The organism is Bacillus sp. BB51/4 (assembly GCF_008368845.1).
GTDB classification, from domain to species: Bacteria; Bacillota; Bacilli; order Bacillales; family Bacillaceae_G; genus Bacillus_A; species Bacillus_A wiedmannii.
This window is the reverse complement of sequence record NZ_QOSC01000003.1, coordinates 1-57,355: the sequence shown is the minus strand read 5'-3', so window position 1 is coordinate 57,355 and position 57,355 is coordinate 1. Positions and strand designations below refer to the sequence as shown.

The window sequence follows — 57,355 nt, the reverse complement described above, 5'->3', positions numbered from 1 at the left end:
GTAAAAATGGTCGTGCTTCGTTTTGAAAATGAACTAGAAAAAGATTATGTACTATTTGCTAAGGCGAAAGGGCTGGGGCGCTTTCATATTTTAAATCGTCATATTTTACGAAATGTGTTGCTTAGTACATTATTCTTTGCGAAAACGAATATCTTTTTTATGTTATCTAATTTATATATTATAGAATGGATTTTTAATACGGGTGGTATTTTTATGTTTTTGAAATCGTATTTCGGTATTAGAGTTGAGGTTTTCATCGTTAGTGTGCTTCTTATATATATTCCGATTTTTATTTTATTTAAATTGTTTCATTATCTCATTCCGGCTGCGATGAAGGAGAGACTATAATATGTGGACGTATATAAAACGCGATAAAAGATTTTGGATAAGCATTGGGTTTCTTCTCCTATTAGTTCTTTTGAGCATCGGAAATACGTTATGGAATGATGGACATATTAGACAAGTTACATTGCAATATGATGCGGATGAAAATCCACAAGTGCCACCGTTTCCACCTTCATTACAATTTTTACTCGGGACAGACCGGAAAGGGTATGACCTGTTACATTTAGTCATTGAGGGCGCGAAGTGGACGATTGGTATATCTATTTTAATTGCGGCACTTAGAATGGTAATAGGTGTGTTTTTCGGTGTCGTACTCGGAACGTATATAAAAAGAGGATTTTCAAAAATTGAGGCTTTCTTTGATAGTTTTACAGTTATTCCGACAGTTATGATTGCGTATTTTTTTCTTCAATCTGCAAATGCATTTGGAAGCGGAGAGGAGACAACAACCTTTTTTGAAAGGGCTTCGTTTCAAGTGGTATTACTTGTACTGCTTGTAATGCCAGTTATTGCACTGTATGTTGCGAAGGAAGTTCGTAAATTGCGAACGGAAGAATTTGTTGATGCCGCGCGCATATTAGGTGGATCGAGAAGACATATTGTTATAAAACATATTTTTCCGCATCTCTATATGCCATTTATACTCGTATTTCTTCAGCAGTTTACGCAGACTCTTACTATTTTACTGCACTTAGGATTACTTGAAGTGTTCTTTGGTGGGACTGTAATGTTTGGTGGACAAATAAAAGAGGTGGAATCTTATACGCATGAATGGTCAGGTTTAATTGGAGTATACTTTAGGTCATTAACAGTGAATCCGTGGATCCCTCTCGTTCCGATTACATTTTTTGGACTTACTATTTTTTCAGGAAATATGATTGTAAAAAGTATCGAAGAGGCGATGATGAAAGTAAGGTTAGGAGGAGAGCTAAAGAAGGATGTTGTAGAAGAGGAACAATCTGCTGTGCAGTCAAAAGAAGAGTTATTTACTTTTAAACATACGATGTGAAAATAAAAAAGAAGCAAGCACAATTACTGCTTGCTTCTTTTCTTTATTTTGTAGAAACTTCACCTTTAGCTTCTGTTTGTGGAATAAAGTATCCCATTATACCACCGATGATTGCCGGGATAATCCAGCCAATTCCTAAGTTGTAAAAAGGAATTGTGTGTACAATATTAGCAATAAAACCTGGTATCATTTCCACATTATCCAGTGCATGAATACAGCTAATAATAAATGCTGCGATCATTGCTCCGATGTAGACAGAAGGTTTACGTTTCGTATATTTATCTATAAATGATACGAAAATTAAAATAATCGTAATTGGATATAAAATAATTAATACAGGTAATGTAATTTTTATTAATAAACTTAAACCTAAGTTTGAAATAACGAAGCTAAAGATACAAACGTATAGTACGAGTTTTTTGTAGGAAACATTTGTTAGTACTGTTGCGAAATAGTTTGCGAATGCACTTACAACGCCGATTGCTGTCGTTAAACAAGCGAAGATAATGGCGATACTTAATAAAACATTCCCACTTGTCCCAAAGAATTGGTACATAACAGTAGCTAATAGTTGACCACCGTTTTCGAATTGTCCTAGATTACCGTTTGAAGCGCCGATATAACCGAGTAAGAAATAAACAATTGTTAAGAATAGGGCTGCAATGCTACCGCAAATAATGGTATATTTCGCAATAGATTTCTTCTCTTGTATACCGTTTTGGCGAATTGCATTTACAACAATCGTTGATAATACGAGAGCACCGATTGCATCTAACGTTAAAAACCCTTCAAGAAATCCTTTGAAAAATGGAATTTCTTTATAGTCACCAACAGGTTCTGCAAACGTTCCTGGTGAAAGAATCGCTTTTGTTGCCATAATTGCAATAATTACAAGTAAAATTGGTGTTAATATTTTTCCAATATGATCTACTAATTTTGATGGATTTAATGATAAGAAGTAGACGACTGTAAAGAAAATAGCACTAAAAATTAACATAGAGTACCATTGGTCCGGGAAAAGTGGTGCAATCCCAATTTCGTAAGATACAGATCCAGTTCGTGGAATAACAAATAGTGGGCCGATTGAAAGATAAATAATGATAGCGAATACTGCTGCGAATTTTGGATGAACACGGCTTGCTAAAGTATTAAAACTACCACCGGCAAGGGCAACAGCGACGATAGCTAGTAAAGATAAACCGACGTCTGTAATAATGAATCCTGTAATGGAAATCCACATATTTTCTCCAGAAGAAAGACCGAGAAGGGGCGGAAAAATCATATTACCAGCACCGAAGAAAACTGCGAATAGTAATAAACTAATCGAAAGTATTTGCGCTGGTTTTAAAGTTGTACGCATATAAAGAAAATCCTCCTAATGAGTGTTTTTGTCGAAAATTCAAATAATTTGTCGAGTAACTGTTACTATTTTAAAGGTCTGATGACTAGAAAGCAATAGGGAATTTTGAAAATATTAAAAAATAATGCATTAAATCGAATAAATATACTATTTGTATGTTTAATAAGAAGGATTTAATCTTTAACGTAAAAAAACACATACCGCTAGGATACGTGTTTTAAAAAAATATTTTTTTATCACGTTCTTCTTTTAAAATTTCAACTGCTTCTCGGAAACGTTGTGAATGGACAATTTCTCGTTCACGTAAGAAGCGTAGACTATCATTTATATCTGGATCATCGGATAAATTAATGAGCCATTGATATGTTGCGCGTGCTTTTTCTTCAGCCGCAATATCCTCGTATAAATCGGCAATTGGATCACCTTTAGCCTGTATATAGGTTGCAGTAAATGGAACACCAGCAGCGTTATGGTAATGAAGTGCGCTATCATGATCAACATAATGGGGATCAAGTCCAGCAGCTTTCATTTGTTCAGGAGTTGCATCTTTCGTTAGTTTATAAACCATCGTAGCAATCATTTCAAGGTGAGCAAATTCTTCTGTACCAATATCGGTAAGGAGGCCAATGACTTTATCGGGAATTGTATAACGCTGATTTAAGTAACGGAGTGCAGCAGCTAGCTCGCCATCTGCACCGCCGTATTGCTCAATTAATAATTTTGCAAGTGCTGGATTGCAAGTTCCCACTTTAACTGGGTATTGTAATTTCTTTTCATAAATCCACATAGTTTCTCTCCTTTATATTTGCCATGGCCAAGGACCTTTGCTCCATTCCCAAGGAGAATTAGAATAGCTATTTCCAAACTGTTGGAGTGGCCCGTATTTTTCTTCCATCTTTTGTTTTAATACTCGCCGTTTATAGGAAAAATCATTAAATTGATTAATAGCAGCGGTGTCATCTGGATGTGTATCTAAATAAAGAGTGAGTTCAACTAGTACAAAGTCCAGTTCTTGAAGCTCCAGTAAAAGCTGATAGTATTCTTCTGGTAGCGATTGAGTCACGTCAGTAGTCACCGCCCTTTTTTATAAGGATTTTCATAATAGTCATAAAAAATAGGCCATAAAGTCCCTGTTTGTAGCGCTTCTTTTGGCGTGAATTGTGGTAAGTTTGGCGGTTGAAAGCCTAAAAATAAGTTAGGAGGAGTAGAATAATATTTTTTTCCGATAGGAGGACAAGGGTCGAGAGGACTATGATAGGGCACGAATGATCTCATATATTTATTCACGAATAAACCTCCTTAAATGTTCATTACTACGTATTGTATTCAGACATAATGAGCATTTATGACACATATAAAAAAGTAATAAGTACAGGGGGAATGAATGTGGAGAATGTAAAGAATTTAATTGTGTTAGAAGTAAAGAACTTAAAGGAAACTCTGTATTTTTACGAAGGGATTTTAGGAATAACACCTAGTTCAGAGAGGCCGCAATTAGATATTACAGGGGTTTGGTATGATACCGATTCAACGAGAATTAGTTTTGTTATGAATCGCAGTTTGGGAGGGCGTGAGAAGAGTGTTACGGACTCAGTTGATGTTCTAACGTTTTCAATTTCTAACATAGAGAATGTAAAGAAGAGGTTAGTATTTTATAAAATTGCATATACAGAAAACAAAAGTGAGAAAATTATTGTAGTACAAGACCCAGATGGATATAAACTTCAAGTGGTAGAGAAGGATGAATAAACGGAGGGGATTTAGTGGAGAGAAATTATGAAGAAAGTGCGTTGTTTGAGCATCAATTTTGGCTAAAGGTACTTACTGATCATGCACAATTTTTACTTGATGCATTAGCTCCGAAGGAAAAAGAGGATATAAAAAAAGCTACTTACTTTGTTGAAACATTTACGAACCTGTTAAATAAAGTTCGGAATGTGAATCTGATGGCATTCTCAAAAGAGGTAGAACAAGCTGCTAAGGAAATTCGGACGTTTAAATTAAGTATTATACAGAAGCAATTGGAAGGGAAAATTACTATTCATTTTACACCAACTTTTATTAATCATATGGTAAACGAAGTGGAAGAGTATATAACGGTTTTAGAGTTTTTGAAGAAAGGGGAAGTTCCGCCTGTTTTTCATGAATTGCATTATCATCTCGTTTGGTTAACGGATGCGGCTGGTCATGCGGGCTCTATTTCTGGTGGGCTAGATCTTGTTGAAAAAAGATTAAAAGAGAAAAGCGAAGAATTTACGAAGCATTTTGAACAATTTTACTTAAAGGCAGTTGAGATGACTGGGTATTTACGAACGGAGCTTCATCATTTTCCAGCATTAAAGAAGTTTACAAAAGATGTTTCACTTGAATTGAAATTATTTTCGCATTTTTTACATGAAGTGGAAGAGCTCGAGTTATCGCATGAAGTATTAAGTGCACTATCAGCTAGAATGGCAGATCATATGGCAAGAGAGGAATGTTATTATTTATTAAAATTAGCTCAATCATCTGGACTCGAAATGCCGAAATGTAATCCGCTTTAAAGAACAAGAGGTCAATTTCATTGTGCCTCTTGTTCTTTTTTGTTTTCTCTTTTTATTTTTGCTTGTTCAATGCTTGCCTGTAATGTCTCCATAATATTAATGATGTTCGGAGCTGGAGAGATTGTTTCAGTTTTTTCCTGTTGTTCAATTTTATTCTCGATTAATTCGGTAAGGGCTTCTGCATATTCATCTGTATACATTTCTTGTTCAAAAGGATTTGTAAGGTGGTGGATTAAATTAATTGCTGCGGTGAGTTCTTGTTTTTGGATAGGGTAATTTTCATTACTTGGTAAGTTAGGTGTTAAGCATTCTTTATGGAGACTTAAAAATTTTATATCGGTTTCTTCTACGACGCTATATAGTTTAATTCCTATATTTAATAGTCCAAGTGAAAGTGCACCTTTCCATACGGTATGCAAATGAAACCTCTCCTTTCATTCAAAAATGATTATGTATATTATGAGATAGTAAGAAATTTCCTATACGTTTTTTGTTTTTTACGGAAGGGTAAGCAGGAGGGATTGGGATATAAAATATATTGACAAGCCCTCTGAAATATTTTAATGTGAGTGTATAAAATTGTGTATAAAGGGGAGTAACTTATTACAGTAAAGTCGTCATTACAGGGAGAAACCCTCGGCTTTATTGGCAACGTTTCGTTGTTAGTGAGACCTTTACCAGCAATGGTAAAGGCCCCTTATTGTCTTTTTTAGGACCCTTACCATATTTGGTAGGGTCCTTTTTGTATACAAAGAGAGGAGAAATAAAAATGAAAAAACTTATTAGTAGATTAAGAGTTGTATTTCATGTCCGTCGTTTCGTTCCATTCCTATTTGACTTTTTTACTTCAAAAGAGGTTTCAATAAAGAAGAAAATTTTATCTGTTGCTTTTTTAGTTGGGTATGTTGCGATGCCGCTTGATTTAATTCCAGACTTCCTGCCGTTTATCGGTATTTTAGATGATATTGGAATTGTGTTATTCATTTTGAACCGAATTGTAAAAATGGCACCAGTTCAATTACAAGAAAAGCATAACGTAAACGTAGGATAGGAGTTAAAAATATGGAGCAAATTATTTTAGATATAATTGAGTTTTTAAAGCAGTTTTCTTATTTTGGAGTTGTGTTAGCATTGACGTTTGAATTTATTCCAGCAGAAGTAGTGTTGCCCATGGTTGGATATTGGGTGTACGAGGGGGATATGAATTTTTGGCTAGCTGTATTAGCTGGAACACTGGGGGGAACGACAGGACCATTAACGTTATACGCACTCGGTTATTACGGTGGTCGCCCCCTATTAATAAAGTATGGGAAATACTTCTTTATAAAAGAAGAACAAATTCAAAAAGCAGATGATTTCTTTGAGAAATATGGGCCAGTTGTAGCGTTTGTTGGACGTTTTGTACCGGGAGTTCGAACACTTATTTCTGTTCCGTGTGGTATGGCGAAAATGAACATATGGAAATTTAGCATATATACATTTGTAGCAATGTTCCCATTAACGACTTTGTATATTTATTTTGGAATGAAATTAGGTCCGCATTGGGCAAAAGCAGCAGATGTTGTTGGTCAATATATGTTACCGATATTAGCAGTCGTTGTTATTATTGTCGGTGGTATCTTAATCTATAAATTTATGAAAAAACGAAATAGATCGGAATCTATCTAGTCATTGGTATTGGAATTTGCACATTTTGTGAAAATAGATGAATAGTACAGGCAAAAGACTCTGAGGGACATACACATATAGGGAATATAAACGAGAGAGGGGAAACAACTATGTCTTGTGAGTGCTCAGGGTCAGCATTAACTTGCTGTCCAGATAAAAATTATGTGCAAGATAAAGTGTGTAGTCCGTGGTCTGCTACTGTAGTTGCGGCAGCAATTGATAATGTTCTCTATACAAATAATATTAACCAAAACGTAGTGGGTACTGGTTTTGTTAAATATGATGTTGGACCAGGTCCGATTACTGTAGAAGCACTGGATTCTGCTGGGGCTACAATTGATACACAAACATTAAACCCAGGAACGAGTATTGCTTTTACGTATCGCCGCTTTGATAGTATACAAGTTGTGTTACCTGCAACACCTGCTGGAACGTATCAAGGAGAATTTTGTATTACAACACGTTATCCACTTTCATAGCAGAATAGGAGAGGATCGAAATGGGAATGAGAAGTTCCAGTTTGTCTTGTTGTTCGAATAAAACGCTTGTACAAGATCAAGTATGTACAGACTGGTCTATTACAGGTGCTGGTACTCAAATTGTATATACAAATAACATCACGCAAGAAGTATATGGTTCAGGTTACGTGAAATATGATGTAGGTGCGAACCCGATTACAGTGGATTTTTTAGTAGGTGCTACAGTAGTTGATACAATTACTGTACAGCCACAAAGTAGTGGTACTTTCACTGTACGATATTTTACGACTGTTCGAATTACTACGACAGGAACAACTGTTAATCAAGGAGAGTTTTGTATTACTGTACGTTATCCGATTTCATAAAAAAAGCATACCGTAAATGGTATGCTTTTTTAAATTGAGAAAGTAATGAAATTGGTATTCTATAAGCAACATGTAAATTGGCAACAGTACTTGCCTTCTAAATATAGTGAAGGATCACTTTGTATATTAATAATACTGACAGATTGTAAGTCTTTTCCTGTGTAAGATATAGTATTGCCAGGAAAGACAGTGAAAATATTAGTTACTGCTCCAACGATTTCAATTGTAATTGCCTCTGTGCTGCTAGTACTATTGTAAACCGAGACAGTACCTGATATAAGTAGTATCCCATCACTTTGCCACAGTATCATTGATTGTAGTGCATCTTTGATAGAGGGAATGGTGTTGTTAGTTATGAGGAAATTCCCTGCAAATTCATTTGTTACTCGCTCACAACTTGGATTTGGAGGAGGGGGCGGTGGACAAGGGTTTGGGCAAATGATAGATAAAGGAGCGAAACAGCCAATATTTTTTTTGTTCTTCAATACAACCCCCTCCTTTTTAAGTTGTCTTTTACTACTATTAAATGTAGAAGCATGGCCGATGTGTTAAGAAAAGAAGAAAATTTTTAAAATTAAGATTGTCTAATAGGCTTAAACCTTAACTTATCATTAGTGTTATAGAAAAGATTATATGTGAATAGTCATAGGAAAAGAATGATCAGACTCTTTTAGACAAAAGGTGGTTGTATACAATAGTACGAGGAATGTTGGACTTAACTTTTAATTAACTGTATATTTACAAAAATCTAATAAAATTTATTTGTTATTTAAACGACATTAATATGTTTTAGATAAAATAGCCCTTGTAATGAATCAATTATTATGAGGAGGATTCAAGTGGAAAGAACAGCTTTACGAAAAGTAAAAGGTCTTATTGGGTTATTAATGGTTTTTGTATTAGCATTCGTATCATTTCCGTGGAGTACATCAGTCAAAGCGGAAGAGAAAAAGCAAGAAAAGGCACCAAGTGAAAAGAAAATAGTTTTTCCAGTCGTAAGTGATGTACATATTAAAAATAGTGGAACGGATGATACGTTTCGCTGGAAACGAGCAATCGAGCAACTTAATACACTTGCACCTAAACAAGATGCGTTCGTAATTGTGGGAGATTTTACTGATTCAGGATCACTGCAGCAATATGATCGTTTCATGCAAGTGTATAATGAAAATGCAAATAAAGATGCAGTACGAATGAATTCTCTTGGTAACCATGATTATTGGAACGGTTTATCTGTAGAGGGAGCGCAGAAGCGTTTCTTAGAAAAAACAGGAATGGAATCGATTTACTATCATAAAGTGGTGAAAGGGTATCACTTCCTTGTTATGTCTCCAGAGGATGGGACAACTCATGGATATTATTCGGACAAGCAAATTAATTGGTTAAAAGAAGAAATGGCAAAGGCACAAAAAGATGATCCAGAAAAACCAATTTTCGTATTTTTACACCAACATATTAAAGATACAGTATACGGTAGTCAAGAGTGGGGAACGAAAGATAGTGCGAAAATTAATGAGGTGTTAAAAGGATACCCGCAGGTTATCACGTTTTCAGGTCATTCGCATTACCCGTTAGACGATCCAAGATCAATTCATCAAAAAGACTTTACATCAGTTGGTACATCTTCAGTAAGTTATATGGAGGTTGAAGGTGGTAAAGTACAAGGGAATATCCCGCCAGGAGCTAGTACGTTAAGCCAGGGTTTATTAGTAGAAGTAGATGATAAAGAGGTAACAATTAATCGTCGTGATTTCCATACGAATTCTTGGACAGGCAAGCCTTGGAAAATTAAATTACCAGCAAAGAAAGATACATTTACACATGTAGAAGATCGTGATAAAGAAAAGCCTTACTTTGCTAAAGATGCAAAGCTTGCGGTATCAAATGTAACAGAAAATGCGGCAACGGTGACATTCCCGCAAGCACTGGATAACCTACTTGTCCATTCTTATCGTGTACAAGCTAGAGATAAGCAAACAGGAGAAATTAAAAACAAGTTGTTAGCATTCTCAGAGTTTTATCGTGACCCAGTGCCAAAAGATCTTACGTTTACACTGGCAGGGTTAGATGACGGGAAAACATATACACTTGAAGTCGTTGCGATTGATTCATTTGGTAATGAAAGCGCACAACCGTTAACAGCAGAAATCACTACGAAAAAAGATAATATTGACCCGAATGTAAAAGTACCAAAGGCAGATGTCTTTGATGTGAATTTCTTAGATGGCACGTTTAAAGATAACTCATTGTTTGGGACGAAAGGCGATGTGAAAGGGAATGTATCTATTGCATACGATAAAGCTTTAAAAACAAATGTAATGAAATTGAATGGAAAAGCAAATACATTTGGATACCTTCCATTTTCAGCAGCACAAAAAGAAAAAGTAGCAAATACATTTACGTTAGAAACTGTGTTTTCAATGAATGAAATTCGCGGACAAGGTATTTTACAAAATACAGAGAGCGGCGGAATTGGTTTTGAAGCTACAGGAAGTGGTTATGTAGAATTATGGGCTCATATTGGTGGAAGTTATAAACGTGTTGGCGTTCAATTAGAGGCAAATAAAACGTATCATTTAACAGGAACGTATAACGGAAGTGAAGTAGCAATTTACGTAGATGGTAAAAAAGTAAATAGCCAACCAGCTACAGGGAAAGTATATCACCCGAACGTACCATTTGCACTTGGTGCAGATCCAGATAGTAATGGGAATGGTGGTATTCCGCTAAATGGACAAATTGCGCTTGCAAAATTATATAGTAAAGCATTAAGTTCTTCAGAAGTATTAGCAGCGTATAATGAGTTTTCTAATCGTACAAAATTAGAGCAAGTAAACGCGTTATATGAAGAGCTTGGGAAAGTGAAAGAAGTGTTAGCTGGTACGTATGAGTTTGGTGACAAACCAGGTCAATATTCAAAGGAAGCATTTCAAGCACTAGAGAAAAGCTATAACACTGCAAAGCAAGCATTTGAAAATGTAGGAAGTACTGGAGAGCAAATCGTTCAAGCGTATAATGAATTAAAAACAGCTAATGTAACATTTGTACAATCTAAAGTAGCAGAAGAACAACCGAAAACACCGAAAGAAAAATTACAAATCAATATTGAAACTGCAAAAGCAGTGGTGAAAAAAGCGCAAGCTGCAAATGTAACGGATGGTTCAGTGAAATCATTGAGTCAAAAAATTACAGTGGCAGAAGCTGTATTAAAAGATGCGAAAGTAAAAGATGCACAAGTAGAAACGATGAATCGTACGGTGGAATATGCGATTTCACTCGTTGAAAAAAGCATAAACAAATAAGAGAGAAGAAAAAGAAGCTTATCATGATTGGCTTCTTTTTTGTTATACTAAAAGTAGCATAGAATGAAGGAGCGAATAATTTGGAAGAGAAAAAGCTAAAAAGAATTCTTGAATATGTATGGATCGCGGTTGTGCTCCTTGTAGGATATTATTTCTTAAAAGAGAAAAGTATATGGGTTCTATTTTTAATGACGTTTTTATTAGCGGGTTTAGGCACGTTATTTATTAATTTCTTCTTTGATAGTTTAAATGCATGGAAGAAGAAAAAGAAGGGAACGAAGTAAAGGAGGGAATATATGCAAAAGTGGAAGCTTATATATCAGGTGATTATTTTCCTATTGCTTGTAGGTATTGGCGTTTTTAAATACGCTACACCGATAGGAAATTGGGCATCGTTTACAGCTTGCATCGGCATATTTTTCATTTTACAATCGTTAACGAAAAAATATAATAATACAGAAAGATAGCTCACCGTTTTATTGGCGAGCTATTTTGTTATGCTTTTTTCTCTTCATCATTTGTTTTTTCAGTAGCTAAATGACTATGTTTTCTAGAGTAGAAGAAATAGAAACATAAGCCAACTATAAGCCAAGCTATAAAGCTAATCCATGTCGTTTTAGACAAATTAATCATCAAATATAAACAGCAAAGAATGGCGACAACTGGTAATACAGGTACGAAAGGTGCGCGGAATCCACGTTTTAAATCAGGATGTGTTTTTCGTAAAATAAGTACAGCGCAGCAAACGAATGTGAATGCTGTTAACGTACCGATGTTTACTAAATTCGCTAGTAAATGTAAGTCTAAAAGTCCTGCTAATAAAGCTGACACAACGCCAGTAATCCACGTGTTTAATAAAGGGATTTTTACTCTTTTATTCACACGTGCTAACGCTTTTGGAAGTAAACCGTCGCGGCTCATTGCATACGAAACGCGAACTTGTCCATACATAACGACTAAGAGAACGGTTGTCATTCCAGTCATCGCTCCAACAGCGAGTAGTCCTGCAATTGTATCTTCGCCAACGAAATGTAAGGCAAACGCAACCGGATCAGAAACATCTAATTGTGTATACGGAACCATACCTGTTAAAACGAAAGATACAATCATGTATAAAACAGTACAAATAAGAAGGGAACCGATAATGCCAATTGGTAAATCGCGCTGTGGTTTTTTCGTTTCTTCTGCAGCGGTTGCGATTGCATCAAAGCCTAAGAAGGCGAAGAATACAGTGGCAGCCCCAGTAATGATACCGTCGTATCCGAATGGAATGAACGGAGTCCAATTTTCAGGTTTTACATATTTTGCCCCTGCTACGATAAAGGCGATAATAACAGCTAACTTGATAAGAACCATAATATTATTAATGCGTGCGCTTTCGCGTATACCGAAACTTAAAAGTCCCGTAATGAGTAGTAAAATACAAACAGCCGGTAAATCGATAATACCGCCTTTTCCTACGCCAGGGGCCGAGGCTATTATGGTGGGCAGATGGATGTTAAATCCTTGTAGTAAAGATTGTAAATAACCAGACCAACCGACAGCTACTGCCGCGACTGCAAGTAAATATTCGAGCATTAAACACCAGCCGACGATGAATGCGACGACTTCTCCGACTGTCATATATGCGTAAGTGTACACACTTCCTGAGACAGGAATAGAAGAAGCAAATTCAGCATAACAAAAGGCTACACAAGCACAAGTAAATGCAGCAATAAGGAATGATAACATAATACCAGGACCAGAATGTTTCGCTGCGACAATACCTGTTAATACAAAGATCCCTGTCCCAATTACGGCGCCAATTCCTAAAAACGTTAAATCAAGTGCAGTTAATGTTCTATCTAACTGCCGTGGTGATTCAGTACTAAGCGCTTTTTTTCGTAATAATGACTTCACTTTGGACTCTCCCCCCGTTTTTTCATTTCCATAACTACGAATATAGTATGAGCCCACTAGAAAAGAGTACGTAAGTAAATGGAGGTACAGTTATGGTGTCTAGTTTTTTAAAATTGCTGGATTAATCTTAATATAATTCAGAATATTTTGTCAAATAAAAATATGACAAATAAAATGCTTATGAATAGGGGAAACTACTGGCAGGAATGGACGAGGGTTAACAGAGTGACAAAACCGCTCATTACAGTTTCACTTTATCCCGATTGGTTCAACGAATAATCAGTGGATATGGGGAAATTAACCACTGATTACAGTTTCACTTTATAAAGTAGGAGAAGATGTTATGTTATTTTATTTTGAACTTGTCGTCATTTTACTTTGTACGAAATTAGCTGGTGATATTAGTGTAAGACTCGGCCAGCCCTCTGTACTTGGTAAGTTAATTGTTGGTATTATTATCGGTCCGGCTGTGCTTGGTATTATTAATAGTTCTGAATTGATTGATGAACTGAGTGAAATTGGTGTTTTACTACTTATGTTTATGGCGGGGCTTGAAACGGATTTAGAAGAGTTAAATCGGAATTTGAAATCTGCATTCGCAGTAGCGATGGGAGGGATTATTTTCCCATTCCTTGGTGGGTATTTAGCAGGACTTGCGTTTGGAATGTTACAGTCGCATGCGATCTTTTTAGGGTTATTACTTTGTGCCACTTCGGTTAGTATTTCTGTTCAAACATTAAGAGATTTAGGGAAAATGAATACGAGAGAAAGTACGACGATTTTAGGGGCAGCTGTATTTGATGATGTAATTGTTGTTATTTTATTAGCATTTGTGATGAGTTTTTTAGGTACACAAGATGTAAATGTAACGCTTGTCATTGCAAAGAAAATTATCTTTTTTGTAAGTATCGTTTTCATCTCCTGGAAAGTGGTTCCATGGATTATGAAGATGCTCGTACCACTTCGCGTAACAGAAGCATTAATTAGTGCAGCACTTATTATTTGTTTCTCTTTTTCGTATTACAGTGAAATGATGGGAATCGCCGGTATTATTGGAGCATTTGCAGCAGGGATTGCGATTTCTCAAACAGAATACAAGCATGAGGTAGAACATAAGATTGAGCCAATTGCTTATGCGATATTTGTACCAGTGTTCTTCGTAAGTATCGGAATGGAAATTACATTTCAAGGTATCGGAAGCCAGCTTTGGTTCATTATCATTATGACGCTTATTGCGATTTTTACAAAGTTAATCGGATCAGGTTTAGGAGCAAGACTAACAGGATTCAACCTTCAATCTTCTATTAGTATCGGTGCGGGAATGGTATCGCGCGGAGAAGTGGCGCTTATCATCGCAGCGAATGGACTTGCGGCGAATTTATTAGCGAAAGAAAATTTCACAGCGATTGTAATTGTTGTTATATTAACGACGATTATTACGCCGCCACTTTTGAAGAAGTATTTTGTATAGAGAAGAAGAGCTTATCTGATGTAGGTAAGCTCTTTTTTATTGGAAAAAAGCAATAGTCATATAGCGTGAATAGGTTGTAATTATGGTAAAATCTACGTATATGATAAGTCGAGGAGAGAAAATGTGTGAGGATTACGAAGGGGAAGGTTATCGGTGTAATCATACTTATTGCATTATGTATACCATTTACTGCATGGAAAGAATCAAAAGTGAAAGGTTTTCCGGTTTCTATTTTTTCTTCCTATGTAGAAGACGAAAACCCGAAGGACTATAAGTACACTGCTTTTGTACCTGACTTTGCAATTTGGATAGGTGGATGGGAAAAGCAGCGATCTGAAGGTGAAATAACATCATATAAAAAAGGGGAGCGAACTGTAATTGTTCATCATCCACCTGGTAATGATGCTTTTTATCTATATGATACAAATGATAGTAGAGAAGATACGCAACCGTAAGAAGTGGAGGTTAAATAGTGAAAGCTTCTACATTACTATTTAAAATTGAAAGTAATATGGATCAATTTTCACCAGCTGAAAAGAAGGTTGCCATGTACATAATGGAGAATGCAGAGATTGTTCCGAACTTAACGACGAAAGAAGTGTCAACGAATGCAGGCGCAAGTGAGGCGAGCGTTGTTCGCTTTTGTAAGTCGATTGGAATCGGAAGTTTTAAAGCATTTAAAATCGCACTCGTTCGCGAATTAACGATTGCTGATTATAATATTAACGATTTTTCAGTGATGAATACGGAAGATGGACCGTATGACTTGTTTAATAAAGTTACATATGTGAATAAAGCTGCAATTGAGGCGAGCGTTACGGCTATAGATAAGAAGGAGCTGGAAAAAGCAGCAGACCTTATTGTAAATGCGGATAAAATTATATTTTACGGAGTAGGCGGATCAGCTACTCCAGCGATGGACGGGGCTTATAAATTTACAAGGCTCGGATTTACTGCAATGATGCTATCTGATTTTCATATGATGTTGCCGCTTGTGACAAATTTAAAAGAGGGCGATATATTTGTGGCGATTTCAACATCTGGTCGTACGAAAGATGTACTTGAAATGGCGCAATATGCGAAGAGACAAGGTGCAACAGTTATTGCGATTACCAAGCTCGATCAATCATCACCGTTATATAAAGAGGCGGATATTCGTCTTTGTATGCCAGATGTAGAACAAGATCATCGTATTGCGAGTATTGCTTCGAGAATGACACAGCTGAATATGATTGATGCTTTATATGTGATTACTTTTAATCGTATTGGTAATAAAGTGCTGGATCGATTTATGGAGACAAGAGAAGAAGCCTTGCGGTTACGGAAGTTAAAATGAGAAGATGGGGAAACCCATCTTTTTTTGCGTACTGACATAAAGTGAAACTTTAATAAGTGGGGGGGGCATCCCCCACTTATTATTAGTTGAACCAATCGGACTTTTACAGGCAGTTGATCCCCCACCTATCTTCTTTGCTTTCGCTGAATTTGAGGTGGGGGTCTTACTGCCAGTTAAAGTGGGATAAATTCGTCATGAAAAGAAATTAAATTTCATAAAATAATACAGTCATATTGATTTTAAATTTCTTGAAGTTATAATAAAAGTATGAAATTAAATTTCAAAGTAGGTGGTAATATGTTAGAAAATTTATCGACAGAACACCGTAATGAAAAGACGATGAATTTAGATGAGATGAGTATAAAAGAAGTTTTGCAAAGCATGAATGAAGAAGATCGAACTGTTGCGTTAGCAGTTGAAAAAGAGATAGAACAGATTGAACAGGTTGTGCAAACTGTAATTCAATCATTTGAAAGAGAAGGGCGACTCATTTACATTGGGGCTGGTACAAGTGGTCGTTTAGGTATTTTAGACGCAGTGGAATGTCCGCCGACATTTGGCACAGATAATAAAATGGTACAGGGGTTTATAGCAGGAGGATTGAAAGCGTTTACTAAAGCGGTGGAAGGTGCCGAAGACCGTGAAGAGTTCGCGGAAGAAGATTTAAAAAGTATCGGATTAAACGAGAAAGATACTGTAATTGGAATTGCGGCAAGTGGTCGAACTCCTTATGTCATTGGCGGATTGAAATACGCGCATAGCGTGGGAGCGAGTACAGCTAGTATCTCCTGTAATAAAAATGCTGAAATAAGTAAATATGCAAAGCTAAATGTGGAAGTAGAAACAGGCGCCGAAATTTTAACAGGCTCAACGCGTTTGAAAGCTGGTACAGCGCAAAAATTAGTACTCAATATGATTTCAACAGCTTCTATGATTGGTGTAGGGAAAGTGTATAAAAACTTAATGGTAGATGTTCAGTCTACAAATGAAAAGTTAGTAGAACGATCAAAACGAATTATTGTGGAAGCAACAGGTGTTAGTTATGAAGTAGCAGCAGAGTATTACGAAAAAGCAGAACGTAATGTGAAAGCCGCGATTGTTATGGTGTTATTGCAGTGTGAGTATGGGGAAGCACTGGAGAAATTAAAAGAAGCGAAAGGGTTTGTGAAGAAGGCACTATAAAATAATAGGGAGGGGGATTCTATTATGAAGAAAGAAGAGAGAATGGCCAAAGAAATTTCAGAGCAACTTGGGGGAGTAAAAAATATTCGTGGTATTGCTCATTGTATGACGAGACTGCGATTAACGCTTCATGATGAAAGTAAAGTGAATATGGACCTTTTGAAAAAGGTTGAAGGGGTTATGGGTGTTATTGAAGATGAGACACTTCAAGTTGTTGTTGGACCAGGGACAGTAAATAAAGTAGCAGCTGAAATGGAAGGTTTAACAGGACTGCGAATTGGTGAGGTGGCAGATCATCATCTTGAAGATCTCGGGCAAGAGATGAAATCAGAGATTAAGAAGAAAAATAATACACCAGTGAAAAACTTTTTAAGAAAAATAGGAAGTATTTTCATTCCGTTAATTCCGGGTCTTGTTGCGTCAGGAATTATAAACGGGGTTGCTAACTTTGCGAAAAACGCAGGTGCTGATCCGAATGCAACATGGCTACAAATGTTACTACTCATTGGTGGCGGTATCTTTACATTCTTAGGGATTTTAGTCGGTTGGAATACAGCGAAAGAGTTTGGCGGGACACCGGTTCTTGGGGCAATTGCTGGTATTTTAATTTTTAACCCGGCGATGGCGACTGTAAAATTATTCGGTGAAGCACTCGTACCCGGACGGGGCGGATTATTTGCAGTTATTTTTGCAGCATGGCTTATGGTTGTAGTGGAAAGACAAGTTCGAAAAGCAGTGCCAAATGCAGTTGATATTATTGTAACGCCGCTTATTACTGTATTAGTCGTAAGTATCGTAACGATGTTAGCCATTCAGCCGGTAGCAGGTTTCTTATCTGAAGGAATTACAAGCGGAATTAATGGGATTTTAAATATTGGCGGCGCGTTTGCAGGAGCAGTACTTGCGGGAACATTTTTACCGCTCGTGATGGTCGGATTGCATCATGGTTTAACACCGATTCATATGGAGTTTATTAATCAAACGCACGTAACACCTTTATTACCAGTACTTGCAATGGCTGGAGCTGGGCAAGTAGGAGCAGCGATTGCGATTTTTGTAAAAACAAAAAATAAACGACTGCGTAACGTAATTAAAGGTGCATTACCAGTTGGATTTTTAGGAATTGGCGAACCGTTATTATACGGTGTTACATTACCACTTGGGAAACCGTTTCTTACAGCTTGTCTCGGTGCAGCTGTCGGCGGTGCATTCCAAGCCGTTATGAAAACAGCCGCACTTGGAATCGGCGTATCAGGATTATCATTAATTCCGTTAATTGCTGATAATAAATATTTATTATATTTCCTTGGATTAGTAGTGGCATATACTTTCGGATTCATTTTTACGTACTTCTTTGGCTTTAAAGAAGAAATGGCAGAAAACATATAGAGAAAGGGATTCCTTTCTCTTTTTCTATTCATAGAAAGGGAGATTCATATGATAGGAGTTTCAATTTATCTTTCAAAAGAACGAGTAAAGAAGCAAGAAGAGTGGTTAAAAGTAGCGAAGGAAAACGGGTTTTCATCTATTTTTACATCACTTCACATTCCTGAAGATGATCCTGGTACGTATAAAGAGCTAATTCAAATACTTGGGAAACAAGCGCTCAAATATGAAATGGAATTAATGGTTGATGTTTCTCCAAAATCGTTACACCATTTAGGGATAACTTACGAAAATGTAGAAGAGTTAGTGGAATGGGGCATTACTGGTTTACGAATGGACTATGGCATCACGCCGAAAGAAATCGCACGCGTATCTCATAAAATGAAAGTAGCTTTAAATGCGAGTACGATTACAGATTCATTTTGGAAAGAGTTAATCATAGAAAATATAAAAGTAGAGAATGTAGAAGCTTGGCATAATTTTTATCCGCGTCCAGAAACAGGACTAGCAAAGTCCTTTTTACAAAAACAAAACGAATACTTACATGAGTGCGGAATAAAAACGATGGCATTTATTCCGGGAGATGGTGAAAAACGTGGTCCGCTATGTGAAGGTTTACCAACGTTAGAAAAGCACCGCAATATGCGCCCACTTGAAGCGTACTTAGAACTTGTACAAGATTGTGGTGTTGATAAGGTGTTAATCGGGGATATAAGCGGAAGTATAGAAAGTGTACAAGAGATAGCGAGTGCGAGTAGAGGGATTATTCCGCTGCGATACGAGCCATTGATAGAGAAAAGTGAAGTGTTAAAAATGGTAGAACAAGTGCATACAAATAGACTAGATCCAGCCCGTGATGTCATTCGTTCTGTAGAATCACGAGAAGAAAATAAAGTCGTGTTACAGCCAATGCATACAATTGCAAGAAAGAAAGGCAGCATTACAATTGATAATGAATTGTACGGTAGATATGCAGCAGAGATGCAAGTTGCCACACATGATTTGCCTAAGGATGAGAAAGTGAATGTTGTTGGAATGGTTGTAGAAGAGGACTTGTCTTTATTGCCGTATGTTGGCGCTGGAAAAATGTTTCAACTTTTTTGTGCGATAGAGTAAAAGCTTGAATTAGCGCTATTTTGTAAGAAAACATTATCCGTAAAAGGGATAATGTTTTTTGTTTTCTTAAAAAAAGTATTTGACGAATGAAATGAAATACCGTATTGTTTTGACTTGTGAATAAAAGTTCACCATAACAAAACAAAAAGGAGAGTTCAAAATGAACCAATATATTGGGAATTTAATTATTCGTATCGTGTTAGGAGTAACGTTCTTTGCACACGGTTTAGCGAAGTTTCAATCAGGTATCGATAACGTAGCGGGATGGTTTACAAGCATCGGCTTACCAGGCGGTCTTGCATACGGCGTAGCAACAGTTGAATTAGTTGGTGGTATATTATTAATTATCGGTTTAGGCGTAAGATATGTAGGATTGTTATTCGCTCTTATTTTAGCTGGAGCTATCGTAAAGGTAAATGGAGCAGCAGGTTTATTAGGAGATGGAAAGAATCCAGGATATGAATTAGATCTTGCATTATTAGCAATGGGTGCGTATTTATTTGTTGTAAAAGCAGAAGGATATGTAGACCGTTTCGTAAAAGAGAAAGTAATGAAAGTGAAGTAAACTTATTTATAAGTTGTTGACTTGAATTATAATTGTAACTATAATGGTTACGACTGGTGGATTAAGAATAAAATAATATAAATATTTTTTTACACAAGTTGTAACTGCTGCGGTTACTACTTGTGTAAAAAATAAATAAAACGGGAGGAAGTAATATGTCTAAATCAAATTTAGAAATTATTCAAAGCACGTATGAAGGGTCAGCTCCTTCAAATGCAAAACATTTAGTAGAAGCCCTCTCTGAAAAAGTAGAATGGACAGAGGCAGAAGGATTCCCGTACGGGGGAACTTATATAGGTGTAGAAGCAATAATGGAAAATGTATTTAGCCGATTAGGATCAGAATGGCATGATTATAAAGCGAGTGTAAATATGTACCATGAAGTAAACGGAAAAGATGTAATTATTGCTGAAGGTGTTTATTCAGGAGTTTATAAAGAAACGGGAAAATCATTTGAAGCAGAATTTGTTCATGTATGGCAACTTGAGAACGGAAAAATTGTGAAGTTTAAGCAGTATGTAGATAGTCATATTGTTAGGGAAGCGATGAAAAGCTAATGCTTTTTAAATGGATCGTAGGTATATGCATTACAATTATAGTAATTATCTCGTCTATAGTTGGCGGAAAGAAATTGCTTGCATATGTGGAAAAAGAAAATAAAAATATTCAAACCCAGCAAGCGGCAAATGAAAAAGAGAAGAAAGTTGCAGAAGAAGCTCCACAAATTAGTGAAGGTGAAATTATTTCTACTATGCATAAAATGGTGCATCAAAAGGTAAAATCCTCTGAAAAATGGGGATTTGTAGAAATGACGAATAAGGAAATTTCTAATGTGAAAAGAGATATTGAAAATAGTACAGGTTTTCAATATAAAATGAAGTTATTTTCTATTATAAATAGATGGGAAAAAGGAGATTTTTCTCAAACTGTTGAGGAGCATAACTTTTTATGGAGCCTTCAAGGTGGAGATACTGGCAAGGCGACGGAACGTTTAACACCAGAAGAGGAAAAGCAGTATATAAGAGAAATGAAGAGTAAATAAAAACATCGCCACTTGGATGACGATGTTTTTTCATTAAGAATGCTTTCGTATTAAAGCTCCAGTTGGCTGAACAGTAACCGTTTTGAAATGAGAAAATAAATAACATCCTGTTACAACAATTATTGTCCCTAAAATTTGTATCCACGTTAGTTCTTCACCGAGGAAAAGGAATGCTAAAATAGCTGTGAAAATTGGATTGAAGTTTAGAAAAATACCAGATGTAGTTGCACCTAATTTTTGTACGCCAACATTCCAAAATACCATACAAAGAACGGTAGAAATGAGTCCTGTATATAAAAGTGATGTTATGAAAGACGTATTTATATTCGAAACAGTGAAGCTACCTATGTTAAATGGCAGTAATAAAATAACGCCGAAAATACCAGAGTATAATGTTGCCATAAGTGGTGTAGTTGTTTTTGTTGCCCATTTACTACAAACAGAATACATTCCCCAAATGCAAACAGCTGCCATCATCCATAAATCGCCGCTATTAAAATGTAATGAAAATAAAAGTGAGAAATTACCTTTTAATAGGACGAGGATAACCCCAAAGAATGAAAGAATCATAGATAAAATTTGAAGTGTATTTACTTTTTCTTTTAGAAATAAGACAGAAAATAATGCGATGGAAATTGCGTTTAATGTAGAAATAAGACCTACACTTGTTGCGGATGTTTTTTCTAATGCTAAAAATTGAAAGATGTTAAAAAGAGCGACCCCTGAAATTCCCATCAATATTAACGGAAGTATTGCCGCGCGAGGTGGAATGATTTTCTTTTCTTTAAACCAGACCATCGGTAATAAACAAACGATCGCAATCATCCATCTTAAACTTGTTAGTGTCATCGGAGACGCGTGATCAACGAGCGATTTTCCAACGACGAAATTTCCTCCCCATAATAAGCTCGTTAGTAATAGTAAAAAGACATAAAAATAAGGCATACTAAAATCCCCTTTGTTGTAATCAATACGAATTGTAAATAATTTTAGCATTTTTCTTCATTATGTAATATATTCTTTTGTATAATGGATAAAAGTCGATAAAATGTTTTGTTATGGATACTATTTGAAGAAAAATATTCAGTTTTTTATAAGGTGTAAGGTGTTTTTTCGAATAATCATCGGTAAGAAAAAAGGGGGAATTGTAATGGAGTCGTCTGTTATTAAGGTGTTGGATGATTTAGATGTACAAATTTTAGATATATTGCAGAAGGAGTCTCAAGTAAGTAATGCTGAGCTTGCGCGACGCGTTAATTTATCACCAGCTGCTATGCATGCAAGAATAAAAAGATTAGATGGAGAAGGGTTCATTGATAAGCAAGTAGCTATTTTAAATCAAGAAAAGCTTGGTTTTGATTTGTTATGCTTCATTTTTATGAGTACGAATATTCATCAATCGGATAAACTTGAGGTGTTGGAAAAAGAATTAGAAATGATGCCTGAAGTGTTAGAGTGTCACTGTTTAACAGGAGAGTATGATTATTTATTAAAAGTTGCAAATCGTGATCGTAAAGAGCTGGAGCAGTTTATTCGAAAGCTGAATAAGCTTGGTATTACAAGGATACAGACGAGCTTAGCACTTCGTGAAATTAAATATTCGACGGTATTGCCGATACGAAATGAGGAACCGAGCATCGATTAGATTGCTTGGTTTTTTGTTTGTATAAAGTGATTGACGGGGAGAAAAGAGAGATGTATTATTATATAAAATTATGTATTAAAATTCAATTTAGGTTATAAATATTAATATCGGGGACAAGGGGATATAATATGAAAATCTTTAATGCGGTTACGAGTGATGTGAAAGAAATTTATAGTCTTATTGAAGCTTATGCAAAAGAAGGAGTAGTTTTACCACGTTCTCTTTTATCTCTCTATCAATATTTACAATGTTTATATGTTGTGAAAGAAAGCGATGAGATTGTTGGGGTTGCTGGTTTACATGTGTTAGGGGAGGACCTTGCAGAAGTCCGGTCGTTAGCCGTCTCGCATACATACGCAGGGAAAGGAATCGGGCGTATGTTAGTGAACCATGTAATAAATGAGGCAGCGAAAATAAAAGTGAATAGAGTCATTTCTTTAACATATGAAACGGAATTTTTTCAAAAGTGCGGGTTTGATTTTGTGAATAGAGATGCGTTACCAGAGAAAGTATGGATCGATTGTAGACATTGTCCAAAGGTGGATTATTGTGATGAGGTGGCGATGATTCGATATGTTGGGTGAAATTTTCAGAGAAAAAAGGCCCACTATTATTTACGTAATAGTGAGCATCTATATTTTAGGGGAATTTAAGAACTTGAATTCGTTTTTCTTACCGCAAAATTAAAAATGGGATTTTTAAGCTCATAGTTATAAGTAGAACCATCGACAAGCCCTACAACTCTATCGCTTTCGTAAAGATCAAGCATAAATTGTGCCATTTGTTTTGCGGTGTGGAATTTCGGTACAACATTATCGTATTGGAATTCATCAATATCAAATGAACGTTTTGCAAACTCTGTTTCAGTTGCACCAGGTGCTAAAACCTTTGCTTGCAGTTTTGCACCTTGTTGTTTCAATTCGTGAGATAAACCTTCTGTAAATGCACTTACATAGAATTTCGTAGCGCAATACGTAACAGCATCAGCAACGATTGTGTATCCACCGCCTGATGAAACGTTAATAAGTTGTGTGCCATCAACCATTGAATAATCTCGAACGAAAAGAGAGGAGAGTATTGTTAGTGCTTCTATATTTACATGTAACATCGTTTCTATTTTATTTAAATTTTGTTCAGCAATGGAGGCGAAATTACCAAAACCGGCGTTGTTAATCCACGTTTCAATTTGAAAGGCTTGTAGGCTTTCATACAGCTTATAAACATTTTCCGTGATAGATAAATCCGTTCTTCGAATAACAACATCCAATTCTGGATTCATTTCGTTAATTTTTAATTTTAATCCGTCTAATTCTTCTTGTCTTCGAGCTACAAGTATTAAGTTCTTTCCGCGAGCTGCAAAGGCTAAAGCCGATTCATAGCCAATTCCAGAACTCGCACCAGTAATAACAGTGTATTTCATATAAAATCCCCCTAAGTTCAAATAAATATATTATGGTTAGATTTTATTTGTTAGAGTATACTCTAAGTCAAATGTTTTTTATGAATTTGATAAGGCTATAAAATATATGAGGATAAGCACGTGGAGGGAGTTAGAGTATGTATACAATTAGCGAGGCGTCTAAATTAATAGGAGTGAGTACACATACACTACGTTATTATGAAAAGGAAAATATATTAATTGCAAATCGCGATACAAATGGGAATCGAATGTATGAAGAGTCACATATAAAGTGGTTGCATTTTGTCATGAAATTAAAACAAACGCAAATGCCAATAGCGAAAATAAGAGAATATGCTAGGTTATATTTAGAAGGGGAGCATACAACCGAAGCTCGTTTACAGCTCCTAGAAGATCATAGGAAATCTATTCAGATTCAAAGAGAAAACTTAGTAATTACAGAAAAGATGCTGGAGAATAAAATTATTGCATATAAGGCCTCTTTGGAAAGTAAATAGAAAACATAATCCGACCCTTAATTATTTATGATAAAAATGGATTTGATCTCATAGTGTGCCGGCAAATAAAAAAGAGCAGCTAGCAAAAGCTAACTGCTCTATTCAAGGGATCTCTCCAAGGGGGAGTGGAGAAAATATTATGTTACTAGCAGTATTGACAGGTTATTAGGAAATATACAAATCGGATGAAAGAAATTTCAAATAATCTTTCGGTATTGACAGTTTTTAAAATATTCATGTACAATATATATGAATGACATTCAGTCATTTCTTCTTTGGAAGGATGTAGTTAGTTTAAAAACGGAACAAATATAAATGGTAAATGAGGATGATAGTTGTTTATATATAGTATTGATGAAAGATCATATTTTTTTAAAACAAAAATGACTGATAGTCAGTCATAAGAGGTGAGAGGTATGAAAAATAGAGCTTGGTTATATGTCATATTAACATGTATCTTTGAAATTTTTTGGGTGTTTGGTTTTAATACGGCCGATACTTGGTGGCATTGGATTATTATTTTAGGCGTTATCGCTGTTGATTTTCACTTTCTTTCTAAAGCGTGTGAACATCTTGCGACAGGAACTGTATATGCCATCTTTGCCGGAGCTGGTACGGTAGGTACTTTCTTAATGGATGTATTCCTTTTCGGTGGAAGTTTCAGTGTAGGGAAGTTATTCTTTATCGTGATGGTTGTAGCTGGCGTTATCGGTTTAAAGCTAGCTGATAATAAAGAAGAAACTGTGGAAGGAGCTGCTTAAAGATGGGTTGGTTTTTCGTATTTTGTGCTGCAATTAGTGAAATAGTCGGTGTGATTGGTCTTAAAATGTATAGTAAAGATAAAACGTTAGCAAATGGTGCAATTTATATAGGTGGATTTGCTACATCCTTCGCATTCTTGTATACATCTTTCTTATTTTTACAAGTAAGTGTCGCTTATGCGGTTTGGATTGGTATTGGAACAGCAGGTGCCGTTTTATTAAACATGTTCCTGTTTGGTGAGTCGAAAAGTAAAGCACGTATCATTAGTGTGGCTCTTATTGTATGCGGAGTGACAGGATTAAAGGCTCTTTCTTAAAGATATATTGTATTTTATCTCCTAATGGTTTATTAGGAGATTTTTATTATTAAAAAATGATTTCCTCTTAGAGTTCACTATCATTGACAGTACAATCGATTATCTTATAAAATGAGTGACAGTCATTCAATATGTGTGTGAAAGGGTTTAGATGATGAATAAAAAAGAAAAAATTGTCTATGCAGCTATTGAAGTGTTTCAGGAAAAGGGCGTTGAAAAAACGAAGATTTCTGATATCGTGAAATTGGCTGGCATTGCACAAGGAACTTTCTATTTATATTTTCCTTCTAAGTTATCTGTTATGCCTGCAATAGCAGAAGTAATGGTTGAAAAGATGATACTTGCAGTGAAAGAAAAAGTGCAAAATGATGCGCCTTTCTCAAGTAAAGTGACGCAAGTAATAGATGCGGTGTTTCACTTTATAGCGGAATATCGTGAAATACAAGCTTTAATGTATGCGGGTCTTGCATCTACAGAACATATAAAAGAATGGGAAGCTGTGTATGAGCCTCTTTATATGTGGCTAAGCGAGTTTTTAAGTGCGGCGAAAGAAGCTGGTGAAATTCGTGATTCGGTTCACGCGGAAAGAACGGCTAAGTTATTTATCGCTCTTGTTGAATCTGCAGCGGAACAAGTTTATTTATATGATCATAAAGATGAGGAGCAAGTCGAGCTACAAAAGGCAGAAGTACTAGATTTTTTAACACATGCACTACATATAAAGAGGTAGTAAGATGAACCTGTCTGAAAAGGTAGGTTCATTTTTGAGGAAAACTGAATGATAGTCATTCACCTAATGCGTATGTATGTGTGGAAGGATAGAGTGAAATTCTAATGAGTGGGGGCATCTCTACTCATGATTAGCCCACAAATAGCAGGATAAAGAAAAAGCTTCTTGGGCATTATTTTTTTGAGGAACTTACGGGAAGAGGTGTTAAAAAGTGAAGAAACCGATAAAAGAACAAAAGATGGTATTGGTCATTCTTTTGAGTAATATATTTATCGCTTTTTTAGGGATTGGATTAATCATTCCGGTTATGCCGTCCTTTATGAATGACATGAGTTTAACAGGGAAGACGATGGGATATCTCGTTGCAGTATTCGCAATGGCTCAGCTCATTACGTCACCTATTACAGGCCGGTGGGTCGATCTTTACGGTAGGAAGAAAATGATCATCATTGGATTATTTATTTTTGGTGTTTCAGAACTTCTTTTTGGATTAGGAAAAGATGTGTGGATGCTTTATGCAGCACGGGTGTTAGGCGGAATTAGTGCCGCGTTTATTATGCCTGGTGTTACGGCATATGTTGCGGATATTACATCTATGCAGGAACGTCCAAAGGCGATGGGATATTTATCAGCGGCGATTAGTACTGGTTTTATTATAGGACCTGGAATTGGTGGATTTATTGCAGAGTATGGTATACGTGTGCCGTTTTTCGTTGCAGCAGCAATTGCCTTTATAGCATGTGTAATTTCGATCTTTATTTTAAAAGAACCGTTAACGAAAGAAGAACTTGCAGAGATTTCTGCTAACACGAAAGAATCAAGCTTTATTGGTGATTTAAAGAAATCATTACATCCAATGTATGCAATTGCATTTATTATCGTATTTGTACTCGCTTTCGGTTTATCGGCGTATGAAACTGTTTTTAGCCTGTTTTCTGATCATAAGTTTGGTTTTACACCGAAAGATATTGCAGCAATTATTACAATTAGCTCCATCTTTGGGGTAGTTGTGCAAGTATTTATGTTTGGTAAATTGGTTGATATGTTCGGTGAAAAAGTGTTAATTCAAATATGTTTAATTGTAGGTGCAGTATTAGCTTTCGTTTCAACTGTAGTCTTTAATTATTGGATTGTACTTCTCGTTACTTGTTTCATTTTCCTTGCATTTGATTTGCTTCGTCCAGCTTTAACGACGTTTTTATCAAAAGCAGCTGGAAAAGAGCAAGGATTCGTTGCTGGTATGAACTCGACTTATACGAGTTTAGGAAATATTGCAGGACCAGCGATGGGCGGAATATTATTTGATATGAATATTCATTATCCATATGCATTTTCAGGAGTTGTTTTAATAGTTGGTCTCGGCATTACATTTATGTGGAGAGAGAAACAGCTAGCTCAAAGTTTTGCGAAGTAATGTAGTGAATAACGAAAAGCCTCTTACTATTTTTTATGGTAAGGGGCTTTTCGTTTATAAACTTAATCCAAAACGCTTTAATTCAATAAATATCCCCTCTAATTGCTTTCCTTTATCCGTTAACGTGTACTCTACGCGAGGCGGAACCTCTGGATATACTTTTCGCGTTATAATTCCTTGTGCTTCCAATTCTTTTAGGCGAAGTGATAATGTTTTCGGACTAATCCCGTCCATTGATTTTTGTAAATCACTAAAGCGTAATGTTCCTTCGATAAGAAGGTCGCGAATGATTAAAAACGTCCATTTTGTACTAATTACGTCAAGTGTTTTAGCGATAGGACAAGGTATGCCTGGTAAACCTTTCGTTAATACAACTGGATCTATATTGTTCATGGAACTAGCCTCCATAAAATTTTTTTCGATGAATTTGCTTTATAGTATCACAAAACTATACTTTTGGTAACTATATGAAAAAAATATCACTACTTCCATAAAGGAAGTTAGTGCATATACAATAGCAATACGAAATACAAAGGGTTTGTATGAGGAGGTGATTTTCATGGGGATAAAAAAGTTGTTTGGGTTCTTTAGTTTGTTTGTTGTTTGTATTGTACTTGTAGCATGCGGTGTGGAAGAAAAAACGGAAGTCCAGTTATTAAAAGAAATGCCAAAGCCAAAAGCAATGACAATTGATCCCTCACTAAGTAAAAAGGAAGCGAACGAAATGGTTCATGCAGCGCAGCGTTTTTATGCATTTTGGGATACAGGTAAGGAGGAACTTATTCTGCAAACTGTTTCTGAAGATTTTTCCGATAATACATTGCCGAAAGGGCGACCACAAGGCACTGAAGGATTAAAGTTTGCGGCACAAAATTTTCGTAAAGTCGTTCCTAATATACATTGCGAGATTGAAGATTTATTAGTCGTCGGTGATAAAGTAACAGCTCGTCTTTCTTTTACAGGAACGCATAAGGATAAGAAAATCAATTTTTTTGCAATTGATATGTTACATGTGAAAGACGGAAAGATAACGGAAGACTGGCATTTAGAAGATAATCTTACGCTGAAACAGCAACTGGGGTTAATAGCCGAGGAGTAAAATAAGGGAGAGAAAAGCGATGAAAAATATATTCATTATAAATGGACATGAAAAATACGGTACAAAGGAAGGCAGATTAAATAAAACGTTAGTTGATTATATGATAACTGTATTAAGCGAGAAGCATCATGTGAAAACAACAACGATTCAAGATGGCTACAATATTAAGGAAGAGCAAGAGAAGTTTTTATGGGCCGATGTTGTGATTTATCAAACACCGATTTACTGGTTTAGTGTACCGGGCTTATTTAAAACGTATATGGATGAAGTATATGAATATGGTTTGTTCTTTAAAGGTGCTGATGAATATGGAACAGGTGGTTTATTAAAAGAGAAGCAGTATATGTTTTCTACAACTTGGAATGCACCTGAAAAGGCATTTGGAGATAAGACGAAGTTCTTTGAAGGGGAAAGTTTAGAGTCAACGCTTAGCCATTTACACCGCGTGCAAAAGTTTCTTGGCATGAGTCCGTTAAAGAGCTTTGCTTGTTATGATGTGGTGAAGAATCCTACTGTTGAGAAGTATTTAGAGAACTTGAAGAACCATTTAGAAGAATTCATTCAATAATTACAGCCATTCCCGTATTTAATGCGGGGATGGCTGTATCCATAACTTCGCAAAATTTGCCTAGCAAAATGAATCAATTATTACATTTTTTAAAGAAGAAGGGTATGTTTTTTCTTTTTAAAACGGATCAACTTCAGCTAAATTTGGAGTAGTACTAGGCTGTAGCAAAAGATTTTTTAACGTTCCTACTTCAGAAAGAGTGACTAATATGTAGCCACTAATCAGTACAATCAGTCCAATGACGCGTAACGTTTGTAAGCTCACTTCATTATTATTCGTTTCCGTTGGATTTGGGGGCATTGAAGGTGGATTGTTATTCATAAATAAGGCTCCCATCTTTTGGATTTATATATGTGCGAAATCATTATTTAACTTATGGATAGGAATCGTATAGTCATTTTCACTATATGAGAACTGCCTATGAAAAGTGATTAAAAATTGGGGGACGAAAAAAGGAGGGATCCAAAAGGTTATTAAAACTGAACTTTTGGATCCCCCTTTTTATTTATCCTGCTATTTGTGGTGGTCGGATTTCCTGTAAACGACCAGTTGGTGAGGGTTAATAATCAGTGGGGGATGAATAAAACCCCACTGATTCATTATTTTCATGTAAATAAAAGGAGGTTAGTTAACCAAAGTAGCTATCCTAATATACGCAACGATTCTTCAATAAACGCCGGGATGTCCTCAGGTTGTCTACTTGTGACCAGCTGATTTTGGCATACGACTACTTCTTTATCATGGAAATTTCCACCGGCATTTTTCAAGTCGATCTCAATAGATTTATATCCAGTCACATCACGTCCTTCAAGTGTTTGTGCAGTGATAAGTAGCTGAGGTCCGTGACAAATAGCAAAAACAGGTTTTTTCGCATCCATAAATGCTTTGCTAAAGCGAACGAAACGTTCATCTGCACGAAGTATATCTGGGGAAAATCCGCCTGGTATGAAGAGGGCATCAAAGTTCTCTGGAGAAACATCATCGATACCTTTATCAATTACAACTTCACTTTTTCCTTGTTTACCGTGTACCGTTTTACCTTTTTCTGCTTCAATAGTTGTTAATTCATATCCCTTTTGTTTAAAAGCTTCTGCTGGCTCTGTGTATTCTGTGTCCTCGAAATAATCCGTTATTAAAATAGCAATTTTTTTACTCATTCTAATCCGCTCCTTATATTATATTATGGGTTCCAGAATCGTCTTTGAGCAATGCGTCGTAGTGTTTGTTTCCTTTTAAATTTCTAATCCCCCCAGTTCGTTTCCCTTGTTAATTTAATACATACCCTTTTTATTAGGACGTAAACATGTATTATCATTTTTGTATGCAAAATCATAAAATATCGGTTGTGCCGATGATTCTTGTTTGAGGAAGGAAAATAAAAAAGCCAAGGAGAAAATTTATTCGCTCCTTGGCTTTTAAGATATTTCTTTTCGTTAAAATGCGGAAATTCGTTGCTTCGTTTTTGGTACAATAATAAATTTGATCCAAAGTAACCCGATAATCATAATGATAAGGCTATGTAAAAATTGACCTGTAGCAATGAGTATAACAATTGAAAATACAATGAGTTGAATGCTTAGTAATATAAAGATTAAGTGAAGAAATTGATTCATTCGTTTTTCAGTATCAATTGGATATAATGCTACAATAATATTTCCCGAAAAATATTTCCATAGGGAACGGAGCTGCATAGAAATCATATATAGGACGATATATGCGATAGCGCCTTTTACGTATATGTTTGGTATAAAATATAAGGCAAAGGCACCAATCAGCCCTAAGCGAATATATATACCGAAATAATCATTCCCGCGTAAAAATGCTAGTGTATGTAAATAGAAGAAAGTTGCTCGTTTTTTATGTAATAAAGGTTCAATCCAAGTTGTAAGCCATTTTCTTTTATTTACTTGCTTATTTAGTTGCGGGACATCGGTGAAAATGCTAGCAAATTGATAAAAACGAACGTTCATTTTTTCTTCTTGCTCGATTATGTAATCCCACGGTATTCGTTTTGTAGGCTGTTTTTTCGTATATAGAAGCAGGAAAGCAAGTAGTATGAGTAATCCGCCCAATATGAGAACATTTGCTGAGTAAAACAGCATGTAAATGATTATGGCGTTACAAGTAATCCGGATGATCAGCCATATACTTTTTTCATAACTATCACGCCACATCCAATGTATGTACATGTTCCAAGCTTTCGTAACCATTAAAACGATAAAGATTGTACATAAGAAAGGTACAGTTACTTGTAATGATTGCAGTGCAAGTGGAACGAGAATAAGGAACGTAAATAATAATGGGAAAAGCTGAATGATGTAATTATATAGAAGAGATTTTTTAAAATAAGATGTTAATTTCTCTTCTAATGCAAGCAAATAGACAGCATCAGGTTTTTGAATAAATGTACGGATCGGGCATCTCGTTATAATCGCTGTTAGGACGATTGTAATAAGTAATAAAGATAGTCCTTTAGAAGGAGCTGTCTTAAGAAACTTTGCGTAATAGTAAGCACCTATACAGGCAACGAAGATAAAGCTATATAGTAAACCGTTAATCATACGTGCAAAGTATGTAATGATATTTTGAATATGTTGTTGGAAGCGGCTGCTCCATAGTGATTCGATTGACATGTTTTTCACCTCTTTGTTCTATTATATATGTTTTATAAAAGAAAAAACGAGCAAATTGCGTTATGCAATTTGCCCGTTTTTCTTTTCGTTATTTTTTTTCTCATCACGATTCATTAATGGATAGAAAGCAAAGCCGATTACGAATAAACCAATTCCGAGAAGGAACGTTTTTATATCGGATGCGCCGGTTTTAATAACCCATAGTGCGTAGCAAAGTGCGATTACTGCGACTATGCCATCTGTAATTCTTGCCCGCATTTCATTTTTATATGTTTCACCAGTTGCGACTAGTTTTAACTGGAAGATTGGTGAAACGAGATATGGAATGAGGTAGGCTAGTGTTGATACGGTAATAACGAATGTATAAGCTTCCGCAATGGTTCCTGATAATGTTGAGAATAAGAACACTTGCGACATAATGTTTGTTAATCGTAATGAATAAATTGGACTTCCTTTTTTATTTGTTTTCGTAAAGAAGGAAGGGAAGAAACCTTCTTTTGCAGCTTGATATGGTACTTCTGAGCTTAATAAAATCCAGCCCAAGATAGAACCGAATAGGGAAGTAAGAGCAAGTAATGCCATCAGTTTCCCGCCGCCATGACCCATCGCAGCATTCAATGCGTCTGCTAATGGACGTTCCGAAGCTTGTAATTTATCAACGTGAAGTACACCCATTGTTAAAATCGTAATTCCTAAGTAAATGGCAACTGTAATAAGTAATCCAGCCACCGTTGCACGTTTTACTGTTTTAGGAGAGGTAGCACGATTTGATAAAAGTACTGCTGATTCAATTCCGATAAATGCCCAAAGCGTTGTAAGAGCGGCTAAATTTACTTGTGAAAGAAGGCCGTGTGATACACCTGATTTATCGATCATCGGCGTGTACCATTGTCCAAACTTAGAAGCCTCGAATGCAAATAACGTAACGACGATAAATAAAAGGAATCCTGTTACTTTCGTTGTTGTTGCTAAGAAGTTTAGCTTTCCAGCTCCGCTTACACCGTTTGTTAATATAATGTGAGTTCCCCAAAGTAAGATGGAACAAATAGTAAATGTAATTAGTTTTCCAACTTCTATATCGAACGAGCCGATTGAAAATAGTAGTCGTGTATCTTTCATAATTGGGAAGAAGAGTGATAAATATCCCGCGAAAGATGTAATGATGGCAACGTTACTTGCCCAGTTTGCAACCCAATATCCCCATACCATACTGAAACCAGCCATTTTTTTCTTTTTTGGTGATGAGAATAAAGCATATGCATGACTTTGTGGTCCTGTCGTTAAATCAGGACGACGAATTGCTAAATTACCGAAAACAAGAGCTAGCATTAATACACCAAACCCTGTTGTTAACCAAGCTAAAGTGACACCGAGAGGGCTTGCTGTTTGTGCCAACGTACTTGGCACCATGAAAATACCAGCGCCAACCATGTTACCGACAACGAAAGCTGTTAGTACCCAAAAGCCCCATTTTTTTTGTTGCATAGAAAATACCTCCAAAGTTAGTATAACCAAGTCAAGCGAGGAGATATGTATGTCTTCTTAGTAGAGAAGAGAAGTCCCAAACAAAACAAAAAAAGCACGTAATTTGCCGCTACATGCTTTCTATCTTATAAGAAACCCACGACATACCTCTCGATAGCTCTCCACAAACGAAACGTTTGTGACAGTTCTGCACTTATTAAATGCAGACCCAGCAAGCGTGCATGGTGGACACGGGCTTACTTCGGCAATCATTCCTTTCTCATTCCTTCATCAATGCCACTACATCTCCTGAAACGATACTCTTAATGATTGCAACCTCTACCTCACCGAGATACGAATGAGGATTTAAATATTAAATTAACGTAGTTAAGAGTAACAAATGTATTTTTATACGTCAATGGATATAGTAATAATCAGATTATAGAGAAGAGTTTGTGATTAAAAGGGATAGGGATTATTATGTAATGTCGAATTTTCATAATATAATAAACATTATTGGTGCTAGAAGATTGAGAAGGGGATGAAGTATATGTCTACATGTCATAAAAATTCAGTAATAGGTGTGCTAGATTCGGGAGTTGGGGGATTAACAGTTGCGAGTGAAATTATAAGACAATTGCCTAAAGAGAGCATTTATTATATTGGTGATAATAAGCGTTGTCCGTATGGGCCGAGAAGTGTAGAGGAGGTACAATCTTTCATATTTGAAATGGTTGAGTTCCTCAAGCAGTTTCCATTAAAAGCTCTAGTTGTAGCATGTAATACTGGTGCAGCTGCAGCATTGACCGCGTTGCAAGAAGCACTTCCCATCCCGGTTATTGGTGTTATACATCCGGGAGCAAGAGCTGCAATTAAAGTGACAAAGAAAGGGAGAATTGGAGTAATTGGAACTGTAGGTACGATAAAATCTAATATGTACGAACAAGCATTACACGAGCTGGATACATATTTGGAAGTGCATAGTCATGCATGTCCGACTTTAGCTACAGTTGTAGAAAATCAATTAGAAGACACAGCATACGTCATGCAGCAAGTGAAACAAGCTTTACTGCCATTAACGAAAGAAGATATAGATACGTTAATTCTTGGGTGTACGCATTATCCACTTTTAGAATCCTATATAAAAAAGGAGTTAGGAGAGGCTGTAACGATTATTAGTTCTGCAGAAGAAACAGCGATAGAGTTAAGCACCATTTTACAGCATAAAGGAATTTTGTCTGACAATTTGAATCCGAAGCATCGCTTTTTTACAACAGGCTCTATTTTATCATTTGAACATATTGCTGAGCGTTGGCTAGGGTATCAAATTTCTGTAGAAGGTGTGAATTTACCTATGGAAAAACAAATTGTGAAATAAAAAGAAGCTGATCTAAAACTAGATCAGCTTCTACATATAAGATTAAACTAAGTTTAATACTGTTACTTTTTCGCGTGTCATAGACTCAAGGCTCTTACGAATACCTTGTGCGCCCATACCTGAACCTTTTACACCGATGAATGGGAAGTGGTCAGGACCGCGCTCTGTGCGCCCGTTAATTTGAACAGAACCAGTTTCGATTTTGTTAGCAATTGCAAATGCTTTGTTAATGTCTTTTGTGAAGACACTTGCTTGCAAGCCGAACTCTGATTTGTTAGCAATTTCAATTGCTTGTTCATCTGAAGAAACACGGATGATTGGAAGGATTGGGCCGAATGGCTCTTCCCAAGCAACTTTCATTTCTTCTGTTACGTGGTCGATTAATGTTGGGTAAATTAAGTTACGCTCACGTTTGTTACCGATAACGATTGTTGCACCTTTTTCAACAGCGTCGTCAACTAAGCTTTGAACGAAGTCAGCAGACTTGTCGTCGATTAATGGAACGATTGTGCTGTCTTGTTCTGGAGATCCAACTGATAGTTCAGCTACTTGCGCTTTTAATAAGCTAACAAGCTCGTCCGCTACGTTTTCGTGTACAAGTACACGTTTAATAGCTGTACAACGTTGACCAGAGTAAGAGAATGCACCGCTTACGATATGGTTTGCAGCATCTTGTAAGTCAGCATCTTCGCGAACGATACCAGGGTCTTTACCACCAAGTTCTAATACAAGTGGAATCATTGCAGCTTTTTTCGCTAAATGTTTACCTGTGTTTGTACCACCTGTGAACGATACCATATTGATGCCATCATGTTCTACTAAGTAGTCACCAATTACAGAACCACGTCCTGTCGCTACGTTTACAAGACCTTTTGGAAGGCCAGCTTTATGAAGTGCTTCAACCATTTTAATACCACTAATTGCACCTTGAGTTGCTGGTTTGAAAATAACAGCGTTACCCATAATTAATGCTGGTGCAAGTTTTGCAGCAGATAAGTTTACTGGGTAGTTAAATGGTGCGATTGCTAATACAACACCAAGTGGTGCGCGTTGGATGATCGCAAGTTTAGATTTCGTTCCGCCAGGGAAGCTATCGCCCATCATGCTTTCTCCGTGCATATGTAGAGCTTCTTCGATTGTGTAACGAATGAAGTCAGCTGTACGAACAACTTCTTTTTTCGCATCTTTATATCCTTTACCGACTTCTTTCATAATGATATCGGCAATTTCATCTTGCATATTTACGAGCTCATCAGCCCATTTATATAAATATTTTGCGCGATCTTGTAGAGAAGCTTCCGCCCATGATTTTTGAGCTTCTTTTGCAGATGCAATTGCTTCATCTACTTCTCCGCGAGTAATTGCTTGTACTTGTCCAATTACTTCGTGTAAGTATGGAGATGGAATTTCGATTGTTGCTCCTGAAGAGCTTTCTCTCCATTCTCCGTCTAAATAAAATTTGTACGTATTGCTAGTTGTCATGATTAGTCCTCCTAAAATAGCAACTTGTAAGAGTGAGTATAAGGTGATTGTAGGGTGTTTGATAACATTTTTCAAATGAAATGTTTGTGAAAACGATTTCTTATTCTTTTTTTATTTTGTATGCCCTTTCTTACAGAAGATTCTCTTATTTCAAACGGATGTAGCGTATATTTTTATTCAGTTTGTGAAAAAAACAATTGACAGAATACTCAATAAAGTTGTAAGATTATAAATGGAAAATAAATGAAGGGGGTGTGCGTAATGATTGTAATCGTAAATGTAATGAGTTTAGCTCTGTTAAATGGCAGAAAACATTCATATCATTACGCAACCCGTACGGATATATAAGGCATCTTTGTCTTATAAAAAGCGTACGTTGCGTATATCGTAACGTACGCTTTTTATGCATTTTTGTGCATATCGTCAAGCGGCGGTATGCTTTTTTTTGTCTAATTTGCTTGTTTCCATACGTTGTATGGTTACGATAAAACAAACTTTGGAAGGTGGAAAAATGTGATGAGATTGTATGGGTTACGAAATGTAAATATGATGGGTCTGGATAGTGGATAAAGACATGAGAGTGAAACGAGAACGAGAAGGGAGAGGTTACATTGTTATCAGTATTACTAAAGTTAAAATGGTTTTTTCAAGAGCATTGGAAGAGATATAGTATCGCCATTGGAGCTCTTTTAATTGTGAATATAGTTGAAGTCATTCCCCCGAAAGTGTTAGGGGTTACGATTGATAATATAAAAACAGGAACGTTAACGAACGAAGCAATTATGCAATCTATTCTTATTTTAATAGGGGTTACGATAGTTGGATATGGCCTCACATTCGTTTGGCAACATCAATTGTTTGGCGGTGCATTCGTACTGGAGAAGACGATGCGCTCTAAATTTATGGGGCATTTACTTAAAATGACACCGACGTTTTATCAAAAAAATCGTACTGGCGATTTAATGGCGAGAGCAACGAATGATTTAAAAGCAATTGCTATGACGGCTGGTTTCGGTATATTAACGCTCGTGGATTCGAGTTTATATATGCTTACAATTGTCTTTATGATGGGATTTACAATTAGTTGGGAGCTTACATTTGCGGCACTTATACCGCTTCCAATTATGGCGTATGCGATGAATATATATGGAAAGAAATTGCATGAAAGATTTACAGTTGCGCAAGATGCGTTCGGTGATATGAACGATAAAGTATTAGAATCAATCGCTGGTGTGCGCGTTATTCGTGCATACGTACAAGAAAATGCAGATCAAGAAAGATTTCATCAGTTAGGAGATGACGTCTACGAAAAAAATATGAAGGTAGCCAGAATTGATGCATTATTCCAGCCAACTGTGAAAATGCTTGTTGGCCTTAGTTATTTAATTGGTTTAGTGTATGGCGCATATCTTGTATTTCAATCGAAGGTGACACTTGGTGAACTCGTTTCTTTTAACGTGTATTTAGGGATGATGATTTGGCCGATGTTTGCAATTGGCGAATTAATTAATGTTATGCAAAGAGGAAACGCTTCGTTAGACCGAGTAAATGAAACGTTAGCGTATGAACCAGATGTAAAGAATCCAAAAAATCCAAAGCTTGTACAAGAGCCGAATTATATTCAGTTTGATGAAGTTACCTTTTCATATCCTTCATCAACTGAAACAAATTTAAAGAAGGTTTCGTTTACCTTAAAACAAGGAGAAACGCTTGGGGTTGTTGGAAAAACAGGAAGCGGAAAAACGACGCTTGTACGTCAGCTTCTTCGTCAATATCCGCTTGGAGATGGGGATATTGCAGTCTCTGATGTGACGTTAAATAAAATAACGAATGAAAATGTACTCGGGTGGATTGGGTATGTACCTCAGGAACATATTTTGTTCTCAAAAACAGCAAGGGAAAATATTTTATTCGGAAACCGAGAAGCGACGGAAGAAGAACTCGAGAAAGCAATTGAAATTGCGGCGTTTAAAAAGGATTTAGAGTTTTTACCAGAAGGGTTAGAAACGCTCGTTGGAGAGAAAGGTGTTTCTTTATCAGGAGGGCAAAAACAAAGGATTTCGATTGCGCGAGCGGTTATTCAAAATCCGGAAATTTTAATTTTGGACGATTCTTTATCAGCTGTTGATGCTCGTACGGAAGCTGCGATTATTGAGAATATAAGAACAGAGAGAAGCGGAAAGACGACGATAATTACGACGCACCGTTTATCTGCCGTACAACATGCGGATTGGATTCTCGTTATGGATGAAGGCGAAGTTATGGAAGAAGGTACGCATGATCAGCTTATTAAAAGCGGAGGCTGGTATGCGGAGCAGTTTGAAAGACAACAAGGGGAAAGTGAAAGTGCGGATAGTGGGGTGAAAATATGAGCGTATCAAAACGATTGTTCCAATATGCGATGAAAGTAAAAGGGACGATTTTTGCAGCGATGCTAATGTTATTTATTTTCGTCATCGCAGAACTTGCTGGTCCTTTCGTCGCGAAAACGATGATTGACGATCATATCGTTGGAATAGAGAAACCTTGGTATGAAACAGAAAAGAGTGAAGAGGCTGTTCCGTATAATGGTACCTTTTATAAGCGAAGTGATCGCTTTGAACAAGGTGAGAAAAAAGGAAAAGAAGTACGCGTGATGCAAGTCGGTTTTCAATATTACTTTGTACCGAATAAAGTGAATGCTGAAGGGTCACGTACTGTAAAAGATGATATGATTACCGTCCAAAATGGTAAGGCAGTGCAAGTGTATAAAGCGAAAGCATTAACGAAAGAAGAAGTGTTTGCGTTTTATAAACCAGAAATAAACCGTCTATTATTACTTGGTGGTGGGTATTTCGCTTTATTAGTAGTCGTTTCCTTATTTGCATATGGAAAGCAATTTTTCTTACAGAAGGCAGCGAACAAAATTATTCAAATTATGAGGGAAGATGTCTTTTCTCATATTCAAACGTTGCCGATTCGTTATTTCGATCATTTACCAGCAGGGAAAATTGTTTCGCGTGTAACGAATGATACGGAAGCCATTCGTGATCTATACGTAACGGTACTTGCGACATTCGTTTCTAGTATCATCTATATTATTGGGATATTTGCCGCGCTATTTTTACTTGATGTAAAACTGGCAACGCTATGTTTACTCATCATCCCAATTTTAATTGTTTGGGCGATCCTTTATAGAAAGTATGCGTCTGTATACAATCATAAAATGCGTTCACGTTTATCTGATATTAATGGAACAGTGAATGAATCCATTCAAGGGATGCCAATTATTCAAGCGTTCCGTCAAGAGCGTGAAACGAAAAAAGAGTTTGAAGAATTAAATGGCGATTATTTTAAGTATCAAAATAAAATTTTAAATTTAAATGCAGCAACTTCGCATAACTTAGTGTCTGTATTAAGAAATATCGCATTCACAGGTGTGATTTGGTATTTCGGTGGTGCTTCATTAAGTGCTTCAGGCTTTATTTCGCTAGGGATACTGTATGCGTTCGTGGATTATTTAACACGATTGTTCTCACCAATTACAAATATGGTAAATCAGCTTGCTAACTTAGAACAATCGCGTGTTGCATCAGAACGTGTTTTTGAATTGTTAGAGGAAAAAGGGGAAGCAGTAGAAGAGGAACGTATGCCTCGCTTACAAGGAAATGTGAAGTTTGATAATGTGTCGTTTTCTTATAATGGAAAAGATGAAGTGCTAAAAAATATTTCTTTTGAAGCGAAACAAGGCGAGACAGTGGCACTTGTCGGTCATACTGGATCAGGAAAAAGTTCTATTATGAATGTACTCTTCCAGTTTTACGAGTTTGAAAAAGGGAAGCTTACGATTGATGGTCACGATGTAAAAGCGATGCCGAAACAGGCAACGCGTGAACATATGGGAATCGTACTGCAAGATCCGTTTTTATTTAGCGGGACGGTCGCTTCTAATGTAAGCTTAGAGAATGAAAAAATTTCAGAAGATCGCATCGTAAAAGCATTGCGTGATGTTGGTGCTGAACGGTTTGCGAACAATATAGATGAAGAAATTACGGAGAAAGGAAGCACACTTTCAACCGGAGAACGTCAGCTTATTTCGTTTGCTAGAGCACTCGCTTTTGATCCAGCCATTTTAATTTTAGATGAAGCAACGTCTAGTATTGATACAGAAACAGAGGCGATGATCCAACAAGCGTTAGAAGTTGTGAAAAAAGGAAGAACGACATTTATTATTGCTCACCGTCTTTCAACAATTAAAAGCGCAGATCAAATTATTGTGCTTGATAGAGGAACGATTTTAGAAAAAGGCTCTCATGATGAACTAATGAAAAAGCGCGGGCGTTATTACGATATGTACAAAACGCAAATGGAAGGAAACCAGAGCGCTTAATATGTATGGAGGAGAACTTGTGATTTTCACAAGTTCTTTTTTAGTGAATCAGGGCTGTTAAATAAGAAGTATTGTTTTACCTTTTTCTTTATAAATGCTATATTAAAAAATGTTACTTATTTTTTGTATGTAGCGTTATTTTCCCCTTTTGTTTGATTATGAAGAAAAAGGATAAACTAAATAAGAACATTTTCATTGAAAAATTGTTCAAGATTGCATACAATCAATATAGTTTTTAAATTCCTATCAGAATACTTGGAGGATTACCATCATGAAAAAATTATTTTCAGTACTTGCAGTAACTACATTAGCAATCGGGATTGTAGCGGGCTGCGGTAAAGAAGAGAAAAAAGATACAGCTAATCAAGATGCGTTACAAAAGATAAAACAAAGTGGTGAACTTGTAATTGGAACAGAAGGTACATATCCACCGTTCACATTCCACGATTCAAGTAATAAATTAACTGGATTTGACGTTGAATTAGCAGAAGAAGTTGCAAAACGTTTAGGAGTAAAACCTGTATTTAAAGAAACACAATGGGATAGCTTACTTGCTGGTCTAGATGCAAAACGTTTCGACATGGTTGCGAATGAAGTTGGTATTCGTGAAGATCGTCAAAAGAAATATGACTTCTCTAGCCCATATGTTTCATCTTCAGCGGTATTAGTTATTGCGAAGGATAAAGATAAACCTGCTACATTTGCTGATGTAAAAGGATTAAAAGCAGCACAATCTTTAACAAGTAACTATGCAGATATTGCTAAGAAAAATGGTGCGGAAATCACGAATGTAGAAGGATTTAGCCAAGCAGCAGAATTATTAAATACTGGCCGTGTTGATTTCACAATTAATGATAAATTATCAGTGTTAAATTATTTAGAAACGAAAAAAGATGCAAAAATTAAAATTGTAGATACAGAAAAAGAAGCGTCACAAAGTGGATTCTTATTCCGTAAAGGTAGCGACAAGCTAGTACAAGAAGTAAATAAAGCGTTAGAAGATATGAAAAAAGATGGTACGTACGATAAAATAGCGAAAAAATGGTTCGGTGAAAATGTATCTAAGTAGTGCGTTGGTTTCAGATCGATTGTCTACTTGGATAGATATTATGCAGTCTTCCTTCATGCCTATGCTGAAGGAAGCTGTATTTACGACAATTCCATTAACGCTTATTACATTTATTATCGGGATTATACTTGCGACGTTAACGGCGCTTGCACGTATTTCAGGTAGTCGTATTTTACAATGGATTGCTCGTATCTATGTATCTATCATTCGCGGAACGCCACTTCTTGTACAGTTATTTATTATTTTCTATGGTCTTCCAACTCTTAATATTGAAGTTGAGCCATATACAGCAGCAGTTATCGGATTTTCGTTAAATGTTGGTGCGTATGCATCTGAAATTATTCGTGCTTCTATCCTTTCAATCCCGAAAGGACAGTGGGAAGCAGCTTACACAATTGGGATGACATACCCGCAAGCATTAAAACGTGTTATTTTACCGCAGGCAACGCGAGTATCTATTCCGCCGCTTTCGAATACATTTATTAGTTTAGTGAAGGATACTTCATTAGCATCGTTAATTTTAGTAACAGAAATGTTCCGAAAAGCGCAGGAAATTGCGGCAATGAACTATGAGTTTTTAATTGTTTATTTCGAAGCAGGTCTAATTTATTGGGCAATTTGCTTCTTATTATCTATTGTGCAACAAATATTAGAAAAACGTTCAGAACGTTACACTCTAAAATAACCCTTTCATAAAAGGAGTTTTTGTTTTTATGATTTCAATTCAACATTTACAAAAAAGTTTCGGAGATAATACCGTACTAAAGCATATAGATTTATCAGTTGAGAAGGGGGAGGTTGTTGTTATTATCGGGCCATCGGGATCTGGTAAAACGACATTCCTGCGTTGTCTCAACGTGTTAGAAACGCCGAACGCTGGTAATATTCGCATCGGTAATAAAGAGCTCGACTTCTCTCAAAAAGTATCGAAGAAAGATATTGTCAATCTTCGTACGCAAACAGGTATGGTATTCCAGCACCATAATCTATTCCCTCATTTAACAGCACTTCAAAATGTAATGGAAGGGCTCGTTACAGTGAAGAAGATGGGGAAAGAAGAAGCGAAGAAAAAAGCCAACTATTTCTTTGAAAAAGTTGGCCTTGCGGATAAAGTAGACTTATATCCGTTCCAATTATCAGGCGGACAACAACAGCGCGTTGGAATTGCTCGCGCGCTTGCGATGGAGCCGGAAGTATTACTATTTGATGAACCGACGTCAGCACTCGATCCTGAACTCGTTCAAGAAGTTCTGAAAGTCATGAAAGAACTTGCTAAAGAAGGCATGACGATGGTTATTGTAACGCACGAAATGCGTTTTGCGCATCAAATTGCGAACCGTGTTATTTTCATGGATGGCGGTGTCGTTGTCGAACAAGGTACACCAGAAGATGTATTTACAAATCCAAAAGAAGAACGCACGAAGAAGTTTTTACAAATGTTGCAGTAAATTAAGGAAGGTCTCAAGGCATATGCCTTGAGACCTTTTTGCCATATATATTTATTTTTGGAATCCGCCAAGGCTTTGCTCAGCCATTGCAACTAGACGTTTTGTAATTTCTCCACCAACAGAACCGTTAGCACGAGCCGTAGAATCTGCTCCTAATTGTACACCAAATTCTTGAGCGATTTCGTACTTCATTTGGTCGATTGCAGCTGTTGCTCCTGGTACTACTAATTGATTTGAAGAATTTTGGTTTGCCATAGGAATATATCCTCCTTAGAGTTATAAAAATTTTTTTTGGTTGGACTAGCTGGATTTGAACCAGATTATCGCCCCGTTTGGCGCTAATCCATCGGTAATTAAGTTTGTACTCATAGTATGGATGTTACCTAGAAAGATATACGAAATAATAATTTGTAAATTTTGTAAAAAAATCTTAGTGGTTTCGTAAATTATGAAATAAGAGTAATCGTTGTATTTTTTAGAAAGAAGGCTAAACTAAGAGCGATTTGAAATATGTTTTTCTTTTTGTATCCCGCTATTGTGGGGCAAATCATTAACTTCTTATTTATGACTTACTAAAATTAAATCGGTAGCAACTTTATAGTTCTATTTTAAGTAGGGGGGACAGGACGCTCCTATGCACGGCTAGATGCTCTCTTCAATCTGCTTGTAAATGATAACGTATGGAGGAATCGTGATGGGAATTTGCCCGCTTTGCAACGCATTAGAATCACAAACATATTCTTGTCAAAATTGCCAAGGTATACTCCAAGATTATGGAAAAACTGTAGATTACATAGACGATTATAGTGCGTATATGGATCAAGAATTATTAAGTGCAGTAGATGGATTAACACATAGTAATTCACAAGAGTACTGCAATCATGTTTTTTATTGCGGGATGTGTAATGTGGAAACAGAGGTTGTAGTGAAACTTGTGTAAATAGAAAACTTCCACCTTATGAATGAGGTGGAAGTTTTTGTTTTTGTATTTGTAAGTGAATCATAGGGGATGGGATATGTTCGGTGTTTGATGGAGTTCCGGATTTTATTTGAGACATTTTTTCTTTTGCATCGCGCAAAGAATGTTCAGTTAAGTAGATGGCATATTCGTAAAATAATTGGCGCGTCAGTTCACTTTGTTCTTTTAACTTTTCATCTTGGAATACAGTTCGCCCAGGTTTAGAGTTTGCTTCAAAGAGCCACGGGTTTTCCTGTGTGTCTAAACCGATATCAAAACCGATTTCTCCAATATTTCCGGTTACTTGTTCATCGAGCGCGTAACTGATTTGTAAGGCCGTATGTTTTAATTTATTTTCAATTTGAATTTGTTTCGTTGAATCTGGAAAAAGTTCTTGCAGTAATTTTGTATCGCCACCGCTATTTACATGCGTTGTTAAGCTACCTTTGCCAGCAATTTTTGCAACGATTGCACTGACCATCCATTGGCCGAAATGATTTTTATTTGTATGAATGCGAAAATCAACAGGTTGCCCATCGAAGCGAAGTAAGGAAATACCTTGTTGTACGATAAATTTTTTTAAATCATGTCCTTTTAACACATGGTTCAGAAGCGTTTCTAATGATTGGTACTTTCTTAGTTTATTTTCTTCATTTTCGCGATAACGGCAGTAGTAGCAATTCTCTGTTTGAGAATAAAATAGTTGATGAATATTTCTACCGAAGCTGCCGTGAATCGGTTTCATGTAAACAGATTTATACGTACCGAGAAATCGTTCTACTTGTTCGAAGTGTTGAAATGTTTCTGTGTTTGGTAATAAAGGCATAATGGATTCATCTTTCACAAGAAGTTGATGCACTTCCCATTTATTGAAAAAGCCTGGGTTAAACCAAGGAATGGAGTAGTCATGCTCTAACTTTCTTTTTGCTCTTACGATCGGTTTATAATTTTCGGCTTTACGATTTGGTAATCGATCGTAAATGACATTCGGTAAAGGGACTTTTTTCTTAATCCACTGTTTCTCTTGAAAGAAATATCCTTCAATTGTTTCGTCTTCCCAGTTTATATGTTGCACACCAAAAACGAATACAAATGGTCGCAAGGTGAATGGCGGCGTTAGTAACTCGCTGAGAGAAGTTGAACGGTTTCCTAAAGGATTAGAAGAGTCATCGTTAAAACCAGTTGTAAAAATCCCGATTAATGGTCCGAAAATAATGGTTTCATTTTGCGTGAATGCATGGATAGTAGTGGAATGAGGAAGTAAAAGTTTCTCTGCAATTTGTTTTCCGATAATGATTTCGCGAGTAAAGGAATAATGAATTTTCACCTCTTCACTTGCAACATGGCGTACGCCGAAGGAAAGGGATGAAATTGGTGGTGTAATGGAAAAAATGTAAGGTAAAGTAATACTATTTGGATGCTCATCTGAAATGTTTAATGTATATATGTGCTCTTTCAAAATGGTGTTACCTCCTTTCATTATGGTGTGAAGCGACTAAAATTTAGTGGTCCGTGATATATTTTTTCGGCTAATGCATCACTATGACGAATGTAATGTTCGTACGGGGGGATCGTGTTGACATACATAAGCCAAATTGCCCCTTTTTGATCCATAATGGTGGAAAGCTCTAGCTCGAATAACGAAGAATAAGATTCGTCTAATGTTTGGAACACTTCATTTATAATGTCATGTAAAGCGTCCTGTAATAATTGTACACCTGTACTAGATAATACGTATTTAATTTTTGAAAATGAATGCAACGAGGAATCATCCGTTGCCGAAAGTAAAAGTTGATTCGGAAATGAGCTTTTTTGTATAAATTGGCCGATAGCATTCCACTTTTGTTCTTTATTTTTTTGCAAAATGGTTCGAATATGGAGCGGGTATGTTAATTGATTTGGTGGTTGCAGCATTGTATGGATGATGTAACGTGCTGATCGTATGTTAGATTTGTACCAAGATATAAATTCATCTGTCCGTTTGATTGGAGTAGAAGTATGATAGTCATCATTTATCGTATCGATATGAAACGTTTTGTTTTTATAAGTGATCCGGTACAGACTTTCATTAGAATGTGTGTTAGTAGGCCGTATAATAATATCTTTTGTTTTTAATAACAGTTTGAAAATGTTTTGTATCGTTGCTATTTCAAATTTTGGTATATAAGGAGATAATTTTTTATTCGTGAGAAATAAATCATGAAGTTCGCTTAAGTCAATGAGTGTGTTATTTAAAAAGGTAGTGGTAGGACGGTTGTGTAATGAGTGAATAATTGATTTTGCTTTGTTGAAGTCTGTTTCCTCGTTAAAAGAAGAACGATCGTAAATATAAGAAGGAATAGGGAATATTTGCTCTTTCCATTTTCCTGTATCTGTATCATAAATAAGACCAGAGACAAGGTCTGTTTTAGGATCAATACCAAATGGCGTAAACTGGGCAACGACATTATGATAAAGCCGAGCGCGTTTAGCGATTTCGGTGTAATACATTTGCTCATAATGAGGGTGAGAAGTTAAAATACCGAGAACCAACGAAATCACTCCTTTACTAACAAAATGTTGGCATAATAGGCATAGCTATATATTGCAAATACGTTTTTATACCATTATACTTTTGTCCGTATGATGATATGCTATAGTTTTGGAGAAGCGAAAGGTTGATTGTAATGAATATATGGTTAAGTATGTTAACGACGACAGGGCTCGGAGCGATTATTGGAGGATTCACAAATCATTTAGCGATAAAAATGTTATTTCGTCCTCATCGCCCTATTTATATTGGAAAGTTTCAAGTTCCATTTACACCAGGGTTAATTCCGAAGCGCCGCGATGAACTTGCTGTTCAATTAGGGAAAATGGTTGTCGAGCATTTGTTAACGCCAGAAGGAATCGGAAAGAAATTAACAAATGAAGAGTTTCAAAAAGGTTTAATTCAATGGACACAAGTAGAAGTGGATAAAGTAATTACGAATGAACAGTCGTTACGACATATGTTAGAAAAATGGAATTTAGTACATGTAGAAAAAGAGGCGACCGAGAAAATTGAGCATGTAATTACAGAAAAAATAGAGGCATTTTTAGCAGAGTATTATACATATACATGGGAACAGGCTTTACCTCATTCTGTTCATGAAAAAATAGAGAATACAATCCCACATGTCTCGGCGTTTATTTTAAATCGAGGAATTCGTTTTTTTGAAAGTGAAGAAGGGAAAGCACGTCTTTCAAAAATGATTGATGATTTCTTTGCTTCTAGGGGAACGCTACTTAACTTAGTCGGAATGTTTTTAGGGAATGTAAGTGTAGTGGATCGTGTGCAGCCAGAAGTTATTAAGTTTTTAGGGCAAGATGGCACAAAGCAACTTTTAACTGATGTACTGCAAAAAGAGTGGGAAAAGTTAAAAGGAAGAGATGTAAAAGAAGTAGAAACGTTTGTAGAAAAAGAAATGATTGTAAGCTCCATATTGTCAGCAGTTAAAGTTGAAGAAACAGTGAGTAAGTTTTTAAATCAATCTGTGCAGCAAGTATGTGAGCCAGTTCGAGAAACAATTATTGAAAAGGTAGTCCCAAGTGCAGTAACGAAAGGCTTGAAGTGGGGGACAGAAAACGTAGAAAGTATATTAAACAATCTACATCTTGCGGAAATTGTCCAGCAAGAAGTATCTACATTTTCAACAGAGAGACTAGAAGATTTAGTTCTATCCATTACCAAAAATGAATTAAAAATGATTACGTATTTAGGAGCACTATTAGGCGGGATGATTGGACTCGTGCAAGGGCTATTACTGTTGTTCCTTATGTAGTAAAGATAAGTACATAGAAATAAAAGTGAAATTTCTTCACATCTCTTGCATAGTTTGATATGGTAAGAAGAGGTGCGTATGTAAATGCACGTAAAAGGCAGTGTGAGCGAAAAGCGCTAGCCTTCTAAAGGAGGAAAAATAAAATGACAAAAAACATTCATGATGTTGCATATGAATTACAAAAAGCAATCGCTGAAAACGAAGATTTCCAAACATTAAAAGCAAGCTACGCAGCAGTACAAGGTGATGCGGCTTCAAAGAACTTATTCGATGAGTTCCGTACAATGCAACTTGGCCTACAACAAAAAATGATGCAAGGTCAAGAAATCAGTGAAGAAGATAACCAAAAAGCACAAGAAGTTGTAGCTCGCATTCAACAAGATGCTAAAATCACAAAGTTAATGGAAACTGAACAACGCCTAAACATCGTTATCACTGACGTTAACAAAATTATCATGAAGCCACTTGAAGATTTATATAACGCACAACAACAAGCGTAATAGTGGAAGACGCCCCTTGTATGGGGCGTCTTTTTTGTGGTTTCTATTTGTATATATCATTATTTCTTGAAATACTCAGTATCAATGTTCTTTTCCTTCAAAAACTTTTCAATTTCTTTTTGCTTCCTACCATTAACTTGCTCAAAGCGTTTTGTAAAAGAAAAGTCAGTTTTGAATAAGTTACCATCTTGCGCGAGTTTATCTAATTCTTGCTCTAGTTCTACTGAAAGTGCCGTAGACGCTGAAATAAAATCATGAATTTCCTTCGAAGGCTGTTTGTAATCATCAGGGATCGTATTGTTACTAATAAAATCATGGAAATTCGCATCATTTTGTTGCGCTAAATCTACTAGTTGTTTTAATTTCTCTCGGTCGGATTCGGTGACATTCTCGTCAGACATAGATGATGAAAGTGGAACGATGTTTTCGTCTAACTCTCCGCTATAATCTAAATAAGTTTTTATATTTTGTTTCATTTCGTCTTCGTTAATCGTTTCATTCTTTTTTGAGGAAGTGAATATCGTTTCTGGAATTTTTATCGTTACATCTTTAATAGATTGCACATCGTTTTCTTCCTTAGGTTGCGCACTGTTGGAACAAGCTGGTAGCAATAAAATTGTAAGTAACATGAGTAGATATAAAGTATACTTCTTCATTTTAATCTCCTTTTATATTCATTATTATCTCTGTAAAATAGCTATATTCCATTTCAAATACTTTACTAAAGTTGTGTATAGATGTTTTACCATTTGGTAAGATATGACGGATATGAGTAAACCGCTGCAAAAAGCGATGAACACATTGTAAACATCGGAATAACTAATTTGATGAAACCCTGTAAAAAATCCTAATCCTATTAATAAAATAGGTGAGATGATTAATAGTGGAGTAGCAATGATAAGTGCTAGAAGAATCGGTAATAAAAAGAGTAGTACGAAAAAGGCGATAATGATAAAGGTAAAGTTTAAAACACTTAAACTCATAACAGAAAATAGTGCGGTTATTATATTTTTAAAGCTTCGTTTATTGTCAGCGTTATGTATTGCATAGGAAACAGTAAGCTCTTTCGCGATTGTTTTAGGGTTTCCTAGTTTTCTAGCAATTTCTTCTTCACATTTCCCATCTTGTTTACCACTGATAAAATGAGTTTCGTACTCTGAGATAATATCCTCCTTTTCTGAATTAGGCATATTCTGCAGGGAAGAAATAAGCTGTTCTAAAAATTCATTTTTGTTCATAACAATCACTTTCCTTTATAAAATGATGAATTACAAAGCACATTCCAATTGCTGGGTATTCCAATATTTACAAATATATCATTTAGTAGTGTTCTTTGCAAGGTACTGTAATGTTTTTAATACTGTGATGAGATGAAAGTTTTTTGTGCATTTTTAGATGAGATATAAAAATATTATTTTAGGATAAATAAAGGGTTGTAAGCGGATTCTTTAATTATTGTTAAAAAACTGTCAAATTCATATTGTTGGAAAAATAATGCATTTGTAATATAATGATAAACAATACTTCACCACGTTAATTAACTAGGTGAAATTAAAGATCTTTATTACACACATTATGAAATAAAGGGTGATTAGTTTGAGTACAGGTGTAAAAGCAAACGACGTGAAGACAAAAACAAAAGGAGCAGATCTTGTTGTTGATTGTTTAATTAAACAAGGTGTTACACATGTTTTCGGTATTCCAGGGGCGAAGATTGACTCTGTATTTGATGTACTGCAAGAAAGAGGACCAGAGTTAATTGTTTGTCGTCATGAACAAAACGCAGCATTTATGGCAGCTGCGATTGGTAGATTAACAGGGAAACCGGGCGTATGTCTTGTAACTTCAGGACCAGGGACATCGAATTTAGCGACAGGTCTTGTTACTGCGAATGCGGAGAGTGATCCCGTTGTTGCTTTAGCTGGTGCAGTTCCACGTACGGATCGATTAAAACGTACGCATCAATCTATGGATAATGCTGCACTATTCGAACCAATCACAAAATATAGCGTAGAAGTAGAGCATCCTGATAATGTGCCAGAAGCATTAAGTAATGCATTCCGAAGTGCGACTTCCACAAATCCAGGAGCTACTTTAGTAAGTCTTCCGCAAGATGTTATGACAGCGGAAACGACTGTAGAGTCTATCGGTGCGCTTTCTAAGCCACAGCTTGGAATCGCTCCCACACATGAAATTACATATGTAGTAGAAAAAATAAAATCGGCGAAATTACCAGTTATTTTACTCGGTATGAGAGCGAGCACAAATGAAGTGACGAAAGCCGTTCGTGAATTAATTGCGGATACAGAACTTCCTGTCGTTGAAACATATCAAGCAGCTGGTGCAATTTCGCGTGAGTTAGAAGATCATTTCTTCGGCCGTGTTGGCTTATTCCGTAACCAACCAGGTGATATTTTACTAGAAGAAGCAGACCTTGTTATTTCGATCGGTTATGACCCAATTGAGTATGATCCGAAATTCTGGAATAAACTTGGAGACAGAACGATTATCCATCTTGATGACCATCAAGCAGATATCGACCATGATTACCAACCAGAGCGCGAATTAATTGGTGATATTGCTTTAACAGTAAATAGCATCGCGGAGAAATTACCGAAACTTGTATTAAGTACGAAATCAGAAGCAGTGTTAGAACGATTACGCGCGAAATTATCAGAGCAAGCAGAAGTTCCAAACCGTGCTTCAGAAGGTGTTACGCATCCGCTTCAAGTGATTCGTACACTTCGTTCTTTAATTAGTGACGATACAACTGTTACATGTGACATCGGTTCACATTCTATTTGGATGGCAAGATGTTTCCGTTCTTATGAACCACGTAGATTATTATTTAGTAACGGTATGCAAACGTTAGGTGTTGCACTTCCTTGGGCAATTGCCGCTACTTTAGTTGAACCGGGCAAGAAAGTTGTTTCCGTGTCAGGTGATGGTGGTTTCTTATTCTCTTCGATGGAATTAGAAACAGCGGTACGTTTAAATGCTCCGGTTGTACATCTCGTATGGAGAGATGGTACGTACGATATGGTTGCGTTCCAACAAATGATGAAATACGGTAGAACATCAGCTACAGAGTTTGGCGATGTTGATCTTGTGAAATATGCGGAAAGTTTCGGGGCGTTAGGTCTTCGTGTCAATACACCAGATGAATTAGAAGATGTATTGAAAACGGCATTAGAAGCAGATGGTCCTGTCATTATTGATGTTCCAATTGACTACCGTGACAACATTAAATTAAGCGAAAAATTATTACCAAACCAATTAAACTAATGGAGGCATGATTGAGATGACTGTTGCACAATTAATTGATATTGATGCAAAAAGAACGAAAACGAGTAATGAAGTATATCAAACATCTACAATGCTTGCGCTATTAGATGGTATATATGATGGTGTAATTAGCTTTGAGGAATTGAAAGAACGTGGTGATTTCGGCATCGGCACATTTGATCAATTAGATGGTGAAATGATTGCATTTGATAACGAGTTTTATCATTTACGTTCAGACGGTTCAGCAGAAAAAGTAGAACCGGAAGAAACAACACCGTTTGCGACTGTAACGTTTTTTGAAAAAGAAATGAGTTATACAGTAGAGCGCCCGATGAATCGTGAAGAAGTTGAGGCATTATTACATGAATTAATGCCAAGTAAAAACTTATTTTACGCTATTCGAATGGACGGTACGTTCCGTGAAGTAAGAACGAGAACTGTTCCAAGACAAGAAAAACCGTATACACCGCTCGTTGAAGTGACGAAATCTCAGCCAATCTTTTCATTTAAACATACAGAAGGTACGCTAGCTGGATTTTGGACGCCAGATTATGCGCAAGGTATTGGTGTAGCTGGTTTCCACTTACATTACATTGACGATGAAAGAAGTGGAGGCGGACATGTTTTCGACTATGTTGTTGAAAACTGTACGATCCAAATTTGTCAAAAAGCTCATATGCATTTAGCACTTCCAGAAACAGCTGATTTTATGGCGGCTGAATTATCTAGAGAAAACTTAGAGGATAATATTGCGACTGCGGAAGGCGCGGAGTAAAAAGGAGAGACTGTTCCATTATGGAACAGTCTTCTTTTATTTATAATGTCATTATTTGTCGGTAAGTCGATATTCCTTGTCGAATCGTTGATATATTTTGAGTTATGGTAGATATATTTGAAAAATCGTTGATATATTGTAAGTTACGATAGATATATTCGAAAAATCGTTGATATCGTTATTTTTTTGAAACGAACGGATTCCCCTCGTAATAAAAACGCCACGGATAATGTACAGCTTCTTCTGCATAGTCGATGTTAATACGAGGTCCTGCTGTTATTTTATATTGTGATGATATGTGTTCTTCTTCTTCTGGGACGAGTTCAATATGCAATGTGTCACTTTGTAAGGATACGCCTCGTTCTTCTAACGTAATTCCGAGGGCACGGCATAGTTTGCCAGGGCCATTCGTTAAATTTTTATACTGCGCTTTTGTAATGTCGGTTTTGTTGTAGCGCGCTAGTTTTATTTCTTCTATTCCATCTACCGGTTCAAGGGCTCGAATGAGAACGCCTTGTGGGGTGCCAACTGGCGCTGTAATGACGTTAAAACAATGATACATACCGTAAATTAAATATACGTAAGCATGTCCCGGTGCGCCAAACATGACTTCTGTGCGGTCCGTTCGTCTGCCGCCGTAACTATGTGCGGCTTTATCATCGGGACCTTTGTATGCTTCTACTTCTACAATGATTCCGCTTCGTTTTACCCCGTCTACAATATGTACAAGTTTTTGTCCGAGTAATTTCTTTGCGATTTCTAACGTATCGCCTTCATAAAAGGAAGGTGGTGCTTGCATTGTACTATCTCCTTTACTGAGTGTATATGTATATAGTAAACCAAATTTTCAGTAGTAATTCTAACTCGTTCTATTTGCTACATTTATTTCATAAATTATGGATAGAGTACAACAGCGAAGAGGGGGAGTGCGACATGATTTATCGCTTACTAGCTCTTAATATAGATGGGACACTACTATATAACAACGGAAAAATTGCAAAAGGATTACGAGAAACAATTGAATTTGTGAAAAGAAAAGATGTATACGTTACATTGTTTACGAGCCGTAATTTTCAGTCCGCTCATAAAGTTGCAAAGGCGTTGAAATTAGATTCTATATTAGTGACGCATGGCGGTGCTTTCATTTCAGCAACGTTAGATAAGCCGTACGTTCAAAGAAGATTATCGGAAGAGAAGACGTTTAACATTGTGCAGGTGTTAGAGCACTTCGATTGTAACGTCCGCATTTCTCATGAACGGTTTTCAATCGGAAATCGTGAGAGAAATACACCAAACTTAATTGCGCGTACTGTATTATCAAGCGCAGATCCGTTATTTTATCCAGTTCAGTTTGTAGACTCGTTAGGTGATGCGCTCCGTGATCATCCAGTAGCGGCACCAAAAATTGATGTTATTTTCCAAAGTAAAGGTGAAAAAGAACGAGGGCTAAATACATTACGAAAAGCATTCCAAGATATAGAGTATATTGATTGTGATTCAAAACGAATAGAAATTTTGCCGCAAAATGTATCAAAATTACGTGGATTACAATTGCTTGGAGAGCATTTAAATATTTCGCTAAACGAAATGGTTGCGATTGGGGATAGTTTAGAAGATCTAGAAGTAATTGAAAATGTAGGGCTCGGGGTAGCGATGGGGAATGCACCCATAGAGTTAAAACAAGCAGCAGACTGGATTACACGTTCAAATAGTGAGAACGGTGTTGAGTATATGATTAAAGAACATTTCCGCAAGCAATTCCCACTTCCGTTTTTGAAGAATCATAAAAATACACCGAAACGATGAAAGAAAAACGTAGCTTTTCAGCTACGTTTTTTATTAGTTTTATTCGAAAAATGAAAACGTTTTACCGGATAAATTGTGTCTAAAATTCATACAATTAACTTGAATCATTTAGAAAACTGTTGTAAAGTGGGTGATGTTGCCAAAATAGTTACACCACATGAAATATTCTTCAGGTTAATTTCATTGAGCTCCCATACGTAAAAACATTTCCGCATGATAGTTTAGTTCACGTATTGTTTCAAAAATGAATTGTAGTAATTTTACTAATTAGTTTTAGAGTGTCTTTGTTTTATTTAAATGGATTATTTTAAGTTAATGTGAGTAAGGCTTGGTACATATGAAATGTACTTCTCTTTGTAGCTTTAGGAAATTTAAAAGGGGGAATGAATTTTTTGAGGAAATCATTTAATCAAAAAATAAAAAAATTAAGTAGTAGTTTTATAGTAGTGTTGCTAGTATGTATGAATTTTCTAATCCATTTACCATATAAAGCAGAGGCAGCTACACCAGAATTAAAAGGTTTAGGTGATGTATCTTATTACAATGCAATCATTTTTGGAGATCATAGTGCAACGAGTGCGGATATTGAGGGTGCGATGGCTATTCAAAAAAATATGAACGCATCAAGTTATACAGTCTTAGCGGCTGCAACAGGAGCACATAACTTAGCTGGAGCAACATGGGTAGAGGAAGGATATCCATCATTATTACTAGGTGGTCAATTTACGAAAGCGGGAACAGGACAAGTAATTATTCAAGATGGAACAGTGGCGATGACAAAAGATGGTGACCCAGAAGGTGCAATGAAATCATCATATGACCGTATCTCTTATAAAGAGCAAGCGGAGATTGATGCTAAATTTAAAGAATTTAGAAAAGACGTTGATAGTGTAATTGAGGATGCGGGCCAATTACATACTGATAAACCAAAACCTGGTATGACTTTTGGAATCGGTGAAGATGTAAATAACCCTAATATTTATGTTTCTTCAGGCCAAAATGGAAAGAAAACATTTAATGTAAGTGATGTTTATCTTCCGAATGTAAGTAATAAAGACTTTATTGTTATTCATTCAGATGCAGAAGAAGTGAGTTTTGGTGGCGGTGCAATCTTGTATGATACAACAGATAAGGGCGGGTTCACATTAGTTAATACATCTCAAGCATATGATCCTAATTCCTTTTTTACCGAGTTAGCTAGTAAAGTCATTTGGGTGTTCCCTAATGCTACAAAGATAACAACTAAAGGATATGGTGTAGTAGGAAGTGTATTTGCGCCTAATGCAGTTGTAGAGACAAAAGGTGGCTCTATTAACGGACAAGCCTTTGTTGGTGGGTTACACCAAAGAGATGGATTTGAGGTTCATAATTTTAAATTTAACTGGCCAAAGTGGAAAAAGCCGGCTGCTGAAAAAGGAAATTTACAAATTAAAAAAGTTGATGAAAACGATGAAAACATTGTTTTAAAAGATGCGAAATTTGATGTTATAGACAAAGATAATAATGTTGTGGCTACTGTTACAACAAACGAAAAGGGTATTGCGGAAGTTAAAGATTTACCATTTGGTGATTATTTTGTAAAAGAAATTAGTGCACCAGAAGGATATATAAAAGTTGATACACCAGTAAAAGTAACAATTGATAATACAAACATAATTGAATTTGTTATGAAGAATACGAAAAAAGTAGAGAATGGTCAATTTAAATTATTGAAAAAAGATAGTGAATCTGGTCAACTTTTACCAGGTGCAAAATTTGATGTTATAGATAAAGATGGGAACGTTATCGAAACAATTATTACAGATGGTAAAGGTGAAGCTTTATCAACACAACTTCCAGTTGGAACATATACATTAAAAGAAGTTGAAGCACCAAAAGGTTACGAACTAACATCTAGTTTAGTTCATGTTGATGTAGCTGCTAATAAAACAGTGACTGTAGATGTGTTGAATAAAAAAATTGTTGAAAAAGCTACAGGTCAATTTGAAATCGTAAAAGTGGATGCAGAAGATAAAGCGAAAGTATTATCAGATGCAGAATTTGAAGTGTACAAAGATGGTAAAAAAGTAGAGACGTTACGAACAGATAAAACAGGTAAAGTAACCTCTAAGAAATTAGAGCCAGGAACATACACATTAAAAGAAACGAAAGCACCACAAGGATATACATTATTAAAAGAAGAAATTGAAGTCGTTGTGGAAGCAAACAAAGTAGTACAAGTACAAGTAGAAAACGCAAAAGAACTAGGAAGCTTACAAGTAATCAAAAAGGATGCAGAGAGTGGAAAAGTTCTAGAAGGTGCAGAATTTAAGCTGAAGAATGAAACTGGTCAAGTAGTTGGAGAGGCAAAAACAACGAATAAAGACGGCATTGTGAAATTCGAAAACTTAGTGCCAGGTAAGTATACGTTAGAAGAAACGAAAGCGCCAGAAGGCTACAAAGCGATAGAAGTTACAGTAGAAGTAAACGTTGTAGCAAATGAAGTAGCGAAACGAGAAGTATTGAATGAAAAAGTGAAAGAAGAAATTACAGGTCAATTAGAAATTACAAAAGTAGATGCTAATGATACAGGTAAAACATTAGCTGGCGCAGTGTTTGAAATTTGGAAAGATGGAACAAAAATAGACACATTAACAACAAATAAGAATGGTAAAGCAATTTCTAAGAAGTTAGAACCTGGAGATTACATTTTAAAAGAAGTTCATGCACCAGAAGGATATAAATTATCTGATAAGGAAATTAAATTTAAGATTTCTAATGAAAAAGTAGAAGTTAAAAATCTTGAAATTACAAATGAAAAAGAACAAGAAAAAGGTCCAGAAAAACCAGGCGAAGAAACAGAAAAGCCAGGTGAAGAAACAGAAAA

At 36.2% G+C, this 57,355-nt stretch carries 63 protein-coding genes and 1 riboswitch (1 of these 64 cut by a window edge); of the genes, 42 read left to right on the top strand and 21 right to left on the bottom strand.

Going from position 1 to position 57,355, the window contains the following annotated elements:
- A protein-coding gene (locus DN392_RS01665; RefSeq protein WP_061672632.1) for an ABC transporter permease subunit crosses the window boundary here: on the top strand, positions 1-348 show its end. 519 nt of this gene lie to the left of the window's left edge; only the last 348 of its 867 coding nucleotides appear in the window; the start codon falls outside the window, past its left edge; its stop codon occupies positions 346-348.
- Between the two features lies 1 nt (position 349).
- Entirely contained in the window at positions 350-1,354 is a 1,005-nt protein-coding gene (locus DN392_RS01660; protein WP_061672631.1) for an ABC transporter permease, read from the top strand.
- 43 nt (positions 1,355-1,397) lie between these two features.
- Here the strand turns inward: DN392_RS01660 and brnQ2 are convergent, their stop codons facing one another.
- From brnQ2 to DN392_RS01640, 4 genes are all read right to left on the bottom strand, one after another.
- Entirely contained in the window at positions 1,398-2,714 is a 1,317-nt protein-coding gene (brnQ2, locus tag DN392_RS01655) for a branched-chain amino acid transport system II carrier protein BrnQ2 (protein WP_064449053.1), read from the bottom strand.
- A 217-nt stretch (positions 2,715-2,931) separates the two neighbouring features.
- On the bottom strand, positions 2,932-3,501 hold the full coding sequence (gene cotJC, locus DN392_RS01650) for a spore coat protein CotJC (protein WP_000265275.1): 570 nt from the start codon (positions 3,499-3,501) through the stop codon (positions 2,932-2,934).
- A gap of 12 nt (positions 3,502-3,513) precedes the next feature.
- Positions 3,514-3,777, bottom strand: a complete 264-nt coding sequence (locus tag DN392_RS01645; RefSeq protein ID WP_064056182.1) for a spore coat protein CotJB — start codon at positions 3,775-3,777, stop codon at positions 3,514-3,516.
- Positions 3,778-3,785: 8 nt separating this feature from the next.
- On the bottom strand, positions 3,786-4,001 hold the full coding sequence (locus DN392_RS01640; RefSeq protein WP_149237894.1) for a spore coat associated protein CotJA: 216 nt from the start codon (positions 3,999-4,001) through the stop codon (positions 3,786-3,788).
- A 48-nt stretch (positions 4,002-4,049) separates the two neighbouring features.
- On the opposite strand from DN392_RS01640, the gene DN392_RS01635 reads away from it, so the two are divergent.
- Together DN392_RS01635 and DN392_RS01630 are read left to right on the top strand one after the other, a co-directional pair.
- Positions 4,050-4,463 carry a VOC family protein gene (locus tag DN392_RS01635; RefSeq protein ID WP_149237893.1) on the top strand — a complete coding sequence of 138 codons (414 nt, stop codon included), beginning with the start codon at positions 4,050-4,052 and terminating at the stop codon, positions 4,461-4,463.
- Between the two features lie 14 nt (positions 4,464-4,477).
- A complete protein-coding gene (locus DN392_RS01630) occupies positions 4,478-5,257 on the top strand; it encodes a DUF2935 domain-containing protein (RefSeq protein ID WP_149237892.1) in 780 nt (259 codons plus the stop codon).
- Positions 5,258-5,274: 17 nt separating this feature from the next.
- Here the strand turns inward: DN392_RS01630 and DN392_RS01625 are convergent, their stop codons facing one another.
- A complete protein-coding gene (locus tag DN392_RS01625; protein ID WP_064056180.1) occupies positions 5,275-5,676 on the bottom strand; it encodes a Ku family protein in 402 nt (133 codons plus the stop codon).
- A gap of 350 nt (positions 5,677-6,026) precedes the next feature.
- Between DN392_RS01625 and DN392_RS01620 the strand changes: the two genes are divergently transcribed.
- The 4 genes from DN392_RS01620 to DN392_RS01605 all read left to right on the top strand — a co-directional run bounded on the left by DN392_RS01620 (position 6,027) and on the right by DN392_RS01605 (position 7,769).
- Positions 6,027-6,308 carry a YkvA family protein gene (locus tag DN392_RS01620; RefSeq protein ID WP_000733852.1) on the top strand — a complete coding sequence of 94 codons (282 nt, stop codon included), beginning with the start codon at positions 6,027-6,029 and terminating at the stop codon, positions 6,306-6,308.
- A gap of 11 nt (positions 6,309-6,319) precedes the next feature.
- Positions 6,320-6,925 (top strand): DedA family protein, encoded by a 606-nt coding sequence (locus DN392_RS01615; RefSeq protein ID WP_000435008.1) that lies wholly within the window; start codon positions 6,320-6,322, stop codon positions 6,923-6,925.
- 110 nt (positions 6,926-7,035) lie between these two features.
- Complete coding sequence (locus tag DN392_RS01610; RefSeq protein WP_001277534.1) at positions 7,036-7,404, top strand: DUF3992 domain-containing protein; 369 nt, start codon at positions 7,036-7,038, stop codon at positions 7,402-7,404.
- A 20-nt stretch (positions 7,405-7,424) separates the two neighbouring features.
- A complete protein-coding gene (locus DN392_RS01605; protein ID WP_000525819.1) occupies positions 7,425-7,769 on the top strand; it encodes a DUF3992 domain-containing protein in 345 nt (114 codons plus the stop codon).
- Between the two features lie 59 nt (positions 7,770-7,828).
- Here the strand turns inward: DN392_RS01605 and DN392_RS01600 are convergent, their stop codons facing one another.
- Positions 7,829-8,254: an S-Ena type endospore appendage gene (locus DN392_RS01600; protein WP_000791328.1), complete on the bottom strand. Its 426-nt coding sequence runs from the start codon at positions 8,252-8,254 to the stop codon at positions 7,829-7,831.
- 354 nt (positions 8,255-8,608) lie between these two features.
- Between DN392_RS01600 and DN392_RS01595 the strand changes: the two genes are divergently transcribed.
- The 3 genes from DN392_RS01595 (at position 8,609) to DN392_RS30220 (ending at position 11,538) form a co-directional block, all read left to right on the top strand.
- Positions 8,609-11,071, top strand: a complete 2,463-nt coding sequence (locus tag DN392_RS01595; RefSeq protein ID WP_149237891.1) for a LamG-like jellyroll fold domain-containing protein — start codon at positions 8,609-8,611, stop codon at positions 11,069-11,071.
- Between the two features lie 80 nt (positions 11,072-11,151).
- Complete coding sequence (locus tag DN392_RS01590; RefSeq protein ID WP_000391504.1) at positions 11,152-11,355, top strand: hypothetical protein; 204 nt, start codon at positions 11,152-11,154, stop codon at positions 11,353-11,355.
- A 12-nt stretch (positions 11,356-11,367) separates the two neighbouring features.
- Positions 11,368-11,538: a hypothetical protein gene (locus DN392_RS30220; RefSeq protein ID WP_001174844.1), complete on the top strand. Its 171-nt coding sequence runs from the start codon at positions 11,368-11,370 to the stop codon at positions 11,536-11,538.
- A 28-nt stretch (positions 11,539-11,566) separates the two neighbouring features.
- Here DN392_RS30220 and DN392_RS01585 read toward each other — a convergent pair whose 3' ends face one another.
- Positions 11,567-12,970, bottom strand: a complete 1,404-nt coding sequence (locus tag DN392_RS01585) for a branched-chain amino acid transporter BcaP (protein ID WP_000838725.1) — start codon at positions 12,968-12,970, stop codon at positions 11,567-11,569.
- A 343-nt stretch (positions 12,971-13,313) separates the two neighbouring features.
- On the opposite strand from DN392_RS01585, the gene DN392_RS01580 reads away from it, so the two are divergent.
- The 9 genes from DN392_RS01580 to DN392_RS01535 all read left to right on the top strand — a co-directional run bounded on the left by DN392_RS01580 (position 13,314) and on the right by DN392_RS01535 (position 21,068).
- Positions 13,314-14,441, top strand: a complete 1,128-nt coding sequence (locus DN392_RS01580) for a cation:proton antiporter (protein ID WP_000899803.1) — start codon at positions 13,314-13,316, stop codon at positions 14,439-14,441.
- A 125-nt stretch (positions 14,442-14,566) separates the two neighbouring features.
- Complete coding sequence (locus DN392_RS01575; protein WP_001223249.1) at positions 14,567-14,896, top strand: hypothetical protein; 330 nt, start codon at positions 14,567-14,569, stop codon at positions 14,894-14,896.
- 17 nt (positions 14,897-14,913) lie between these two features.
- The gene (locus tag DN392_RS01570) at positions 14,914-15,777 is read left to right on the top strand and encodes a MurR/RpiR family transcriptional regulator (RefSeq protein ID WP_000648158.1); all 864 of its coding nucleotides are present in this window, start codon (positions 14,914-14,916) and stop codon (positions 15,775-15,777) included.
- Between the two features lie 297 nt (positions 15,778-16,074).
- Entirely contained in the window at positions 16,075-16,959 is an 885-nt protein-coding gene (gene murQ, locus DN392_RS01560; protein WP_016089194.1) for an N-acetylmuramic acid 6-phosphate etherase, read from the top strand.
- A gap of 24 nt (positions 16,960-16,983) precedes the next feature.
- A complete protein-coding gene (locus DN392_RS01555) occupies positions 16,984-18,348 on the top strand; it encodes a PTS transporter subunit EIIC (RefSeq protein WP_048567144.1) in 1,365 nt (454 codons plus the stop codon).
- 48 nt (positions 18,349-18,396) lie between these two features.
- Positions 18,397-19,461 carry a DUF871 domain-containing protein gene (locus DN392_RS01550; RefSeq protein WP_149237890.1) on the top strand — a complete coding sequence of 355 codons (1,065 nt, stop codon included), beginning with the start codon at positions 18,397-18,399 and terminating at the stop codon, positions 19,459-19,461.
- 160 nt (positions 19,462-19,621) lie between these two features.
- Positions 19,622-20,026, top strand: coding sequence for a DoxX family protein (locus tag DN392_RS01545; RefSeq protein ID WP_087985777.1), 405 nt, complete (start codon positions 19,622-19,624; stop codon positions 20,024-20,026).
- Between the two features lie 155 nt (positions 20,027-20,181).
- Positions 20,182-20,583, top strand: coding sequence for a nuclear transport factor 2 family protein (locus DN392_RS01540; protein WP_149237889.1), 402 nt, complete (start codon positions 20,182-20,184; stop codon positions 20,581-20,583).
- Positions 20,583-21,068, top strand: coding sequence for a PRK06770 family protein (locus tag DN392_RS01535; RefSeq protein WP_088321227.1), 486 nt, complete (start codon positions 20,583-20,585; stop codon positions 21,066-21,068). The genes DN392_RS01540 and DN392_RS01535 overlap by 1 nt, the downstream gene beginning before the upstream one ends.
- 33 nt (positions 21,069-21,101) lie before the next feature.
- On the opposite strand, the gene DN392_RS01530 is transcribed toward DN392_RS01535, so the two are convergent.
- Positions 21,102-22,013: a DMT family transporter gene (locus DN392_RS01530; RefSeq protein ID WP_088321228.1), complete on the bottom strand. Its 912-nt coding sequence runs from the start codon at positions 22,011-22,013 to the stop codon at positions 21,102-21,104.
- 205 nt (positions 22,014-22,218) lie between these two features.
- On the opposite strand from DN392_RS01530, the gene DN392_RS01525 reads away from it, so the two are divergent.
- Positions 22,219-22,713, top strand: coding sequence for an Lrp/AsnC family transcriptional regulator (locus DN392_RS01525; protein WP_000446108.1), 495 nt, complete (start codon positions 22,219-22,221; stop codon positions 22,711-22,713).
- Positions 22,714-22,841: 128 nt separating this feature from the next.
- On the top strand, positions 22,842-23,297 hold the full coding sequence (locus DN392_RS01520) for an N-acetyltransferase (protein ID WP_000689148.1): 456 nt from the start codon (positions 22,842-22,844) through the stop codon (positions 23,295-23,297).
- A 65-nt stretch (positions 23,298-23,362) separates the two neighbouring features.
- Here the strand turns inward: DN392_RS01520 and DN392_RS01515 are convergent, their stop codons facing one another.
- Complete coding sequence (locus DN392_RS01515; protein WP_000878086.1) at positions 23,363-24,133, bottom strand: SDR family NAD(P)-dependent oxidoreductase; 771 nt, start codon at positions 24,131-24,133, stop codon at positions 23,363-23,365.
- Between the two features lie 137 nt (positions 24,134-24,270).
- Between DN392_RS01515 and DN392_RS01510 the strand changes: the two genes are divergently transcribed.
- The 5 genes from DN392_RS01510 (at position 24,271) to DN392_RS01490 (ending at position 27,852) form a co-directional block, all read left to right on the top strand.
- Positions 24,271-24,630, top strand: coding sequence for a MerR family transcriptional regulator (locus tag DN392_RS01510; RefSeq protein WP_149237888.1), 360 nt, complete (start codon positions 24,271-24,273; stop codon positions 24,628-24,630).
- 416 nt (positions 24,631-25,046) lie between these two features.
- Positions 25,047-25,391, top strand: a complete 345-nt coding sequence (locus DN392_RS01505; RefSeq protein WP_000796014.1) for a DMT family transporter — start codon at positions 25,047-25,049, stop codon at positions 25,389-25,391.
- Positions 25,392-25,393: 2 nt separating this feature from the next.
- Entirely contained in the window at positions 25,394-25,708 is a 315-nt protein-coding gene (locus tag DN392_RS01500; protein ID WP_000539670.1) for a DMT family transporter, read from the top strand.
- A 151-nt stretch (positions 25,709-25,859) separates the two neighbouring features.
- Complete coding sequence (locus DN392_RS01495) at positions 25,860-26,438, top strand: TetR/AcrR family transcriptional regulator (protein WP_002108767.1); 579 nt, start codon at positions 25,860-25,862, stop codon at positions 26,436-26,438.
- Between the two features lie 211 nt (positions 26,439-26,649).
- Positions 26,650-27,852, top strand: coding sequence for an MFS transporter (locus DN392_RS01490; protein ID WP_000742967.1), 1,203 nt, complete (start codon positions 26,650-26,652; stop codon positions 27,850-27,852).
- A 54-nt stretch (positions 27,853-27,906) separates the two neighbouring features.
- Here DN392_RS01490 and DN392_RS01485 read toward each other — a convergent pair whose 3' ends face one another.
- Positions 27,907-28,245 carry a winged helix-turn-helix transcriptional regulator gene (locus DN392_RS01485; protein WP_001059473.1) on the bottom strand — a complete coding sequence of 113 codons (339 nt, stop codon included), beginning with the start codon at positions 28,243-28,245 and terminating at the stop codon, positions 27,907-27,909.
- 166 nt (positions 28,246-28,411) lie between these two features.
- On the opposite strand from DN392_RS01485, the gene DN392_RS01480 reads away from it, so the two are divergent.
- The gene (locus DN392_RS01480) at positions 28,412-28,951 is read left to right on the top strand and encodes an ester cyclase (protein ID WP_064470963.1); all 540 of its coding nucleotides are present in this window, start codon (positions 28,412-28,414) and stop codon (positions 28,949-28,951) included.
- A 19-nt stretch (positions 28,952-28,970) separates the two neighbouring features.
- A complete protein-coding gene (locus tag DN392_RS01475; protein ID WP_048567140.1) occupies positions 28,971-29,519 on the top strand; it encodes an NAD(P)H-dependent oxidoreductase in 549 nt (182 codons plus the stop codon).
- 117 nt (positions 29,520-29,636) lie between these two features.
- Here the strand turns inward: DN392_RS01475 and DN392_RS01470 are convergent, their stop codons facing one another.
- The 4 genes from DN392_RS01470 to DN392_RS01455 form a co-directional block, all read right to left on the bottom strand.
- Positions 29,637-29,840 (bottom strand): hypothetical protein, encoded by a 204-nt coding sequence (locus DN392_RS01470; RefSeq protein ID WP_048567139.1) that lies wholly within the window; start codon positions 29,838-29,840, stop codon positions 29,637-29,639.
- A gap of 320 nt (positions 29,841-30,160) precedes the next feature.
- On the bottom strand, positions 30,161-30,676 hold the full coding sequence (locus DN392_RS01465; protein ID WP_064470964.1) for a type 1 glutamine amidotransferase domain-containing protein: 516 nt from the start codon (positions 30,674-30,676) through the stop codon (positions 30,161-30,163).
- A 276-nt stretch (positions 30,677-30,952) separates the two neighbouring features.
- Positions 30,953-32,152: an ABC transporter permease gene (locus DN392_RS01460; protein ID WP_064470965.1), complete on the bottom strand. Its 1,200-nt coding sequence runs from the start codon at positions 32,150-32,152 to the stop codon at positions 30,953-30,955.
- Positions 32,153-32,212: 60 nt separating this feature from the next.
- Positions 32,213-33,637 carry an amino acid permease gene (locus DN392_RS01455; RefSeq protein WP_001186278.1) on the bottom strand — a complete coding sequence of 475 codons (1,425 nt, stop codon included), beginning with the start codon at positions 33,635-33,637 and terminating at the stop codon, positions 32,213-32,215.
- A gap of 146 nt (positions 33,638-33,783) precedes the next feature.
- A riboswitch (Lysine riboswitch) is annotated at positions 33,784-33,966 on the bottom strand.
- A 200-nt stretch (positions 33,967-34,166) separates the two neighbouring features.
- On the opposite strand from DN392_RS01455, the gene racE reads away from it, so the two are divergent.
- A complete protein-coding gene (gene racE, locus DN392_RS01450; RefSeq protein WP_000102055.1) occupies positions 34,167-34,994 on the top strand; it encodes a glutamate racemase in 828 nt (275 codons plus the stop codon).
- A 42-nt stretch (positions 34,995-35,036) separates the two neighbouring features.
- On the opposite strand, the gene gapN is transcribed toward racE, so the two are convergent.
- Complete coding sequence (gapN, locus tag DN392_RS01445; RefSeq protein WP_149237887.1) at positions 35,037-36,476, bottom strand: NADP-dependent glyceraldehyde-3-phosphate dehydrogenase; 1,440 nt, start codon at positions 36,474-36,476, stop codon at positions 35,037-35,039.
- Between the two features lie 611 nt (positions 36,477-37,087).
- On the opposite strand from gapN, the gene DN392_RS01440 reads away from it, so the two are divergent.
- The 5 genes from DN392_RS01440 to DN392_RS01415 all read left to right on the top strand — a co-directional run bounded on the left by DN392_RS01440 (position 37,088) and on the right by DN392_RS01415 (position 43,362).
- Positions 37,088-38,848, top strand: a complete 1,761-nt coding sequence (locus DN392_RS01440; protein WP_000953780.1) for an ABC transporter ATP-binding protein — start codon at positions 37,088-37,090, stop codon at positions 38,846-38,848.
- Positions 38,845-40,845, top strand: coding sequence for an ABC transporter ATP-binding protein (locus tag DN392_RS01435; protein WP_048567136.1), 2,001 nt, complete (start codon positions 38,845-38,847; stop codon positions 40,843-40,845). Before DN392_RS01440 ends, DN392_RS01435 begins: the two co-directional genes overlap by 4 nt.
- Before the next feature lie 271 nt (positions 40,846-41,116).
- The gene (locus DN392_RS01425) at positions 41,117-41,914 is read left to right on the top strand and encodes an amino acid ABC transporter substrate-binding protein (protein ID WP_000732834.1); all 798 of its coding nucleotides are present in this window, start codon (positions 41,117-41,119) and stop codon (positions 41,912-41,914) included.
- The gene (locus DN392_RS01420; RefSeq protein WP_033657688.1) at positions 41,901-42,599 is read left to right on the top strand and encodes an amino acid ABC transporter permease; all 699 of its coding nucleotides are present in this window, start codon (positions 41,901-41,903) and stop codon (positions 42,597-42,599) included. The genes DN392_RS01425 and DN392_RS01420 overlap by 14 nt, the downstream gene beginning before the upstream one ends.
- A gap of 28 nt (positions 42,600-42,627) precedes the next feature.
- Positions 42,628-43,362 (top strand): amino acid ABC transporter ATP-binding protein, encoded by a 735-nt coding sequence (locus tag DN392_RS01415; protein ID WP_149237886.1) that lies wholly within the window; start codon positions 42,628-42,630, stop codon positions 43,360-43,362.
- Between the two features lie 51 nt (positions 43,363-43,413).
- On the opposite strand, the gene sasP is transcribed toward DN392_RS01415, so the two are convergent.
- Complete coding sequence (gene sasP / locus DN392_RS01410) at positions 43,414-43,617, bottom strand: small acid-soluble spore protein, SasP family (RefSeq protein WP_000013339.1); 204 nt, start codon at positions 43,615-43,617, stop codon at positions 43,414-43,416.
- A 439-nt stretch (positions 43,618-44,056) separates the two neighbouring features.
- Here sasP and DN392_RS01405 point away from each other — a divergent pair, with 439 nt between their 5' ends.
- Positions 44,057-44,302 (top strand): hypothetical protein, encoded by a 246-nt coding sequence (locus tag DN392_RS01405; protein ID WP_000510463.1) that lies wholly within the window; start codon positions 44,057-44,059, stop codon positions 44,300-44,302.
- Between the two features lie 16 nt (positions 44,303-44,318).
- Here DN392_RS01405 and DN392_RS01400 read toward each other — a convergent pair whose 3' ends face one another.
- Positions 44,319-45,779 carry a YheC/YheD family endospore coat-associated protein gene (locus DN392_RS01400; protein ID WP_000658066.1) on the bottom strand — a complete coding sequence of 487 codons (1,461 nt, stop codon included), beginning with the start codon at positions 45,777-45,779 and terminating at the stop codon, positions 44,319-44,321.
- Positions 45,780-45,799: 20 nt separating this feature from the next.
- Complete coding sequence (locus DN392_RS01395) at positions 45,800-46,852, bottom strand: YheC/YheD family protein (RefSeq protein ID WP_000242703.1); 1,053 nt, start codon at positions 46,850-46,852, stop codon at positions 45,800-45,802.
- Between the two features lie 134 nt (positions 46,853-46,986).
- On the opposite strand from DN392_RS01395, the gene DN392_RS01390 reads away from it, so the two are divergent.
- Both DN392_RS01390 and DN392_RS01385 read left to right on the top strand, forming a co-directional pair.
- Entirely contained in the window at positions 46,987-48,123 is a 1,137-nt protein-coding gene (locus DN392_RS01390; protein ID WP_149237885.1) for a DUF445 domain-containing protein, read from the top strand.
- Positions 48,124-48,266: 143 nt separating this feature from the next.
- Complete coding sequence (locus DN392_RS01385) at positions 48,267-48,623, top strand: YlbF/YmcA family competence regulator (RefSeq protein ID WP_000164618.1); 357 nt, start codon at positions 48,267-48,269, stop codon at positions 48,621-48,623.
- Between the two features lie 59 nt (positions 48,624-48,682).
- On the opposite strand, the gene DN392_RS01380 is transcribed toward DN392_RS01385, so the two are convergent.
- Both DN392_RS01380 and DN392_RS01375 read right to left on the bottom strand, forming a co-directional pair.
- The gene (locus DN392_RS01380) at positions 48,683-49,279 is read right to left on the bottom strand and encodes an NDxxF motif lipoprotein (RefSeq protein ID WP_000760957.1); all 597 of its coding nucleotides are present in this window, start codon (positions 49,277-49,279) and stop codon (positions 48,683-48,685) included.
- A gap of 24 nt (positions 49,280-49,303) precedes the next feature.
- Entirely contained in the window at positions 49,304-49,861 is a 558-nt protein-coding gene (locus tag DN392_RS01375; protein WP_149237884.1) for an HAAS signaling domain-containing protein, read from the bottom strand.
- Between the two features lie 358 nt (positions 49,862-50,219).
- Here DN392_RS01375 and alsS point away from each other — a divergent pair, with 358 nt between their 5' ends.
- Positions 50,220-51,908, top strand: coding sequence for an acetolactate synthase AlsS (alsS, locus tag DN392_RS01370; protein ID WP_064459733.1), 1,689 nt, complete (start codon positions 50,220-50,222; stop codon positions 51,906-51,908).
- Positions 51,909-51,924: 16 nt separating this feature from the next.
- The gene (gene alsD, locus DN392_RS01365) at positions 51,925-52,683 is read left to right on the top strand and encodes an alpha-acetolactate decarboxylase (protein ID WP_064459732.1); all 759 of its coding nucleotides are present in this window, start codon (positions 51,925-51,927) and stop codon (positions 52,681-52,683) included.
- A 178-nt stretch (positions 52,684-52,861) separates the two neighbouring features.
- Here the strand turns inward: alsD and DN392_RS01355 are convergent, their stop codons facing one another.
- The gene (locus tag DN392_RS01355) at positions 52,862-53,482 is read right to left on the bottom strand and encodes a DNA-3-methyladenine glycosylase (protein WP_001148770.1); all 621 of its coding nucleotides are present in this window, start codon (positions 53,480-53,482) and stop codon (positions 52,862-52,864) included.
- A gap of 134 nt (positions 53,483-53,616) precedes the next feature.
- Here DN392_RS01355 and DN392_RS01350 point away from each other — a divergent pair, with 134 nt between their 5' ends.
- Together DN392_RS01350 and DN392_RS01345 are read left to right on the top strand one after the other, a co-directional pair.
- Entirely contained in the window at positions 53,617-54,489 is an 873-nt protein-coding gene (locus DN392_RS01350) for a Cof-type HAD-IIB family hydrolase (RefSeq protein WP_000640400.1), read from the top strand.
- Between the two features lie 383 nt (positions 54,490-54,872).
- The coding region (locus tag DN392_RS01345) for an MSCRAMM family protein (RefSeq protein WP_149237883.1) at positions 54,873-57,355 on the top strand (2,483 nt) is incomplete at its 3' end.

What these genes read in the sequence shown, in the direction of transcription:
- DN392_RS01525 (WP_000446108.1), top strand. Translation starts at nt 22,219, where the DNA reads ATGGAGTCGTCTGTTATTAAGGTGTTGGATGATTTAGATGTACAAATT.
- DN392_RS01535 (WP_088321227.1), top strand. Translation starts at nt 20,583, where the DNA reads ATGCTTTTTAAATGGATCGTAGGTATATGCATTACAATTATAGTAATT.
- DN392_RS01470 (WP_048567139.1), bottom strand. Translation starts at nt 29,840, where the DNA reads ATGAATAACAATCCACCTTCAATGCCCCCAAATCCAACGGAAACGAAT.
- DN392_RS01405 (WP_000510463.1), top strand. Translation starts at nt 44,057, where the DNA reads ATGGGAATTTGCCCGCTTTGCAACGCATTAGAATCACAAACATATTCT.
- DN392_RS01615 (WP_000435008.1), top strand. Translation starts at nt 6,320, where the DNA reads ATGGAGCAAATTATTTTAGATATAATTGAGTTTTTAAAGCAGTTTTCT.
- alsD (WP_064459732.1), top strand. Translation starts at nt 51,925, where the DNA reads ATGACTGTTGCACAATTAATTGATATTGATGCAAAAAGAACGAAAACG.
- DN392_RS01495 (WP_002108767.1), top strand. Translation starts at nt 25,860, where the DNA reads ATGATGAATAAAAAAGAAAAAATTGTCTATGCAGCTATTGAAGTGTTT.
- gapN (WP_149237887.1), bottom strand. Translation starts at nt 36,476, where the DNA reads ATGACAACTAGCAATACGTACAAATTTTATTTAGACGGAGAATGGAGA.
- DN392_RS01420 (WP_033657688.1), top strand. Translation starts at nt 41,901, where the DNA reads ATGTATCTAAGTAGTGCGTTGGTTTCAGATCGATTGTCTACTTGGATA.
- DN392_RS01375 (WP_149237884.1), bottom strand. Translation starts at nt 49,861, where the DNA reads ATGAACAAAAATGAATTTTTAGAACAGCTTATTTCTTCCCTGCAGAAT.
- DN392_RS01520 (WP_000689148.1), top strand. Translation starts at nt 22,842, where the DNA reads ATGAAAATCTTTAATGCGGTTACGAGTGATGTGAAAGAAATTTATAGT.
- DN392_RS30220 (WP_001174844.1), top strand. Translation starts at nt 11,368, where the DNA reads ATGCAAAAGTGGAAGCTTATATATCAGGTGATTATTTTCCTATTGCTT.
- DN392_RS01415 (WP_149237886.1), top strand. Translation starts at nt 42,628, where the DNA reads ATGATTTCAATTCAACATTTACAAAAAAGTTTCGGAGATAATACCGTA.
- DN392_RS01605 (WP_000525819.1), top strand. Translation starts at nt 7,425, where the DNA reads ATGGGAATGAGAAGTTCCAGTTTGTCTTGTTGTTCGAATAAAACGCTT.
- DN392_RS01620 (WP_000733852.1), top strand. Translation starts at nt 6,027, where the DNA reads ATGAAAAAACTTATTAGTAGATTAAGAGTTGTATTTCATGTCCGTCGT.
- murQ (WP_016089194.1), top strand. Translation starts at nt 16,075, where the DNA reads ATGTTAGAAAATTTATCGACAGAACACCGTAATGAAAAGACGATGAAT.
- DN392_RS01635 (WP_149237893.1), top strand. Translation starts at nt 4,050, where the DNA reads ATGAGCATTTATGACACATATAAAAAAGTAATAAGTACAGGGGGAATG.
- DN392_RS01485 (WP_001059473.1), bottom strand. Translation starts at nt 28,245, where the DNA reads ATGAACAATATAGATCCAGTTGTATTAACGAAAGGTTTACCAGGCATA.
- DN392_RS01505 (WP_000796014.1), top strand. Translation starts at nt 25,047, where the DNA reads ATGAAAAATAGAGCTTGGTTATATGTCATATTAACATGTATCTTTGAA.
- DN392_RS01390 (WP_149237885.1), top strand. Translation starts at nt 46,987, where the DNA reads ATGAATATATGGTTAAGTATGTTAACGACGACAGGGCTCGGAGCGATT.
- DN392_RS01545 (WP_087985777.1), top strand. Translation starts at nt 19,622, where the DNA reads ATGAACCAATATATTGGGAATTTAATTATTCGTATCGTGTTAGGAGTA.
- DN392_RS01350 (WP_000640400.1), top strand. Translation starts at nt 53,617, where the DNA reads ATGATTTATCGCTTACTAGCTCTTAATATAGATGGGACACTACTATAT.
- DN392_RS01550 (WP_149237890.1), top strand. Translation starts at nt 18,397, where the DNA reads ATGATAGGAGTTTCAATTTATCTTTCAAAAGAACGAGTAAAGAAGCAA.
- DN392_RS01580 (WP_000899803.1), top strand. Translation starts at nt 13,314, where the DNA reads ATGTTATTTTATTTTGAACTTGTCGTCATTTTACTTTGTACGAAATTA.
- DN392_RS01555 (WP_048567144.1), top strand. Translation starts at nt 16,984, where the DNA reads ATGAAGAAAGAAGAGAGAATGGCCAAAGAAATTTCAGAGCAACTTGGG.
- DN392_RS01510 (WP_149237888.1), top strand. Translation starts at nt 24,271, where the DNA reads ATGTATACAATTAGCGAGGCGTCTAAATTAATAGGAGTGAGTACACAT.
- DN392_RS01610 (WP_001277534.1), top strand. Translation starts at nt 7,036, where the DNA reads ATGTCTTGTGAGTGCTCAGGGTCAGCATTAACTTGCTGTCCAGATAAA.
- brnQ2 (WP_064449053.1), bottom strand. Translation starts at nt 2,714, where the DNA reads ATGCGTACAACTTTAAAACCAGCGCAAATACTTTCGATTAGTTTATTA.
- DN392_RS01475 (WP_048567140.1), top strand. Translation starts at nt 28,971, where the DNA reads ATGAAAAATATATTCATTATAAATGGACATGAAAAATACGGTACAAAG.
- DN392_RS01530 (WP_088321228.1), bottom strand. Translation starts at nt 22,013, where the DNA reads ATGCCTTATTTTTATGTCTTTTTACTATTACTAACGAGCTTATTATGG.
- DN392_RS01540 (WP_149237889.1), top strand. Translation starts at nt 20,182, where the DNA reads ATGTCTAAATCAAATTTAGAAATTATTCAAAGCACGTATGAAGGGTCA.
- DN392_RS01660 (WP_061672631.1), top strand. Translation starts at nt 350, where the DNA reads ATGTGGACGTATATAAAACGCGATAAAAGATTTTGGATAAGCATTGGG.
- DN392_RS01515 (WP_000878086.1), bottom strand. Translation starts at nt 24,133, where the DNA reads ATGAAATACACTGTTATTACTGGTGCGAGTTCTGGAATTGGCTATGAA.
- DN392_RS01480 (WP_064470963.1), top strand. Translation starts at nt 28,412, where the DNA reads ATGGGGATAAAAAAGTTGTTTGGGTTCTTTAGTTTGTTTGTTGTTTGT.
- DN392_RS01355 (WP_001148770.1), bottom strand. Translation starts at nt 53,482, where the DNA reads ATGCAAGCACCACCTTCCTTTTATGAAGGCGATACGTTAGAAATCGCA.
- cotJC (WP_000265275.1), bottom strand. Translation starts at nt 3,501, where the DNA reads ATGTGGATTTATGAAAAGAAATTACAATACCCAGTTAAAGTGGGAACT.
- racE (WP_000102055.1), top strand. Translation starts at nt 34,167, where the DNA reads ATGTCTACATGTCATAAAAATTCAGTAATAGGTGTGCTAGATTCGGGA.
- DN392_RS01500 (WP_000539670.1), top strand. Translation starts at nt 25,394, where the DNA reads ATGGGTTGGTTTTTCGTATTTTGTGCTGCAATTAGTGAAATAGTCGGT.
- DN392_RS01460 (WP_064470965.1), bottom strand. Translation starts at nt 32,152, where the DNA reads ATGTCAATCGAATCACTATGGAGCAGCCGCTTCCAACAACATATTCAA.
- DN392_RS01435 (WP_048567136.1), top strand. Translation starts at nt 38,845, where the DNA reads ATGAGCGTATCAAAACGATTGTTCCAATATGCGATGAAAGTAAAAGGG.
- DN392_RS01380 (WP_000760957.1), bottom strand. Translation starts at nt 49,279, where the DNA reads ATGAAGAAGTATACTTTATATCTACTCATGTTACTTACAATTTTATTG.
- sasP (WP_000013339.1), bottom strand. Translation starts at nt 43,617, where the DNA reads ATGGCAAACCAAAATTCTTCAAATCAATTAGTAGTACCAGGAGCAACA.
- DN392_RS01425 (WP_000732834.1), top strand. Translation starts at nt 41,117, where the DNA reads ATGAAAAAATTATTTTCAGTACTTGCAGTAACTACATTAGCAATCGGG.
- DN392_RS01465 (WP_064470964.1), bottom strand. Translation starts at nt 30,676, where the DNA reads ATGAGTAAAAAAATTGCTATTTTAATAACGGATTATTTCGAGGACACA.
- DN392_RS01455 (WP_001186278.1), bottom strand. Translation starts at nt 33,637, where the DNA reads ATGCAACAAAAAAAATGGGGCTTTTGGGTACTAACAGCTTTCGTTGTC.
- DN392_RS01385 (WP_000164618.1), top strand. Translation starts at nt 48,267, where the DNA reads ATGACAAAAAACATTCATGATGTTGCATATGAATTACAAAAAGCAATC.